Raw genomic sequence first — 57671 nt, forward strand, 5'->3', positions numbered from 1 at the left:
AACATGAGACACTACATGTCAAACAGCATTTACATATACAAACGATGACGTATCAATTTACGAAATCGATTGATCAAGACAAATTATATGAATGGCTTTCGAATTTACCAGATAGTATTTATCGTGTAAAAGGATTTTTGAAATTCCATGGAGATAAATACCCGCACCTATTCCAATATTCGTTCGGGGTACCGACTTTACTGGAACAAGACTTCGGTTTCCCAACGAACTTGGTAGTAATAGGGGAAGGGCTAGATAAGAAACAATTGGCTGAAGGGTTAGAGAAAGTAGAAAATAATTAAGTGCTTTTTAGGGAGGCTACAATGATTGACTTAATAACTTAAGTTAATTATTGTAGCTTTTTTCGTGATTAATACTGTAATGAAACAGTATTTTCAATTGGGAATCAGAATATATATTGATTGTATGTCCGTTTCCATTTAATAGGAAGGTGATTATAGATTTGTGCCGAATGTAGAGGATACTACAGGAGTTTTCCATTACCTATCCTATAGTTAGTCATGATTACGGGCAGGGGACTTTGGCGTGTTTGACTCTATCAGAAAGTAAAGTATGGGGAGGATCACAATGTCGATGAAAAAACGTAAATGGCTAAGAATGATGGCTACTGGTTGTGTTTTAGGCTCGTTATTAATAACGGCAGCTTGTTCAGGAAAGAAAACAAGTACAGAGGATGAAAAGACGATTAAGGTAGGGGTTCTTGCTTCATTAACAGGTCCATTAGAATCGTATGGAAAACAAACAGTGAACGGATTTGAATTAGGGTTGGACTATGCAACGGGCGGAACTGGGAAAGTGGAAGGGAAGAAGATTAAGTTTGTTGTAGAAGATACGGAAACAAAAGCAGAGGTAGCCGTTAAAAAAGCTACGAAGTTATTAGAAGAAGAGAAAGTCGATTTTTTAGTCGGATCGTCTAGTTCAAGTGATACATTAGCGGTTTTACCATTAGCTGAAGAATATGAAAAAATAATGGTTGTAGAACCGGCAGTTGCCGATAGTATTACCGGGAAGAATTGGAATAAATATATTTTTAGAACAGGAAGAAGCTCTTCGCAAGATGCAATTGCAGGAGCAGCTGCAATTGCAAAAAAAGATGTAAAGATTGCGACGTTTGCCCCAGATAATGCATTTGGCCGTGAAGGGGTTGCGGCATTTAAAGCTGGAGCGAAGAAATTAGGTGCGAATATTGTAAACGAGCAATATGCTGATATAAATTCGACTGACTTCACTGCAAATATTCAAAATATCATTAGTTCCAAACCAGATTATTTATTTATCGTTTGGGCTGGGGCAAATTCACCTTGGAAACAGTTAAAAGATATGAATGTGGAAGCGCAAGGTATTAAAATTTCTACCGGTGCACCAGATATACCGGCATTAAAAACGATGGATGCGTTAGTAGGAATGCAAGGTTTTTCTGTTTATTATCATACGCTCCCGAAAAATAAGGTGAATGATTGGTTAGTGGAAGAACATAAAAAACGATTTAATGGTGCGGTGCCAGATTTATTTACAGCAGGTGGAATGTCAGCGGCAATTTCTATTGTAGAAGCTTTAAAGAAATCAAAAGGGGATACAGATGTAGATACGTTGATTAAGAAAATGGAAGGAATGGAATTTGAGACACCGAAAGGAAAGATGAAATTTAGAGAAAAGGATCACCAAGCGATGCAGACACTGTATTCTATCACATTGAAAAAGCAAGATGGTGTTGATTATCCGGTGCCAGTATTAGAGCGAGAATTAACGATGAAAGAGACAGAACCACCAGTTCAAAATAAATAGACTGAATTTTCTGTTGTTTTTGTATAAAGAGGGAGTACCCTCTTTATACGTATTTCTTTCTTACTGAAAGCTTTAAAGGGAGGGATTTCGTGACACATTTACTTGAAACGAAAAATCTTAGCGTATCTTTTGGCGAGCATCAAGTTATTAAGGATGTGAATTTGACAGTACAAAAAGGAAAGCTCATTTCCATTATTGGACCAAATGGTGCAGGAAAGACAACGTTATTTAATTTACTTAGTGGACAAATTTCTCCAACGAAGGGTGAAGTGTATTTTAAAGGACAAGAGGTTACAAATTTATCAATTTCAGATCGAACTCGATTAGGAATTGGTCGTTCTTTTCAGCTTACAAATATATTCCCGGAGTTAACGGTACTTGAAAATGTTCGTTTAAGTGTTCAATCATTTGTTCAAGATTACTATAGTTTTTTTCCGATTTCGGCAAAATTTAAACAACAAGTGGGAGAGGCGAGACGTTTCTTAAAAACAGTATTACTTCAGGAGAAAGAACATGTATTAGCGAAAGATTTAGCACATGGAGAAAAACGAAAGTTAGAGCTTGCGATGTTATTAGCTTTAAAAACGGATGTGTTACTACTTGATGAGCCGACAGCAGGTATATCAGTTGAGGAGGTACCGGCTATTTTACAAGTGATTGAAAATATTAAAAAACATCCAGAAAGTACAATTGTACTGATTGAACACAAAATGGATATGGTACTAGGTTTGTCAGACCATCTTATCGTTTTATTCCATGGAGAGCTATTGGCTGAAGGCTTGCCCGAAGAAATTATGAAAGATGAGCGTGTACAAAGTGCTTATTTAGGAGGATTATATAGTGGCACTATTACAAGTGAATAATATAGAGACGTATTTAGATCAGTTTCATATTTTGCAAGGGGTATCTCTTGCTGTTGAGAAAGGAACGATTACTGTACTGTTTGGAAGAAATGGGGCAGGGAAGACTACGACATTACGTTCGGTTATGGGTTTTCACCATATCGCACATGGTGAAATTTATTATGATAGTACACAAGTAAATGGATTATCTACACATTTGATTTCAAGGAAAGGAATAGGGTATGTACCAGAAAATCAAGGTATTTTTTACGACCTGACAGTAGAAGAAACATTCGCTCTTGCTAGAGGTAAGGGCGAAGAAGCGGAAGAGAAAATTGAGTGGATGCTTGAGTTATTTCCAGATTTAAAGCAGTTTTGGCACAAAAAAAGCGGACTCTTAAGCGGAGGGCAAAAGCAAATGCTAGCAATTTCAAGAGCATTTATTAATAGTGATGGTTTATTACTTATTGATGAGCCGAGTAAAGGTTTGTCCCCTATTATGATAGAAAAATTAATGATAGCCATTTTGAAAATGAAGGAGAAAACAACAGTTTTACTCGTTGAACAAAATTTTATGATGGCTAGTCAAATTGGGGATTACTTTTATATTATGGATAACGGAAAAATTGTTCATAACGGTTTTATGCATGAATTAAAAGAGGATAAGGAAATGTGTCATAAATATTTAGGGATCTCTTAACATGAATCCGGGGTGAGAAGGATGGATGTGTTAATCAATTTATTTGTAAATGGGATTTCAACAGGGATGCTCATTTTTTTATTAGCATCAGGTCTTTCACTTATTTTTGGTTTAATGAGCGTTCTAAACTTCGCACATGGTGGTTTATTTGCGTGGGGAGCATTTACAGGTGTTTGGCTATTTAATATGACAGGTAGTTATGTATTAGCGTTAATTGGAGCAATTGCTATGGGGATGTTTCTTGGATTCATTTTAGAAAGATTCCTTATTAGACCGGTATATGGAAATCATGTTCGCCAGCTTCTTGTGACGCTTGGAGGAATGCTTGTACTTAGTGAATGTATTAAAGTATTTTGGGGACCTAATCCAATTGGTGCGAAATTACCGTTATGGTTACAAGGTAGTTATACATTTGAAGGTATTATATTAATTAAATATCGTTTATTCGTTATTTTAATTGGGATCATCATTTACATTGCCTTACTATTATTGCTGAAGAAAACAAAGATAGGTCTTATGATACGCGCAGGTGTAATGGATAAAGAGATGGTTCAAGCGCTCGGTATTAACGTAAAAGCGATATTTTCTTTCGTCTTTTTATTAGGAGCAGGGATGGCAGCGTTGGGAGGCTTCTTATTAGCACCGTATTCAGGAGTTATTTTCGCCGAGATGGGTATGCAGTATGCGATTTTAGCTTTCATAGTAGTAATCATTGGAGGATTAGGAAGCGTACAGGGTTCAGCAATCGCTTCTTTAATTGTCGGATTAGCTGGTGCTTTTACAGCGTATTTTATACCGGATTTATCGCTTGCAATTAATATGTTAATGTTACTATTTTTCTTAATAGTAAAGCCAAACGGACTTGTTGGTGAAAAGGGGTGAAATGGTGAACAACACATCAAATCGAATTAAAGTATACTTCGGAGTATGTATGCTCATTTGTTTAAGTGTATTTCCATTCGTAAATGATTCACGGAGTTTGTTAATTTTGTTCACTCAAATCTTCATCTTTGCTATTTTTGCAATGAGTTTTGATGTATTGCTTGGATATACCGGAATTGTATCGTTCGGTCACTGTATGTTCTTTGGAATAGGAGCATATGGGGTAGCGCTTTTATTTGATCGGCAAGGAGTATCCATAACGAACTTTTTAATAGGGATAGTAGCTGCAATTATCATTTCAGCAATTGTTAGTTATATAATCGGCTTGCTTTCATTGCGTCTGAAAAGTCATTTTTATGCAATGCTAACACTTGCTATTTCACAGTTGTTTTTCGTACTTGCTGAAAAATGGCGTGGGCTCACTCACGGAGGGGATGGTTTTACATTTGGTGTACCAGACTTATTTCGTGATCGTTTTACCTTTTATTATGTAACGCTTATATGTTTAATTGTCATTTTTATTCTGTTACGACTTTTCACAAAATCTTCTATTGGAAAAGTATTAAAGGCAATTTCACAAAATGAACAACGTGTGGAAGCACTAGGGTATAAAGTTCTTCATTATAAAATTATTGCTAGTATTGTGGCAGGAGTAGTAGCTGCGATTAGCGGTGGCTTATTTGTTATCACACTACGATTTGTTAATACGACTGTATTTTCAATTGAAATGACATTAAATGTATTATTGATGACAATGATTGGAGGTGTTGGAACGTTAATTGGAGCAATTGCGGGAGCTGGAATTATTGAATCACTGAAATATTATTTATCAGAACTAGCTACAGCGTATCCAATTTTTGAACGATGGACAATTATTCTTGGTTTATTGTACATTATCGTATTGCTAGTTTTTCCGAAAGGATTAGTTGGAACGGTAAAGAGTTTGAAGAATATGAAACGGAATAAGAAGGAGAAAAGTGCAGAAGTGGAGCAAAACGTGTGAAGAATCAATTGTATAGAATATGAAAATCCCTCTTTTAAATTCGTAAAGGAGGGATTTTTATTGGTGTATGTAATTAGTTAGTTTGTAAACCTAGCAATTATATTAATCAAATAGTTCATTAGGTATTTTTTTTAAAGAGTTTCGATTTGTAAAAAAATGAACAGCTAATTTCTCAATGAGAACATCTTCAATGGGCACTATGTTATCATTTTTAATCGGTAAAAAGGCTATTCCTTTACCGTCCTGAATAAACTCTTCCATAAGCGAATAAGAATCTAATTGTTGAAGTTGACCTTGAGATAAATTATTTTCTTTTAGAAATTGTATCGTCTTATTTCTAAAAGGGCACTTTTTATCATTACTAACGAAGAAGAGTTCCTTTGAATAGTCAATGATAGGCGTTTCTTTCGCTTTTAATAAGCCAACAGAAATGGAAGTAGTAAATACTTTTTTAAAAGCTGCTTCGGGATCATCCTCGTAAGTAATGACCATATCAACTTTTTGTTGTTGCAGTAATTTATGCAAATGACTACTATTTTCTACATATATTTGATAATTCCTGAAATTTTCTTTAATACGCTTACTTACATAATTAGTCAAAATAGATTGTGACGTCGCGATGATATAAGAAGAACCACTCGTTTTAATTTTATCTTTCGCTTCTTCTACTAAAGTTAATATTTGATTCGTGTAGTCTAATAAAATGTCACCTGAGGGTAACAAGGAAACACCTTTGTTATCTCTATGTAGTAAAGGTGTTTCTAATTCTTGTTCTAATTTTTTGATTCGCTCAGTTACGTTTGGTTGAACATATCCTAACTCTTTAGCAGCTTTACTAATAGAGCCTTCACTAGCTACAGTTTTGAATATAATAAGATCATTTATTTCCATGTATCACAGCTCCTTATACGGTATCATTATAAATGATATCAAGCATAATTTATACCTATTTTACGCTAGTCACTCATCGGTTTATCATTGTGTATATAAGATAGAAAGTGAGTGATAAACATGAATGGAATGCAATATAAGGTCATTTTGCCAAAGGATTATCATATGGAAATCGTTAAAAAAAGGGTAAAGGATAATGGACATAAAACGGATGGTTTTCAAGAATTGAATTTCAAAGCGTATTTAATTACAGAGGCAGGAAAGGACGGGAATTTCTATAACTGTTATGCACCTTTATATATTTGGAATGGCCATGAAGGAATGAACAAATTTATATTTGAAGGGTATTACGATAATATTTTACAATCTTTTGGATGGCAACAAATAAATATAGGTGTTCCATTAGTTGTTAATTTAAGTGATGATTTTAAAAAAAGTAAATATGCTGTTGAGTTTACAGGGAGTATTTCCAAAAGTAATTCACTGAAGGGAACGCAATTAAATACTATAAATGAAAATGTACAAAACATAGAAAAATGTTTAGGAAATGTAATCATTTATAATCCAGATAAATGGAGGTATAGTCAGTTTGATTTTTATGAAGGAAAGCCTGACATGGTAACCAATAAAGGAGTTACAGTATATGAGATTTTGCACATTTCACGATGAAAACTTGTTGAAGTTAAATTAAGAAAAAGGAATGAAAATGTATGCCCTTTGTGAACGTTTATTATCATGAAAATATATTAAATAAAGAAGAGTTGAAAAAGATAGGTGAATGTATTCATCTTTCATTAATTGAACATTTTAACATCCCTGAAAATGATTTTTTTCAAATGTTTTTACCTTATAAACAAAATCACTTTTTATTTAATCCATATTATTTATTAGAAAGAGGAGAAAAGAGAACAGAGAATATGATTTATGTTTCTATTACATGTGGACCGGGAAGAACGATAAAACAGAAAAGGGATCTGTATCAGTCGATATCCATGAGGGTTTCTGAATGTTCTAGTATAAAAAGTGCAGACATTTTTATTACACTAAATGAGACAGCTGCTGAGAATTGGTCGTTTGGTCAAGGAGTGGCGCAATTGGTAAAATGAAGGGGAGTGAAATGATGAATGAATCCATTGAATATTGTATTCAAAAGAAAATGAGAGAAATGGCCCCTGCATTTGCTCAATATAGTGAAGAGATATTGTTCGAGGAAGTGTGGCGAGATGCCACTTTAACATTAAGAGAAAGAAGTCTATGTACAGTAGCGGCACTAATTAGTCTTAATCAGACAGAACTATTACCATTTCATTTGCGGCTGGCCAAGCAAAATGGAATTATGGAGAATGAAATGATTGCGTTAATAACGCATATGGCTTTTTATGTTGGCTGGCCAAAAGCGGTAGCAGCTTTAAATATAGCAATGAATGAAATGGAAAGTTAAGAATAGCGATACTCTAATGAGATATTTTTCACGTTTTCTCTTGCTTTTTTATCACTTGCGTAGTAAAGTGATAGTAAGATTCACGATAGGAAGTGATCAAACATGCGTGATAATACGATAGGGTCATTAATATGGTTACGTTTAATACGATTTACGAACCAAAGTAATCAGATGTCAAATGAGTTTTTAAAACGTTTTGATTTAACGACAGCTCAATTTGATGTGCTTTTGCAAATACGTACGTATCAACCACTAACACAGATGGAGTTAGCTGAAAAGGTAACTGTTACACAAGGTGGTATTTCTCGAATGTTAACTCGTCTTGAAAAAGAAGGATATATTGTACGAAAACAAGATTGGAAAACGAAAACAATTAGCCTTACAGAGCAAGGGGAAGCAGCTTTAGAGAGAGCATTGCCAGAGCAACTTGCATTTCAATCATCGTTTTTTGATGATGTATTAAATGAAGAAGAGCAAAAAATATTATACGAGCTAATGACGAAAGTTCATAAGCATAGTGAGAAAAAAGAATTACCACATGAGTAATTTTTTTTACACCATCAATTGACTAATCAAGTGATGGTGTAGGTAATAGGGAGATACACTTGACTTACCAACCTTTTTAATAGAGAAACTAATTACACTTCATTAAAGGAGAGAGCAACTATGGAAAAATACCGTATGGATACAAGTAAAGGAATAGAGTTTGGATTATATTCGATTGGGGATCATGTTTTAAATCCGCATAACGGAGAGAAGATTAGTGCAGAACAAAGAATTCATGAATTAATTGAAACAGCTAAGTTAGCGGATGAAGCTGGACTTGATGTATTTGCTGTCGGTGAAAGTCATCAAACGCATTTTACAACGCAAGCTCATACAGTTATTTTAGGAGCTATTGCACAAGCTACGAAAAATATAAAAATTGCAAGTTCAGCAACAATAATAAGTACATCTGATCCGGTACGAGTATATGAGGACTTTGCTACAATTGATTTAATTTCTAATGGACGTGCAGAAATCGTAGCTGGTCGTGGATCTCGTATTGGAGGATATAGTTTACTTGGTTATGATGTGAATGATTATGAAGAGTTATTTGAAGAGAAGATGGATCTTTTATTAAAAATTAATAAAGAGGAACATGTAACATGGAACGGACAGTTCAGAGCGCCGCTTGCATATGCATCGGTTATTCCAAGAGCTAAAAATAATAACTTACCAATTTGGCGTGCAGTTGGTGGCCCGCCAGCTAGTGCGATTAAAGCAGGACGTGCGGGTGTACCAATGATGATAACAACACTAGGTGGCCCAGCTATTAACTTTAAAGGATCAGTAGATGCCTACCGTGAGGCTGCGGCACAAAGTGGATTTAATCCAGCAAGTTTGCCAGTTGCAACAACGAGTTTATTTTATACAGCAAAAAATTCACAAGATGCATTTAATGAATACTATCCTCATATTAATGCTGGTATGCTTACACTGCGTGGTGGTGGGTATCCAAAGCAACAATTTACAAATGCAGTAGATTACCGTGATGCATTAATGGTTGGTAGCCCGCAACAAATTATTGAAAAAATGCTTTACCAATATGAATTGTTTGGACAACAGCGTTTTATGGCACAAATTGATTTTGGTGGTGTACCACTTAATGAAATTGAGAAAAATATTGAATTAATTGCTACTGAAATTTTACCGGCTGTTAGAAAACATACAGCAAAATAATTTTTAAAAAACCGAGAGTCTAATCGATTCTCGGTTTTTTTATGTATGAATTTAGTTTGAAAAAATGACAAAAAAATGAATTTTCAGTCTAGAAAGAGGGAAGGTGTTTCCTATTTTTGAATAACAATATTTTGTGTTTGAATTTTAAAAATACATTTTTCTCTTGACAAAAAACTAACTGATTTATCTGTTGGTACAGAGGACATTTTTTCGCGAAAAAGTCAAGTGTATGAAGAGAGAAACGATTATTTTATTGATGTGAAAGTAAGTCTTATATTAAAAAAATACATTTTAGTAATGAGAAAAATCTAATTCAAAAAAATGACAAAAGACATATTTCAGACAAAATGATGTCAATAATACGTCAAAAATCAGCTGAATTTACTATGCAGGTATATTATACAATTCGATTAACGGATAAAACACTACTGAAATAGTGAAAAGGTAAATTTTATGAGAAAGTTCTTTTGTAATTATCTTAAAAACTGAAAATTTCTATTTTCTAAAAGTACATAAACAAATTTATCTTTCTACATTTCTAAGATTTGAGTTGCTTTATTCATACAACTCAATCGAAATTACGATATAAAAAATTATGAAGGAAGTGATTGTAGTATGGAAACGCTCGAATTGGCACGAATACAATTCGCATCAACAACGATTTTCCATTACTTTTTTGTTCCGCTGTCTATTGGTTTAGCTTTTATCATTGCATTAATGCAAACGTTATATGTGGTAAAGGGACAAGAAATTTATAAGAAGATGACGAAGTTTTGGACACAAATATTCCTTGTAAACTTTGCGGTAGGTGTAGTAACTGGTATTCTACAAGAATTCCAGTTTGGTATGAACTGGTCAACCTATTCACGTTTCGTAGGTGATGTGTTTGGTCCATCACTTGCGATTGAAGGTTTATTGGCATTTTTCATTGAGTCTACATTCCTAGGTTTATGGGTATTCGGTGAGGATAAATTGCCGAAGCGCGTTCACCTTTTATGTATTTGGCTCCTTTCAATTGGAACAATGTTATCAGCATTTTGGATTTTAACTGCAAGTGCATTTATGCAATCGCCAGTAGGGTATGAAATGGCAGCAGATGGTCGTGCACAAATGAATGATTTCTTAGCGATTATTCAAAACCCACAATTATGGGTACAATTCCCGCATACAATTACAGCGGCGATTGCAACTGGCGCATTCTTTATTGCAGGTGTGAGTGCATGGAAAATAACGAAAGCTCAAGAAACTGAAGTGTTTAAAAAATCGTTCCGCATTTCTATCATTGTTGGAACACTTACAACTGCGCTAGTATTATTCTTCGGTCATGCACAAGCACAACAATTAATTAAGACACATCCAATGAAAATGGCAGCAGCTGAAGCGTTATGGAATACGAGTGAGGATCCAGCGCCATTTACAGTATTTGCGAAAATTGATGCAGAGAAGCAAGAAAATTCGTTCGAAATTCAAATCCCTTATATGCTAAGTCTATTATCATTTGATAAATTTAGTGGTCAAGTAGAAGGAATGAATCAAATTCAAAAACAATATGAAGAAAAATATGGGCCTGGAGATTATATACCGCCAGTACACACTATGTTCTGGAGTTTTAGAGCGATGGTAATGAGTGGAACATTTATGCTACTTCTAGGAGCATACGGATGGTTCTTATCAAGAAAAGATCGTTTAGCTGAAAAAACTTGGTATTTAAAATTAATGGTGTATGCAATTGCACTACCTTTTATCGGTAATACAGTAGGATGGATTATGACTGAAATGGGACGTCAGCCTTGGGTAGTTTTCGGTGTTATGAAAACGGAAGATGCTGTATCTCCAAATGTTACGTTCGGAGAAGTATTATTCTCTTTAGTTTCGTTCACATCACTATATTTAATTATAGGTGGAATTACTGTTTACTTATTCATTCGTGTCATTAAAGGACATGAGAATAAGAAAACGAAACAGGATTCTCAAAGCCATGATCCATTTGATAAGGAGGAAGAGTATGTTATCTCTTAATGAGTTATGGTTTATCATTATTGCAGTTTTATTCGTAGGCTTCTTTGTACTTGAAGGTTTCGATTTCGGTGTAGGTATAGTTTCAAGGTTTTTAGGAGAAAACGATTTAGAGAAAAGAATTTACTTAAATACAATTGGTCCATTTTGGCACGCGAATGAAGTATGGCTTGTTTGTGCAGGTGGAGCTATGTTCGCGGCATTCCCGCACTGGTATGCAACTTTATTTAGCGGGTTTTACATTCCGTTTGTATTTATGCTTCTTGCTTTAATTATTAGAGGTGTTTCCTTTAAATTCCGTGCAAAAATAGATAATCATAAATGGAAAGGTTTTTGGGATTGGGGTATGTTTTTAGGAAGTCTGCTACCGCCTATTCTTTGGGGTGTTGCCATTGCTAACTTTATGGTAGGTATTCCAATTGATGAGACGAAAAATGCTGTAGGTGGATTCTTACAACTACTTCATCCATTTGCATTACTTGGAGGAGTTATGTTCCTTCTACTATGTATTGTTCACGGATTGCAATTCCTTACTATACGTACAACTGGTAAGTTAAGAGAACGTGCACGTATTGCTGCATTGAAAATTGCACCGCTTGCGATTATAGCACTTCTTATTTTTGCCGGTGTAGGGTTATGGAAAACAGATATATTCACTGGTCATGGTACAGAGTGGGTTATGGTTCCGATTGGAGCTTTTGTAGCATTATGTGCGTCAACATTATTAAATAAAAGAAGAAGAGATGGTTGGGCTTTCGTTATGACGAGTTTAACAATCATTTTACTAAGTGCGAGTGTGTTTGCCGGCATGTTCCCACGTGTCTTAATTAGTTCGTTAGGGTCAATATACGATTTAACAATTTATAATGCAGCATCAGGTGATTATGCACTAAAATTGATGACGTATTTTTCAATTGCTATATTGCCATTTGTTATGGGAAGTCAAATATGGAGTTTCTATGTGTTTAGACAACCTGTTAAGTCAGATAAAGATTTGGAGTACTAATGAAAAGAAAAAGAGGACTTCCGTCGTATCCTGGTAGCCGAGTTTTATATGTAGTGTTAACAATCATTAGCATTTTAGAAGCTATAAGTATTATTGCGCAAACAGTGTTTTTAGCGCGGGCTATTACGTTTTTATTTCAAGGAGAAACAGTGCAATCTGTGTTAAATGAAACTGTTTATTTTGGAATCATGTTTGCAGTACGTCACACGTTAGTGCGAATATCGCAAATATTAGTGGAACGTTTCGCTGAAAAAACAGGATCGCTACTGCGAAAACAATTAATAGAGGCGTATTTCACATTAGGTCCACGGTATGTTCAAACTGCTGGAACAGGTCATCTGGTTACCTTATCAATTGAAGGTATTGAGAAATTTAAAACATATATTGAATTAACAATTCCTAAAATGATTAGAAGTAGTATCGTACCGGGACTCATTGTACTATATGTTTTTACGTTAGATATTGAGTCTGGAATCATTTTAGTTGTAACGATTCCTATCGTAATTATATTTATGATCCTACTAGGATTAGCAGCACAGAAAATGGCGGATAGCCAATATGAGTCATATCGAGTACTTTCTAATCATTTTGTAGATACGTTAAAAGGATTAGAAACATTAAAGTATTTAGGTAAAAGTAAACAGCACGAAGGAAAGATTGAAAAAGTAAGTAAAAGGTATAGAAAAGCAACGATGCGTACTTTGCGAGTTGCTTTTCTTTCTTCTTTTGCATTAGATTTCTTTACGAGTTTATCAATTGCATTTGTGGCGGTCGGATTAGGGATACGTTTAATAGATGGGACAATTGTACTATTGCCAGCCCTTACGATTTTAATTTTAGCTCCGGAATATTTTCTACCGATTAAACAAGTTGGAGCGAATTATCATGCTACGTTAGATGGACAACTTGCAATGGAGCAAATAGAAGAGATTTTACAGCAACAAAAAGAAATAGGAAAGAAAGAATCAAATGTAGATTTAATATGGAATTCCTCTAGTAGCTTGAAATTACAAGATGTAAAAGTAAAGAGCGATGAATCTGAAAAAGCTATATTAGAGGGAATTGATTTTACTTGGAAAGGCACCGGTGCTATAGGTGTAATTGGAGAAAGTGGAGCAGGAAAATCAACATTAATCGACGTATTAGCAGGATTTTTAACTCCTTCAGGTGGAAAGATGATTGTAAATGGTGTGGAAATTGACGGGACTACTCGTGAAGAGTGGCAAAAGAATATTGCTTATATTCCGCAGCAACCTTATATTTTCCCGCTTTCATTAAAAGATAACATTTGTTTTTATGAAACAAATACAACTGATGAAGAAGTGGAAAGAGTTATTAATGAAGTTGGTCTTCATTCACTCGTAACATCGCTTCCGAACGGGATGTGCGAAAGAATTGGAGAAGGTGGACGTATGCTTAGTGGCGGGCAAGAGCAACGTGTTGCTATGGCGCGTGCACTTTTAAGCAAAAAGCCAATTATTTTATTAGACGAGCCTACAGCACATCTTGATATTGAAACTGAATTTGAAATAAAACAAGCGATGTTACGTCTGTTTGAAGGGAAGTTAGTATTTCTTGCAACACATCGTCTTCATTGGATGAAACAGATGGATCATATTCTTATTTTAAATAAAGGGGAAATGATAGAAAGTGGAACATATGAAGAGCTTTTAAAGAATGAGGCATTACGTTTTCACAGGAAAGAGAGGGGATAGAGATGAGTAACTGGATTAAACCTTATATACAGCAAAATAAAGGTAGAATGACTTTAACTATATTCCTTGGTCTTCTTGGAGTTAGTTCAGGTGCGATGTTACTTTTCATTTCAGGTTATTTAATCTCTAAATCTGCTCTTAGACCAGAGAATGTAATGGCTGTATATGTTCCTATCGTTGCAACACGTGCGTTTAGTATAGGACAAGCGGTATTTCATTATTTAGAGCGTTTAGTTGGACATGATGTCGTACTGCGCATATTAGAAAAAATGAGAACGAAACTATATAGAATAGTAGAGCCGCAGGCGTTATTTTTCCGTTCGCGATTTCAAACGGGCGATATGTTAGGTGTATTATCCGAAGATATAGAGCATTTGCAAAACCTATATTTACGTACCATATTTCCTAGTATATTAGCATTAGTTGTATATAGCATATTCGTACTTGTTATCGGAGCATTTGACGTAGTGTTTGCACTTATTGCAGCATGTATGCTAGCGATTATCGTCTTTCTGCTTCCATTTATATCATTACTTTTAATGAAGCAACATCATGTTACTTTAAAACAAGGAAGAAGCCGTTTGTATCAACAATTAACAGACGCTGTTTTTGGATTATCTGATTGGCAAGCAAGTGGTAGAAAAGATGAATTCATTGATAAGTATGTAGAGCAAAATGCTCAGTTGTTAAAAACGGAAAAAAGAATGAAACGCTGGAATCATATTCGGGACAGTATCATTCAAGTAGTAGTGGGGATTGTAGTCATTTCCATGATCATATGGACTGGAAATGAGGCGGCAAGTGAACAGATTGCACCTACCGTTATTGCGGCTTTCGTCTTAATGACGTTATCAGTTACAAACGCGCTTATTCCTCTTTCAGATGCTATCGATCGAATCCCATCATATGTAGAATCTGCTCATCGTCTAAATCAAATAGAAGATAATGCTGTTTTACAGGAAGAAGAGGAATTACGCGGGGATAAAGGTTATGTTGCATCAAAACATATAGACATTGAATTAAATCATGTATCGTATAGTTACCCAGATAGTAATGAATTTGTATTGAAAGAAGTATCACTGCAAATAAAGGCAGGAAAGAAAATCGCCATTTTAGGAAGAAGCGGAACTGGAAAATCTACTTTGTTAAAATTGTTAACAGGTGCGCTAAGTCCGTTACATGGTGAAGTTTTATTGAATAGTGAACATGCTCATACAAATCTTTTATCGAAATATATTTCTGTATTGAATCAAAAGCCACATTTATTCGATACGACAATTGGAAATAATGTGCGAATCGGTAAACCAGAGGCTACGGATGAAGAGATATGGACAGCTTTAGAGAAAGCACAATTAGCTTCGCATATAGCTTCTCTTCCGGACGGATTGCAAACAAAAATGCATGAAATGGGAAAAAGGTTTTCTGGCGGGGAAAGACAGCGGGTTGCTTTTGCTAGAACGCTCATGCAAGAAGCACCAATTATTGTACTTGATGAACCTACGATCGGCTTAGATCCAAAGACAGAACTATCTTTAATAGAAACAATGTTTTCTGCAACGGAAGAAAAGACTGTGATTTGGATTACACACCATCTTGTAGGAATTGAACATGTAGATGAAGTTATATTCCTTGATCGTGGTCAAATTGTGATGCAAGGTAGTCATGAGCAACTTCTGAGAGAAAACGAGAAGTATCGTATGCTTTATGAGTTAGATAAAGGAATATAGTTTGAATAAGTATTAATTTTAAAATAGCTACGCCTAATGGTGCAGCTATTTTTTGTTAAGAAATATATATATGTATTCCGATATTTGCAGGGAGTAAGACTCCTATCTTAAGATCCGGCTGATGTGAGGAAGTTAGGCGGGAGAGTAACTGTACGTAAAAATTCGATTGGTGAGGGGGATAATTAGAATGGCCCCTCTAATTAAGGTTTCTTTTTATTTGCCTTATGATAGAAATCAAATGAATAAAAAAAAGCAGCTAATCAAATGTTTATATGATTGAATATGTATATTTACGATTGAAAAGTAGGATATTTTGTTATGGGCTTGCATAAAAGTATAAAGGTTTCATACGGTTTAAGTAATGTGATATTATGTCGCGTATATAAATAATATGCGAAAAGGTGGAGGGAAAAGATGGGGAATCGTTTTGAAAAAAGTGAAGAGGCGATAGATCGAATTCCGTTAGTAAGTGTATTAATTCCTACTTATAATCGTCCTGGCTACTTTGAAAAAGCATTGTGTAGTGTATTACAACAAACATATTCCAATATAGAAATCATTGTTGGAGATGATAGCACGAATGATGAAACAGAAAATGTGTTACAAAAATACTTATGTGATCATTCAAATATTATTTATATAAAAAACAGGTCAACTCTCGGACAATTTGAAAACGCGCTAATGTTATTTAATGAAGCGAAAGGTGAGTATATAAATTTTTTAATGGATGATGATATATTTCATAAGAATAAAATTGAAAAAATGATGAAGTATTTTTTTAATGATTTAGATAATGAAATCAAACTTGTAACATCTCATCGTCAAGTAATTGATGATAAAGGGAAAGAACTACGACATATTTATTCAACTGTCCGTTTATTTGAAGAGGATACGATTATAGAGGGAACAGAATTAGGAAATAGGGTAATTGTGGATCAAAAAAATTATATTGGAGAACCGACAACAGTTTTATTTCGTAAAAATGATTTACAAGAACCGTATGGGATTTTTGATAAGAGAAGGTATCTATGTAATGTAGATATAGCCTCATGGTTATCTTTATTAAGTAAAGGAAAAGCAGTATATATAGCAGAGACACTTAGTTACTTCCGATTACATCCAGGTCAACAGTTGAATGAATCTAATAAACTTATGGATGGAGTAGAGGATTTTTCACATAGTATTATAGTTGGAGAAAAGTATGGTTTTTTATCTACTGAAAAAGAGTTATATAAAGCAATAACTAATTTCCAAGACTATGCAAAAAAAATAGTTCCATCATCAATATTATATACGTTAGACTACTACCGACATATTAAGCGAAAGGAGATAAATATAGAAAAGAAAAAACAGTATCGGAATAACTACTCTCATTTACCAAAAGTCAGTATACTTATTCCTGCCTATAATAAACCTCATTACTTGGAATTAGCTCTCAAAAGTGCTTTGAATCAAACATATGAAAATATTGAAATAATAATTTCTGACGATAGTACAAACGGTGAAGTTCAAGCGATGATCCAAGCATATTTAAGTCAATATGAATGTATTACATATGTTAAAAATAAACCTCGAGTCGAAGCAGAGAACTTTAATAAGTGTATAGAACTTGCAAATGGAGATTATATAAACTTTTTATTAGATGATGACTTATTTCATCCTGAAAAGATTAAAAGAATGATGAACTATTTTTTTAGTCTAGAAAACATTTCGTTTGTGACGTCATATCGTGAATTAATTGATGAGAATGGAAAAGTATTACCACCATCAACATTGAATATGAAAATTGCCAAAGAAACTACACTTTTTGAAGGGAAAGAATTAGGGGATTATATGTTAAAAAACTTAAAAAATGTAGTTGGTGAGCCTACAACAGTTCTGTTTAATCGAAAATTTTTAGGAGGGGGTTTTGGGTGTTTTAAGGGGAAGGGTTACTCTACTATTCATGACATTGCAACATGGCTAGATATGATGAGGAAAGGGAAAGTAGTTTATATAGAGGAACCCCTTAGTTATGTTAGACAACATAGTGGGGAAAATCAAAAAAAAATGCAATTTAGATTAAAGACAATTGAAGAATGGATTGAATTAATACTAGATGCATATAATAGTGGGTTTTTAAATTATGAGCAAGATTATAAAGAATGTTTAACGCATTGTTTGGAAAATGCGGTGTTAATAGTTAAGGATGTGGTAAAAAATAGTCAATTAAATCAAATTGATAATGAAAAGATAGAGAAGGAACTAAATAAGTTAGTTAATCGTATATTTGAGAAAGAAGTCTGCTATTGTCAATTTTGCAATCAACAATTTGAAAAATTTTCTCCTTGGCCAGAACATTACGCTTTTCCAAAATATAAATTTGAGATGTGGAATAAAGATACGGGGATTTGTCCGGTATGTGATTCGATGGACCGTGAAAGGCTATATCGTGTTTATATTGAAATGGAAACGGATTTATTAAGTGAAAATGATACTATGCTTCATATTGCACCAGAAGCGAAGTTAAGAAGTTGGTTTGCTCAGTATAAAAATATTACATATGTATGTGGAGATATTGAACCAAGGGATCCATTAATGCAGGAAATTGATGTTACTAGAATTCCATATGAAAATGATACATTTGATGTGGTTTTATGTGGTCATGTATTACAGTACGTTCAAGATGATGAAAAAGCGATGAGAGAGTTATATAGAGTATTAAAAACAAATGGATGGGGAATTATTCAAGCTCCAATCGTAATGAATGTAGATATTATTATAGAGAATGAATTAATTTTAACGCCAAAATTGAGAAAAATAGCTTTTGGTCATGAAGAACATGTAAGAATTTATAATCAATCAGGATTTATACAACGATTAATGAATGTAGGATTTAAGGTTGAATTGTATAACATAGCTGAAGAACAAGGAATGAGAAGTGCTAGGAAATTTGGTTTATCTGAAACTGATGTACTCTATATTGTTCGGAAATGAAGAATTGAGGGGAATTGAAATAATTCGCATAATACGGATTATGGACGGTTAAATCAAAGTTTTGAAGAAGCATTAAACCTTAAAAAAAGAATTAATGCTTCTTATTTTAATTATAGAGCGATGTGCAACTTATTTTTTGGTTTTAAATTTAGCTGACAAAGGCAATACTGAGCCATAGTGAATGTAAAGTTGGAGGGCGAGTGTATATGTTTGAAGAGGATGGAATTGTTTTAATTATGGAGCCTGCTGATGAAAGAAACTTGAGGAGATTTATTTTTTCAGTGCCAAAGTCAGTGTATGAAAAGAAGGGGCTTACATTACACTATGGAGCAGCTATCGGACAAGGATATATGGATATAATTGAAGATATTATTAGTGTACATATAGAAATAGATGTTGTAACGATAATAGGGCATGTGAGCGGTTAAATAGCTATTTGAAAAAGGTTGTAGGTGATTTAGCTAGAAGTTATGATAAAGAAGATTACAGAAAAGGATAATGACGAAGGGAGCCTAAAATGAAAATCAAATCAATTTTATTAGTATGTATAGTTTCAATTGGTTTAATGGGATGTTCATTAGTAGAGCAAGGAAAGAACTCCATAGATTATGCTCAAAAAGCGACAGACTATGTAAATGAAATAAGTGCATTTGCAAGTGATGCGCCAGCATTAGCTGAAAAGGCCGTTAATGATAGCGAAGCTCGAAAAGAATTAGAAACGAAGCTTAATGAAATTAAACAAGATATACCCGCATTTAATGAATTAACGCCACCGGATGTAGCGAAGGATCTTCATCAGCAAATCGTCGGATATAACGAAAAGTTAAATACATTAATTGATACGGCGATGACAAAGGTAGAAGAAGGCAAAGTGGATGTAGAGCAATTTAAAAACTCTGAGCTTATGCAGACGATAGATCAAGTTCGTGAATTGAAAGACAAGGTTCAAAATTTAGGGCAATAATAAAAAAGGATCCGTGATGAACGGATCCTTTTTTATGTTTTCTAATGGAAAAGTTTATAATATGTTCTTCCTATAATATAAGCGTCGTTTATATCTTCCATTTTTCTAAAATATGTATTGTTTTATTGGTTGCATCCATGTTCACTTGAACACCTATCGGCATAGTGAGCATCGGATGGGTATGACAACAATCAAAGTCAGCAAGTAAAGGAATGCTTTGGTTTTGCAATACTTCTAATAATATTTCGTACGGTTTGCGATTTGTACCACAATCATCAAATTGCTCATGTTTTCCAAGAAGTATACCTGAAACTTTATCAAATACACCGTTAATTTTAAGTAATGAAAAGCTTCTTTCAATAGTAGCTGCATTTTTTGAGCTATCTTCAATAAATAAAATATCGCCGTCTTGAATGCTTGGCATATAAGGGCTACCCCAAATACCTTCTATTGTATTTAAGTTCCCACCAATAATACGTCCAGTAGCTTGTCCATTCGTTACAGAAATCCAACTATTATGTCTACGTTCTTTTTCTTTCGTCTTCATTTCCCAATTAATAAATTCATCTGACCAAAATAAAGGCTGTTTTATGTTGTAAGGAAGTACTTGATCATGTAGTAATGTTTCTACAAAATAGTTGTATGTATAATCTACAAAAGGCTCAAATTCTCCAAAGGAGGGGACGAGTGCCGGACCATAAAATGTAGGGATTCCTGTTTTGGCATAAATCCCTAGCAATAAAGCTGTTGCATCTGAATAGCCAATCATTATTTTAGGGTTATTTTGAAAAGCATCATAATCAATATAAGGTAATAAGGAATTAGAATTCATGCCGCCAATTGTTGACATAATACAAGATACATTAGGATTTCTTATTAAAGCATTGAGTTCCTCGGCACGCTCTTGTATACTGCCAGAACGATAATAATCATATCGGCCTGTTAGTGAACCTTCTAATATGTGAAACCCTTTCTGTTGTAAGTAGGATTTCGCCCGTTCAAATCTTTTTGGAGAAGTGTAGGTTGCTGGTGAAGAGGGCGAATAAATGCCGATTGTGTCACCGTATTTTAATGTTTTTGGAAGTAGCATCGTAAAAATCCTTTCTATTAAATAGTTAAATTAAGAAAATGTAACATTGAATATTCTTATATTTCGGTATTTTAAGTGTAACATAAATGTATGAGATGAATAAATATGCTTTTTACCTTGACGATATAAAGTAATTATTGTTATGGTTAAACGTGAGTGTATAAAAGGTTTGCTAAAGGAGTTTTGAAATGAAGCGGTTAAAATGGGGAAGGCTGACGATCCTAGTAGTCATTATTTTAGGGATATGTTGGTTCTTATTCCAAGGAACTCAAAAGAGTGCAACAAATGTAGAAGGAGAACCTTTACAGGTGGCAGAACTACCTAAAACAGGATTAGCTGAAAAAGTAGTCCCACCAAAGTACATACCACCAGAAATCGATGCAAAAGCAGCTATGATTATTGATGCGAGTAATGGAGATATTATTTATCAACATAATGAGAATGAAGCTTTTGCGCCAGCAAGTATGTCTAAGATGATGACAGCGTACCTACTATTAGAAAATGTACATAATGGGAAAGTTCGCTGGGAAGATCCGGTGAAAATGAGTGCGAAAGCGGCACAAACAGAGGGTGCGAGAATCCCAGTCCAAGTTAATGACACATTAACTGTTAAAGATTTGTACCATGCATTAATGATTGAATCAGCAAATAATTCGGCTGTAGCTTTAGCAGAACATATGGCAAAAACAGAGAAAGATTTCGTTCAGCTTATGAATGAAAAAGCAAAGCAGTTAAAAATGTCAGAATATGCTAAATTTGCAAATGCGTCAGGACTACAAGAACCTGATGGAAGTGAGACGAAGATGACAGCTGCTGATGTAGCAAACTTGGCGTATCATCTTATAAAAGATTATCCAGAAATATTAGAAGTGACTCATTTACGTCAAAGTCAGTTAGCATTTAATAATATTAATGTTACAAGTACAAATGATATGTTAAACAAAAATAATAAAGCTTTATATATAGAAGGAATAGACGGATTAAAAACAGGATTTACAGATAGCGCGGGGTATTGTTTTACGGGTACAGCAAAACAAGGTGATACTCGTATTATTACAGTTGTAATGGGAACGAAAGGTAAAACGAAGCGTTTTACAGAGACGAATAAGTTAATGTCTTATGCATTTGGCTTAGTTAATTAAGTAAAATATTGAGTTAGATCATTATATAAGAAAGGCAATTTGTTGTTACTTATTATAGGTAACAATAAATTGCCTTTTTACTTTTAGAATTAGGAAATAAAAAGGTAAAAAATGTGAGTGTTATTATTTGAGTTTATTATTGTTTGTTGATAGTATAAAGTTAGAAGCTTATTAATGATAAGTTTTAAGAGGCAGAATATGATGTGTACATATGAAAAAGCCTCAAATGAAAATTGGAGGGAATTATGATGGCAAAAGATTTTTACTCAGCAATTGAAGACAGAAGATCTATTTACGCGATTAGTAAAGAGCAAGTAGTTTCTGATGAGAAAATTCAAGAAGTGATTTATCATGCTGTAAAACATACACCTTCAGCTTTTAACTCTCAGAGCGCTCGCGTTGTCGTCTTGCTTGGAGAACAACATGATAAGTTATGGGATATTACGAAAGAAACGTTACGAAAAATTGTACCTGAAAATAATTTTGCATCTACTGAAGAAAAAATGAATGCATTTAAAAGTGGTTATGGAACGGTTCTATACTTCGAAGATAGTCAAGTAGTGGAAGAACTGCAAGAAAACTTTGCCTTATATAAAGAGAATTTTCCCGTTTGGTCTCAGCAATCCTCAGGAATGTTACAATTTGCAATTTGGACAGCTTTAGAAATTGAAGGATTTGGTGCTACATTGCAGCATTACAATCCATTAATTGATGAAGAAGTGAGAAAAGAATGGGAAGTTCCAGGGAACTGGAAACTTACTGCGCAAATGCCGTTTGGTAAACCGGTGGTAACTGCAGGTGAAAAAGAATACCAACCTTTAGAAAACCGTGTGAAAATTTATAAATAATGTAGGAATGATAAAAGGTGAACAGAAATATAATCTGTTCACCTTTTTATAAGTAGTAAGGATTTTTTTGATAGGAATTTTTCATCTGATTTTTTAATTCGTTTTTACGTGTTTCAATAGTTGATATTTTTTGTAACGTAATAATTGAAACGAATTGAAAAAAAGCATAGTACAGTTCTATATTTTTATTTGTAGGATCATCTATTATGTTTTTCATAAATATACCTCCTTTTTAATAATAAGACTTCCATATCAAAATTCAATGCTACGTGGAGAATACCAACCTGTAAAAGTTCGATTGGTTTCCGGATAGGGTGGATAATACATGTATAGATTAAGATGCCACTCTATATATGATAATATAAATATCCTGAAAATTCCATATGTAGTGAAAAATAGTGAGTGGAATGTACATTTTCGTCAAATTAGAACAGAATTTTTGAAGATAAATCTTACAAATCGTCAAATCTTTTAAAAGTGATAAACAGTATCAAAAATAGTTTTCTGAAAATATTATACTATTGATAAAAAAAGCGTTTTTTGTCATGATAAGAGTATGCTTCATGGAAAGAACTTTACTAGGAATACATTCTTTGCATTGTATTAGATTAATAGAGTTTTTCGGAGTGGATAGGTAAATATATATTAAGATAATGAATGAAATGTCGAATTTTCAATGAAATACATATGGAATTTGAAAAAAGCATTGCAAAAACAGTAAGTTTAATGGTAAAGTTCACATGAAGTTCACACGGAATTCACTTCATTCGTTTAAAATGAACTCTGTGTGAAAAATAAAACTCTTGTTAAAAAATGGAACTTAATGAATATTTTACTTTGATAATATTGTAATGTATTAAGTTTATAAGTTTTTTTAAGAGGATAGTAGGGAAAGGAAGTAAAGACAACTTATGAAAAAAGTAATTGCAGGTTTAGCAGCAGCTTCAGTAGTGGGTGTTGCAGTTCCAGGTATGGATTCTGCTCAGGCACAAGTTTCAAACGAGGCGCTAAAAGAAATTAATGGACAAAATCAAACTCAAAATCAAACGACTGTAACTGAAACAAAAACTGTAGAAACAAAATCTGACTTAAAATACACAGTAACTGCTGATGTATTAAATGTTCGTTCAGGTGCTGGTACAGGACATAACGTGATTTCTAAAGTGAAATCAGGTCAAGTACTACAAGTAATTGGACAAGAAAACGGTTGGTTCAAAGTAACTGTAAACGGTCAAACTGGTTATGTAAGTGGTGACTTCGTAACGACTGGTGGTAAAACAGGAACTACTGTTCAACAAGGAACTGGTACTTACACAGTAAACGTTTCTTCACTAAACGTACGTACAGGCCCAAGTACATCTCATACAGTATTAGGCTCTGTAAATAAAGGTAAAACAGTACAAGTTGTTGGAGAAGTACAAGATTGGTTTAAAATCAACTTCAATGGTGGAACTGGATACGTAAGCAAAGACTTCGTAACAAAAGGTGGTTCTGCTGTATCTAACGAAACAAAACAACCAACTACAAACAACAATACTACTACAGTTCAAACTGGTGGTTCTTATGTTGTTAACACTGGTGCTTTAAAAGTACGTACAGGCCCAGCTACATACAACGCTGTAATCGGTGGCGTAACACAAGGTAAAGTATTAAACGTTACTGGCGCTGAAAATGGTTGGTACAAAATTAACCATAACGGCCGCACAGGTTACGTAAGTGCAGACTTCGTTAAGTTTGTAAAAGGCGGAGTAAACAACGTTACAAATAACAATAACAATAACGTTACAAATAACGTTCAACAACCAGGTAAAGACGTACAAAAACCAACAACAGGTGGAGATACATCTTCAATCGCTGGATTCGCTAGATCTTTAAATGGTTCACCATACAGAACTGCTGGTACAACACCTGCTGGTTTTGACTGCAGTGGATTCATTCACTACGTATTAAATCAAACTGGTCATAAAGGCGCTCGTCAAACAGTTGCTGGATACTGGAGCTCTAAAACAAAAACTAGCAATCCACAACCAGGTGATTTAGTATACTTCCAAAATACTTATAAATCAGGTCCTTCTCACATGGGCGTTTACTTAGGAAACGGTCAGTTCATTAGTGCAGAAACAGATGCAACTGGTGTACGTATTAGTTCTGTAAGTAACTCTTACTGGAGCAAGCACCTATTAGGTTACACAAAAGCATACTAAGAAAAAGTAGCTTATATACTTTTTGTATAGAGAAAAGGCTTTCCAGGGAAACTTGGGAAGCCTTTTTATAGTTGAATAGACTGGGAATGTAGTAGTTTTCACTGTAACTTCCCATTTAAAAATCGAGCGTATAGGTCATGGAAATAGTTCGGACGAAATAAGTTTGCTGCATGTCCTGCAAGCGGTATTTCTTTATATAAAACGTTAGGAAGAATGGATTTCAAATCAAAAAGACAAGATTTATAGAGATGATCATGTTCACCCATTACCCATAGCATAGGGTGGGGAAGTGATTTTAATTTAGATTTTAAATCGAATTCTAAACGATGCCGTAATGATTGGGCAATAATTGATGAATGTAATTGTAATCCGAAACGGTAATAAATATTTCTTGAAATGACTGCGAACGGATTTGCCTTTAGTATGCCACTTGGAAAAATGGTATTTGCGTATTGAGAGAGCCATTTAGAGTAATCGTCTCCTCGCTTCTCCCAAAATTTTTGAAATACGTTATATAAAAGGGATGGATTATTATAATGTCCACCAATGTGACAAATGCTCAATACTTTTTCTGGATGCATTTGTGCAAAAATTGTAGAGATATAACAGCCGTAACTTAGAGCGCAAATATGAGCTTTTTGAATGCCTTCTTTTTCGTATAAATTCAATAATTGATCTACGAGGCGCTGTAATGAAAATTCGATATCTGCACCTTTATCATCGCCATGACCTAATAAGTCGTAAGTTATAATGTTATAGGTGGCTGAAAATCGTTTATGCTCTTTTTTGAAGGCACGACGATTGCCGACTAAGCCATGAATAAAAATGATTGTTTCCTTTTCGGAATGTATATTTGTTTGCAAAAAGGATACTCCTTTCAATAACGGGAGATTTATATAGTATTGTAAATTGGTTATCTATAATTCGCATAGAATAATATTAAGTACCTGGTAATAATATCAGATGTTTATACTTGTTGTAAAGATGAGTTTGTATGTATATTTTGTAAAAAGAGAAAAAATGTGTTTACATTCAGTTTACATTTGTATTGTATTCTATTTTTAGAAAGAACAGTTTGGTTTAACACGAGGAGATGAACAGGAATGGAAGTTAGAAATGAGATGAAGAAAAAAGGGAGCTGGAGGCAGTTTTTACGCCTTATTCAAGATACAAATCCTCCGAAAGGGATTCTTGCTTTTGCGTTATTAATGAGTTTGCTTTCTACGGGAGCGAGTTTATTTATACCGATGTTAACGAAAGGGTTAGTAGATAATTTTTCACTTTCGTCAATAAGTACAGGACAAATTGTTGGGCTAGTTGCATTCTTTATTATGCAAACTATAGCTGCGGGTTTGTCTATATATTTACTAAATTATATAGGACAGAAGATCGTAGCTGGACTGAGAGAACGTTTGTGGAAAAAGGTACTTATATTACCGGTAACTTATTATGATCAAAATAGAACAGGTGATACCATTAGTCGTATGACAAATGATACAGGAGTTGTGAAAACATTAATTTCTGAGCATTTGTCAAACTTATTAACAGGCGGTATTTCAATTGTCGGATCATTAATTGTATTATTTGTTTTAGATTGGAAAATGACACTTTTACTTTTAACAGTTATTCCATTATCAGTACTAATTTTAGTTCCACTGGGACGAAAAATGTATAAGATTTCAAAAGCACTTCAAGATGAAACGGCTTCTTTTACTAGTGTATTAACGCAAGTATTATCAGAAATTCGTTTAGTGAAATCTTCGAACACAGAAAAAAGGGAATATGAAACTGGAAATAAAGGTATTGAAAAGCTATTACAATTTGGTTTGAAAGAGGGAAAAGTGCAAGCGTTAATTTCACCAGTTATGTCGTTTGTTTTAATGGCATTGCTTGTTATTATCGTAGGATATGGTGGAATGCGAGTTTCTAGCGGTGCATTAACTACAGGAGAACTAGTAGCGTTTATTTTATATTTAGTTCAAATTATAATGCCGATGAGTCAATTATCTATGTTCTTTACACAATTCCAAAAGGCAATTGGTGCAACGGAAAGAATTAATACAATTTTAGAATATGAAGTAGAAGATCATGAAACTGGTGTGAAGGTTACAAATCCGAAGCAGCCAATCGTTCTTGAAAATGTATATTTCGAGTATAACGAAGAAGAGCAAGTTTTAAAGAATATTGATTTCACAATTGAATCAGGAAAAGTAACAGCAATCGTAGGACCAAGTGGTAGCGGAAAAACGACGTTATTCTCACTGTTAGAACGTTTTTACGAGCCAACTAGCGGTGCCATTAAATTAGGAAAAGACTCAATTAAGAATTATTCACTACAGTCATGGCGACGTCAAATTGGTTACGTTTCACAAGATAGTCCGTTAATTGATGGAACGATTCGTGATAATATCTGTTACGGTGTTGAGGGCGAAGTGACAGATGAAGAAATTGAAAAAGTAGCAGCAATGGCATATGTTGATGCATTTATTCATGACTTGCCAAACGGATACGCAACAGAAGTTGGAGAACGTGGTGTGAAGCTTTCTGGAGGGCAAAGACAGCGAATTGCCATTGCCCGAGCATTACTTCGAAATCCACAAATTCTTATGTTAGATGAAGCAACTTCCAGTCTAGATAGTAAGTCTGAGTCTGTCGTTCAAAAGGCATTAAATAACTTAATGAAAGGCAGAACAACGTTAGTTATTGCACATAGACTTTCTACTGTTGTAGATGCAGATAAAATTATCTTTATAGAAAAAGGGAATCTTACAGGAAGCGGTACACATGATGAATTATTACAGACACATGATATGTATCGTGAATTTGCAACGCAACAATTGAAAATTAAAGAGGGTGCATTATAAAATGAATAATCAGTGGGGCTTATACCCCGCTGATTATTCATTTTTAAAAGCTTTATAAGGGATGCTAATTAGAAAGGAAATGGTTTCTTTGATACCTAACATTTTAATAGTGGATGATGATCCGCATATTAGAGAACTTGTTTCTGTTTTTTTAGAACGCGAAGGCTTTCAAACATATGAGGCAATTGATGGACTAGATGCACTTCAGAAAATAGACGAAGTAAAAGTTGATATGGTTATTCTTGATATCATGATGCCGAATATGGATGGATTTGATGTATGTTTTGAATTAAGGAAGTACTATGATATTCCAATTTTGATGCTAACTGCTAAAGGAGAAACGTCTCAAAAAGTAAAAGGATTTCACCTTGGCACGGATGATTATCTTGTAAAACCATTTGATCCGATAGAACTAGTAGTGAGAGTAAAGGCGCTACTGAAACGTTACCAAATTACAGTATCGCAATCGATTCAAGTTGGAAATGTATTGTTAAATCGTAAAACATTTGAAGTTTCAGTTGGAGAACAAACGGTTACATTACCGCTAAAAGAATTCGAATTGCTCTTTACTCTAGGTTCTAAAGCAGGAAGAACTTGTTCGAGAGAGCAATTAATTGAAGATGTATGGGGATATGATTTTGAAGGGAATGAACGTACACTAGACGTTCATATTAATCGGTTACGTGAGAAGTTTCAAGATGAGAAATCGAAATTTAGTATTAAAACGATAAGAGGTTTAGGATATCGCTTAGAGGTAAGTAAATGAGAAAAAGAAAACGAATGAGTAAGTTGAAGATGTTGAAAGTAACGGGAGCAATAATAGCGCTCTTTTCTTTTCTCACTATAATTTGGTCTATCGCATTTTATGTAGCAACTAGTATATTGAATGCTCTTGAAATACATGTATCGCGGTTTGTTGCCTTTTTAATTAGTGATATGGTCGGTTTTGTGTTTATTGTTCTTATTTGGACATTGTTTGGGATATTAATGAGGCCAAAACGACAGGCGATGATTTGGACTATTATTGAACCGATACAAAAAATTGCAAAAGGAGACTTCTCCGTAAAAATACGAAATGAAGAAAAGTATGATGGAGAAATTGGTGTACTCGTAAAAAGTATAAACGATATGACTGATGAACTGAATGCGATGGAGAAAATGCGTCAGGAATTTGTATCGAATGTTTCACATGAAATACAGTCACCATTAACTTCTATAAAAGGATTTGCTAGAGCGCTACAAGACGATAATCTTTCCGAGGAAAAAAGAAAGCATTATCTTACCATTATCGAAACGGAAACGACGAGATTATCTAAACTAAGTCAAAATTTACTGAAACTAACTCTTTTAGAGTCAGAAGAGTATACACCAGAAAGAGTGACTTATCGATTAGATCAACAGTTAAAGCAAATTGTATTAAATAGTGAACCGCTCTGGGCTGAAAAAGAAATTGAGCTAGAACTTAATTTAGAGAAAGTACACGTTACTGCTGACCAAGAAAGTATGAGTCAAGTTTGGATTAATTTAATTCATAATAGTATTAAATTTACTCCAAGTAGCGGTACAATTACAATCCAGTTACAAGAATATGAGAAAGTAGTGGAAGTACGTATTCGCGATTCGGGAATTGGTATATCAGAAGAACAGAAACAACATATTTTTGAACGTTTTTATAAAGCAGATTCTTCACGAAATCGTGCTTATGGAGGAAGTGGCTTAGGCTTGGCCATTGTAAAAAAGGTAATCGACCTTCATCAAGGAGAAATAAAAGTCGAGAGTGAAGAGGGGAATGGGACAGAATTTATTGTTTGTATTCCTAAATATGAAGAAAAATAGTGTTAGGAGGAAAATCTTCTAACACTATTTCTCTTTAAAAATACATTTTCCATTACTGCAACTATATTGATAAGCTTTTCCTTCGTTATTCATACGGTATGAGTAATCTGATTCTTTATCTTTCTTGAAGTCAACGTACGCTTCTGCACCACTTTTATCATCATTTATATCGATGAATTGAACGCTGCGTATAGAATAATTTTTCTTTTCACTTAAACCTCTTTCTTGTAAGTTTGTATGAATCCCGTCTACTAACTCGTCAAACAATGACCAGTTTAAATTAAGGTTTTCAAATGACTCGGTATGTCTTCCTAAAATGCTGTTGTCTTGTATTATTTTTTTATTAGTATCGTATGTATAAGAGTATGTAAAATAAGGCTCGTCTTTATAAACAACTTCTGCATAATAGCCGATATTATAAAGGGGAGTATATTTTCCAGTAATGCTTTGTATTTCTGCTTGCTTATATCTTTTTATAGTATGGAGGTATTCGTTAGTATTTTTTTCTATTACTTTATAAGTTAGTGGATTACCAAATATAAAGTACAGGACAAACAATATGATACATAGTCCGACTGCAGTTAATAAGAAGAACCATTTTTTTCTTTTCATACACATACACTCTCCTATGCTGGATTTATTTATATTTTACATGAATCATGGCAAAAACATGAGACTTATAAAGTGAAACTTTAATAAGTGGGGGTCTTACTGCCCGCAAATAGCAGGATAAATAAAAAAATTCTATAGTTACCTATAAGTAACCTACGCACATGAAAGTGCATCATTGCCTTTTTACATAAACATAGATACAATTTTAATATAATACATAACTGAGATGATTAAGGAGTGTTATACTTGGCAGAATTATTAGAAGGCAAAAATGCTTTAATTACAGGAGCAGGTAGAGGGATTGGTCGTGCTGTAGCGATCGCATTAGCGAAAGAGGGCGTAAATGTCGGTCTTTTAGCTCGTTCAGAAGAAAACTTAAAAGCTGTAGCGAAAGAAGTAGAAGCAGAAGGCGTAAAAGCTGTTATTGCGACTGCTGATGTTTCTTCATATGAAGAAGTGACTACTGCGATTGAGACGTTAAAAAATGGTTTAGGATCTATCGATATTTTAATTAATAACGCTGGTATTTCTAAATTCGGTAAGTTTTTAGAATTAGAAGTTGCTGATTGGGAAAAAATCATTCAAGTAAACTTAATGGGTGTATACTATGCAACTCGTGCAGCTTTACCAAGCATGATTGAACAACAATCTGGTGATATTATTAACATTTCATCTACAGCAGGACAAAAAGGTGCACCTGTAACAAGTGCATACAGTGCCTCTAAATTTGGTGTTCTTGGCTTAACAGAATCGTTAGCGATGGAAGTTCGCAAACATAACATTCGTGTAACAGCTCTAACTCCAAGTACAGTAGCAACTGATATGGCTGTAGATTTAGGATTAACTGACGGAAACCCAGATAAAGTAATGCAAGCAGAAGATATTGCAGAGTTTATCGTAGCGCAGCTGAAATTAAATAAACGTACATTTATTAAATCAGCAGGACTTTGGTCTACTAATCCGTAGGGGATAAATGTATAAACAAAAGAAGGGATATTTATTCTGTAATGGAGTAGATGTCCCTTCTTTATTTTCGTTTATAAGACAGAATTTTCGGTATAATCAAATGTGAATAATAGAAAAGCATTGAAAGGGATGGTATTTACATGAGTATAATTGAGAAATGGACGGCTGTTGATCAATATGTGAGTGATGTATTAATACCGAAAGATTCTACATTAGAAGAAGTTCTTCAAGCAAACGCTGCAGCTAATTTACCAGCACATGATGTATCGCCAACGCAAGGGAAGTTTTTGCAACTATTAGTACAAATTCAAGGAGCTCGAAACATTTTGGAAATTGGTAGTCTAGGTGGATATAGCACGATATGGCTTGCAAGGGGCTTGCCATCTGAAGGTCGAGTTGTTACATTGGAAGCAAGCGAAAAACATGCAGAAATTGCACGTAGTAATATTAAACGTGCCAATTTGAATGATAGAATTGAAGTGCGAACAGGATTAGCTTTAGATTCTTTACAGCAAATCGAAAATGAGAAGTATGAACCATTTGATTTTATTTTCATAGACGCTGATAAACAAAATAACCCTACCTATTTTGAGTGGGCACTGAAACTATCACGCCCTGGTACTATAATTATTGGTGATAACGTAGTACGTGAAGGGGAAGTTATTGACAATACGAGTAACGATCCTCGCGTACAAGGGATACGTCGGTTCTATGAATTAATAGCTGCAGAACCACGTGTAAGTGCTACTGCGCTTCAAACTGTCGGAAGTAAAGGATACGATGGGTTTGTCATGGCAGTCGTAAAAGAGTGATGTGAGGAGGTAAATGGGATGAAAAAGAAATTTCAAAAATTATAACATGTATCTTGTACAATGCAGCTACCTCGTGGACCTCCAATATACTTGGAAATATAAGTTTATATAAAAATTGGAGGTCAGGAATAGATGAGAACTGAAAAAGAAATGTTAGACTTAATTATAAATACAGCAAAAGAGGATGAAAGAATCCGAGCAGTTATCATGAATGGATCACGTGTAAATTTAAATGTGAAGAGAGATTGTTTTCAAGACTACGATATTATGTATGTTGTACATGATATACAATCTTTTACGTCTAATCATAATTGGATTCATAGATTTGGAGAAATAATGATTGTACAAATGCCAGAAGAAATGTCATTAATTCCAGCGGACGAAGACGGGAAATTTCCGTATTTAATGCAGTTTATGGATGGAAATCGAATTGATTTAACGCTCGTTCCATTTGATTTGATAAATAAGTTCGTTGGACAAGATAGTTTAAGTAAGCTGCTTCTCGATAAAGATAATTGTATTGTTGAATTTCCACCAGTAAGCGATAAAGACTACTTAATAAAAAAGCCTACAGAAAAAGAATTTTTAGATTGCTGTAATGAATTTTGGTGGTGTAGTACGAATGTAGGGAAAGGACTATGGAGAGAAGAACTTTCTTATGCGAAAGGGATGCTTGATGGTCCAGTACGAGATATGTTCATCGTAATGCTAGAATGGCATATTGGTATGAAAACAGACTTTACAGGTAATGCAGGAAAGTTTGGGAAGCATTTCGAGCAATATATTGAAAAAGATATGTGGGAGCAATTTAAAAGAACTTTTTCTAATGCAGAATATGAAAACATATGGGAGTCATTCTTTGTCATGGGGAAATTATTTAGGGAAGTGGCGAACGAAATTGCTAACACATTTGGATATCAGTACCCGCAAGGTGATGATGACAGAGTGACGAGCTATTTAAAACATGTGAAAGCTTTGCCCAAAGATAGTACATCGATTTATTAATAATATAAAGCAATACGACTGTCCTAATTACGGACAGTCTTATTTTTGTTCATGAATAGGAATTTCCCTAACAAAGTGCAGAGGAATCACATATGAAATTTTAGGGAGGTTTTTTATTATGTATTATTTTTATTCGTCAGAAATGTTTGCCCCATATCAATGGGGATTAGAACGAGATGTTTCGTACGCCTATATGCCATATCACTCATTTTATTATGGAGACTATATAAGCTCATTGCCATACGCATATATCCCTCAAAACTATGAAGTGCAAATGAAAGCATATGAGCGTGGATCGTGGACGCCATTTTCGTGGGTCGAAAAATATGCGTACGCATTTTCCGGACCATACAATAAAGCGGAAGTCGCTCTTACATTTGATGATGGACCAGATTTAGAATTTACGCCGAAAATTTTAGATAAGTTAAAACAACATAATGTAAAAGCAACTTTTTTCTTGCTTGGTGAAAACGCAGAGAAGTATCCGAATGTAGTAAAACGTATTGCGAATGAAGGGCATGTAATTGGTAATCATACGTATAGCCATCCGAATTTAGCGAAAGTAAATGATGCTGAGTACCGTAATCAAATTATAAAAACAGAAGAAATATTAAATCGTTTAGCTGGTTATGCACCGAAGTTTATTCGTCCGCCGTACGGTGAAATACTTGAAAATCAATTGAAGTGGGCGACAGAGCAAAACTTTATGATTGTACAGTGGAGTGTTGATACGGTTGATTGGAAAGGAGTAAGCGCTGATACGATTACAAATAATGTGTTAGGGAATTCATTTCCTGGCAGTGTCATCCTTCAGCATTCAACGCCAGGCGGGCATTTACAAGGATCTGTAGAGGCGCTAGACAAAATCATTCCGCAGTTAAAAACGAAAGGGGCACGTTTTGTAACGCTGCCAAGTATGTTCCAAACATCGAAAGAGAGAAAATAAAGTGGAGTTTAAATTAGTCGGGTATTGTCAATCATCCATTATTAAGAATAGGACTCCTAAGTACTTTAAAATGGGAGTCCTATCTTATTTATAAATTATTATTTTCTAGTAAGTCTTTTCCTTGCTCTATAACAAATTCATAGTATGCAAGATTATATGGATAAATATCTTCAAATGTTATCGTTATCGGTTTATTGCTTAAAACAGAAATAGTCGTTAAAGATGAAATCTCTCCTTTTAATAGTTGTAGAAAAGAATTTGCATGTACTTTCATCACATCGTCTACTTCTTCACCCGGTGCGAATGGAAGTGGATTGATGACATTGTGGAAATACATATGACAAAACTCACGATCTGTAAGATTTGAAATTTCATAATCTATTTTAAAGATGCCTTTGTATGCTAAATCAGTCGTTTGAAATGAAAGCCCCAATTCTTCTTCAATTTCACGAAGACCACCAATTTGTACATCTTCATCGTGCATAATATGTCCGGCTGAAGTAATATCCCATATACATGGAGCTTCTTTTTTATTTTTAGAGCGTAATTGGAAATATAAGAACATATCTTCAGCATCTTTTTCTACAAACCAACAATGAAATGTTTCGTGCCAATCACCGTCACGATGCACTTCATCACGCAATTTCTTCCCAAGTGTATTTCTTTCAGGATCAAATATTGTTAACCACTCTGTCATTTTAATTCCCCTTTCTGCAAATTTTATTATACAATATTTGTATTGAATTTTGGGAAAATAAAGAAAAAAGGAGCGGTTAATAGTGGGGATAGAGCGTACGGAAATAAAATCGATTATTTCAACAGAGGAAGAATTACGGAAAATATTGGGGCAACCAAGTGAGCGAGCGTTAAAGAAAGTTATTTCATCATTAGACCACCATTGCGTAGATTTCCTGTCTAAATCTCCTTTTCTAGTATTATCTACTGCAAATAAATTAGGAGAGTGTGATGCTTCACCGAGAGGAGACGCACCTGGATTTGTATACGTATTAAATAATAATAAAATTATCATTCCAGAAAGACCAGGTAACCGTCGTATAGATTCCATTTTGAACATTATTTCAAATCCATACGTAGGGTTACTATTTTTTATTCCTGGACTTGGGGAGACGCTCCGAATAAACGGCCGAGCGTATATTACAAACGACGAAGAGATATTGCAAGAAATGCAGGTGAATGGACGCAATCCGTTACTTGGAATTGTCGTTGAAATAGAAGAGTGTTATATTCATTGCGCAAAAGCTTTTATCCGATCTAAGATGTGGGATCCAGAATCTTGGTTACATAAAAAAGAGTTACCTTCAGCAGCAAAAATGTTGCTGGAGCATGCGAAAGTAAATACTTCTGAAGAAGATGTTGCACGTTCTTTGGAAGAAAGCTATACGAAAAGATTGTATTGAAAAAACTTTATAGATATAGTTTTGTAAGGTGAATATGTACACATTTTAGAATGTGATATTCATATAAGAATCGTTGATTTACAAACTGGAGAAACAACAAAATAGGTAAATTGAGCGGCCATTGCATAATGTTATTGTGAAATACAATAAAAAATGATTTTGAAAATTGTTAGTAAAAATAGGCTTGCTTTTTGAAAAGTTGATAACTATAATAAGTTAACAAATAGACATGAACGAAAAAGTAACGATAAGGACACGAAATCATTTTTACGGTTTACAGAGAGGGAAGCCAAGGGTGTGAGCTTCCTAACACGAGAAATGGTTTTACCACCTTTGAACTTCAATAGTGAACGAGTAATCTAGTAATTATTGACGGAATCAGCCGTTATCTGAACTTGAGCAATCTAGAAGGAAATACGTCTAGGTTGGAACAAGGGTGGAACCACGAAAACACATTCGTCCCTTTCCTAGGGATGAGTGTGTTTTTTTTATAGAATTTAAGATTGAAAATTTAAAATAATTTAAAAATAGTATTGATTTTGTTGTTTATACGAGTATAATGAATTAACAAATAAACATGAACGAAAAAGTAACGATAAGGACATGAAATCATTTTTACGGTTTACAGAGAGGGAAGCCAAGGGTGTGAGCTTCCTAACACGAGAAATGATTTTACCACCTTTGAACTTCAATAGTGAACGAGTAATCTAGTAATTATTGACGGAATCAGCCGTTATCTGGACTTGAGCAATCTAGAAGGAAATACGTCTGGATTGGAACAAGGGTGGAACCACGAAAACACATTCGTCCCTTTCCTAGGGATGAGTGTGTTTTTTTATTACTTTGAAAGGAGGTGCTGTAACATGAAACGATTTGTACGTACGGAAATAACCACCACCTGCATGATTAAAAAGCAGAGCAAGGTGATTGATAAAGACAAAAAATAAAATTGTAGGAGGAGATTAGAAGATGAATAACGTTATTAATGTTGGGGTGTTAGGCTTAGGTACGGTCGGAAGTGGTGTTGTCCATATTTTGAAAGAACATTATAAAAAAATTGCACTTGATACAGGGTATGAAGTGAAGGTAAAGACAGTCGTTGTACGTGACTTAGAAAAAGAACGTGATGTTTGCATTGATGGAATCGTAGTAACAAGTCATGTCGATGAAGTTCTAAATGATCCAAATATTGATATTGTAGTAGAGGTAATGGGCGGAATTGAAGAAGCAAAGCAGCATATTGTTAAGGCTTTACGAAATAAGAAACATGTCGTAACAGCAAATAAAGATTTAATGGCTGTATACGGTGCGGAACTTCTCCACCTGGCGAACGAAAATGATTGTGATCTATGTTATGAAGCAAGTGTAGCGGGCGGTATTCCGGTGTTAAGAGGATTAACAGACGGATTAGCATCAGATCAAATTGAAAAAATAATGGGAATCGTAAATGGTACAACAAATTACATGTTAACAAAGATGAGTCAAAATGGATGGTCGTATGAAGAGGCATTACAAGAAGCACAAAAATTAGGTTTCGCAGAATCAGATCCAACAGCGGATGTAGATGGGCTAGATGCAGCGAGAAAGGTAGCCATTCTTGCAAACTTAGGTTTTTCGATGAATGTTTCTTTAGATGATGTGCAAGTAAGAGGGATTCGAAAGGTCGAAAAAGAAGATTTACAAATGGCTGAAAAGTTAGGATTTACTATGAAATTAATTGGGAAAGCAGAGAAACAAGGGTCAGCCATTCATTTAAGTGTAGAACCGACTCTTTTACCAAGTCATCATCCATTATCGAATGTAAATAATGAATTTAATGCAGTATATGTTCACGGTCAAGCAGTAGGGGAAGTAATGTTTTACGGCCCTGGAGCTGGGAAGTTACCGACTGGTTCTGCTGTAGTAAGTGATATTATTTCAATCATTAAAAGTATGAATCAAGTTCCGAAAAATAAAAGTGCGTTAAAAGAACCAGAACCGTATGAATTACAAGGAGATGAAGAAGTCGTTTCGAAATATTTCTTACGTATTTCATTACGAGATGAACCTGGGATGTTACAAAAAATAACAGAATGTTTCGTTAATTATTCTGTAAGTTTAAAAGAAGTAATTCAATTACCTTTAAATCGTGAACTTGCAGAAGTCGTTGTTGTGACACACCAAACTTCGAAGTATCAATTCGAACGAGTACTAGGAGCGATAGAAGATGTCGCAAGTGAAATAAACAGTTATTACATTATTGAGGAGGAAAAACAATATGTATAAAGGGTTATTAAAACAGTATGCTTCTTATTTACCGGTGAATGAAAATACACCTGATGTGAGCTTAATGGAAGGAAATACACCGCTTATTCCGTTATTAAATATATCAAAACAATTAGGAATTCAGTTATACGGTAAGTATGAAGGAGCGAATCCGACAGGTTCTTTTAAAGATCGTGGTATGGTAATGGCTGTTGCGAAGGCGAAAGAAGAAGGTTCGGAGGCAATTATTTGTGCATCAACAGGTAATACTTCGGCATCGGCCGCAGCATACGCGGCACGCCTTGGAATGAAATGTATAATCGTAATCCCTGAAGGAAAGATTGCACATGGAAAATTAGCGCAAGCAGTCGCCTATGGAGCTGAAATCATTTCAATAGAAGGAAATTTTGATGATGCACTTAAGGCTGTAAGAAATATTGCTGCTGAAGAGCCGATTACATTAGTAAACTCAGTGAATCCTTATCGAATTGAAGGGCAAAAAACAGCAGCATTTGAAATTTGTGACCAGTTGCAAAGTGCACCAGATGTTTTAGCGATTCCTGTTGGAAATGCTGGAAATATTACAGCGTACTGGAAAGGTTTCTGTGAATATGAGCAAGAAAAAGGCTATAAGAAGCCAAGAATTCATGGGTTTGAAGCGGAAGGAGCAGCTGCTATTGTAAAAGGACATGTCATTGAAGAACCTGAAACAATTGCAACAGCGATTCGCATCGGTAACCCAGCGAGTTGGTCATATGCAGTAGAGGCTGCTAAGCAATCTCACGGTGAAATAGATATGGTATCAGATGAAGAAATATTACATGCGTATAGATTATTAGCAAAAACAGAAGGGGTTTTCGCTGAGCCGGGATCAAATGCTTCATTAGCCGGCGTTATTAAACATGTTCAATCTGGAAAAATCAAAAAAGGGGAGACAGTTGTTGCGGTTTTAACTGGAAATGGGTTGAAAGATCCTGATATCGCAATCTCTTCTAATACATTAGATATTGCAAGTGTTTCAAATGATATAGAACAAATTAAAGAGCATATTAAAGGGGTGATTATATCGTGATACCATTAAGTATTCGAGTTCCTGCTAGTACAGCGAATGTTGGACCTGGATTTGATTCAGTAGGAATAGCTTTGTCATTATATTTAGATGTAGTAGTAAAAGAGAAAGCTGATAAATGGCAAGTAATCCATTCCTTTGAAGAATCAATTCCGACAGACGATAAAAATTTAATCGTTAGCACGGCATGTAAAGTGAGTCCTTCTTTATCACCCCATATAATAGAAGTTACTAGTAATATCCCACTTACAAGAGGTCTAGGAAGTAGTGCGTCAGCGATTGTAGCTGGGATAGAACTTGCGAATCAACTAGGCAATTTGAACTTAACGACTGATCAAAAAGTTCAAATTGCTACAAATTTTGAAGGACATCCTGATAATGTTGCTGCTTCTATATTAGGAGGAACTGTAATCGGAGCACTGGATGGAAAAAATGTTTCGGTTGTAAGAATTGAAAGTAAGGAATTAGGTGTAATCTCTCTTATTCCAAATGAAGAGTTAAATACGGAGGAAAGCCGATCTGTATTACCAGATGTGTTTCCGTTTCATGAAGCAGTTAAGGCTAGTGCAATCAGCAACGTATTAGTAGCTGCGTTTTGTCAAAAGAAGTGGGAAGTTGTAGGAGAAATGATGGAAAGAGATCATTTTCACGAGCCATTTCGTTTAGAACTGGTCCCGTTATTACCATCTATTCGTAAATGTGCAAAAGAATTTGGAGCATACGGCACAGCGCTTAGTGGTGCAGGCCCATCCATTTTTATATTAACGCCATATGATAAACGACAAGAAATTGGTGAGCAATTAGCGAGAGTATTTACGTCTATGAATGTGTGCGAGCTAGAAATCGATCATAGAGGAATTACTGTAAATAAAGAAGAACATATAGGGCTATAAAAAAGCTAGCATTGCTAGCTTTTTTTGTTGTAAATATCTTTTCAGTTGGCATATAAAAGAAAAGTAATAATGTATAATTTAGTAAAGCGTGTATTCATTTGGAGGTGATCGTATGAAGAAAGAGTCACCAGAAGAAAAGAGAGAACGTATAAGGCAAAGTGAATTGAAAAATAATCCTACCGGTTCTTTAAAGGATGGATTAAACAGAGCTGAATCAGGTAGTCCAGTTGATATGACAGGTGGTATGAATTGGAAAGGTACAGCGCTAGTAATTGTAGTGCTAGTTTTAGGCTATATTATATACACTTATTTTTTTAGTTAAGAAATGCACGTTAAAGCTATGAATTATTTGTTTTTATAAGTAGTGAGGATTGTACTACATATACTTTAAACAAATTATTGTTGTCCATACACACTAATTTTTAATACTCAAAATAGAGCTAGCGTTATGCTAGTTCTATTTTTTTGCCACATTCCTGTAACAAAGCCCCTGTATATTCAATGGTGGAGGTGCAGAAGATGAAAAAAATGATAGCGATATGTCTTCTTACAACTATGTCATTTTCGACTTTAGTTGGGTGTGATGTAAAAGGTAATAATGCTGTACAAGAGTCTAAAATAAAGAAAGCGACGTATAAAGAATTTACTTACGATGTAAATCCAGAAACTTTCACGTTAACTGTAGAACATGATGGTGTAAAGGAACAGGCGTCACAGCCGTTACCGAAAATGAAAGTGTCGAATGTGAAAAAAGATAAGGGGCGCACATCATGGGAATATCCAGATCAAAAAGTAAAAGTGAATGTAGAAAAGAAAAAAGATCACTTAAATATTGAAGTGGAATCGACTGGTGCAGAAAGCTTTACATGGCCGAAAGTACAAGCTGAAAATTATACACTTCCGTTATGGGAAGGAAAGCAAATTCCGAGTAATGATGAAAATTGGAAGAAGTTTTTAAAGGATGATGCATATTCATTTGCTGAATCATTTTCTATGAAGTTTTTTGCTTTAAATGGTTCGAAATATTCCATTGTATATATTGCGAACAATATGTTTAATAATGAATTGAAATTTCATTCGGATCCGAAAATAGGATTTGATTTTATACATGAATTCCCGAGCATAAATAAAAATAAAACATATGGATTTCAATTATATGTGACAAATAATGATGCAGTGAGTATCGCTAAGTTGTATAAGGATACTATTGCTGGAAAAGGTGAATTTAAAACATTACAAGAAAAGGCTAGAAAAAATAAAGAGATTGAAAAACTTTATGGTGCGGCTCATTTTTATTTTTGGAATCAAAATGGTTTGTCTGACAGTAACGTAAATTGGCCAAAGATAAGAGAACAAATAAATAGTCCTGTGTTTAGCCATATAAAAGAGCTTATTCAAAAGAATAGTTCGGAGCCTGGAGAATTGAATGTATTTGAGCAAGTAAGTAAACAAGATTTCATTGATCAGTACCAAAAAAATGTTATTTTGCGTTATGTAAATGAAGTATTATCAATGAAGGAATTGTATAAAGAGGCTATTTTCCCAAAAGTTGATCAGAAGGCTAGTGAGTTATTAAACAAAGGGCTAGATCATTTATCGCAGATGGAGTTATATAACTTAAATAAGCATGTATTAAAGTCGGCGCTCGGCGATGCGGTTGAAGAAGTAAGTAAATGGGGTAAGGCAGATGGAACGGATATTATAAAGGAAATGAAAGCAGCAGGAATAGACAATGCGTGGATTGGATTACCGAACTGGGAACAAGGGTATATGCAGCCCGATTTCGTGACAGAAGCTAAGAAAATGGGATATTTAGTTGGTCCGTATGATTCGTACCATTCTATTCACGAAAAGGCTGATAAAAATTGGAATACAGCTTCTTTTCATGATCCATCGTTATATGAAGAGGCAACTGTGACGAAGAAAAATGGAGAAAAAGTGCAAGGGTTTTTAGGTAGAGGGCGAAAATTAAATCCAACTTTATCTCTTCCTAGTGTAAAAGAGCGAATAAACGATATATTACAAAATGGACCTAAATATAATTCATGGTTTATTGATTGTGATGCAACAGGTGAAATTTATGATGACTATTCGGCCAAACATATAACAACACAAGAACAAGATTTAAAAGCAAGGTTGCAACGAATGGATTATATTGCGCAAGAAAAAGGTATGGTAGTTGGTTCGGAAGGCGGAAACGACTTTGCAAGTAGCACGATTGCATTTGCTCACGGCATTGAAACGCCAGTTATTAAATGGGACGATGAAGATATGAGGAAAAATAAAACTAGTCCGTATTATGTGGGCGGATATTGGTCACCGAATCAAAATGTTCCAGAAAAATATGCAAAACAAGTACCGTTGAAAGAAGAATATAAACAAGTTTATTTAAATCCAGTATATTCAGTACCGTTATATAAATTAGTATACAACGATTCTGTAATTACAACGCATCACTGGGAATGGGGAAGTTTGAAAGTAAAAGATGAGGTAGGAAACCGTATGTTATATGAGTTATTGTATAATGTTCCTCCGTTATACCATTTAGATGAAGTAGAGTGGAATAAGCATAAACAAGAAATTACGCAGCATCTGAAAGTTTGGAATGAAGTTCATGAAAAGGCAGTAAAAGAAGAAATGACGAACTTTGCATATTTGTCAGAAGATAAATTAGTCCAATCTGCTTCATATGGAAAAGATATTAAAGTTATTGTGAATTTCTCAAATGAAGAGATAGAAATAGATAAGGAGAAACTAAAAGCAAAATCCGCTGTTATTTATAATCATGGAAAGAAAACAATGTATACACCGCTTGAGGGATAATATGAAATGTATTGTTGCATTACTAATTTTTCAGGTGAAAATTGAAGGGTTCGAAACGAATAAATTTATAAATCTGTAATTTTGGATGTTACGAAGCGTTAAATTTTTGAAGTTAAAAAATAGTGGCTTGCCAAAAATAAGCACGAGAGTATAATGTGAAATGGAATACATATTGGATTCATCATGTAACCTTACAAAAATGTAAGGTGTTTGAAAGGAAATTCAATATGAAGATTGCTAGACATACATTATACTAGGGAAAGAGAAAGAGAGGCGAATGAAGATGAGCTCTGAATTAGAACAAAATACAAGAAGCAACAAAAAACGTTCTAAAAGAAAGTCAATAAAATGGTTCATTTTAATTCCATTTTTCCTACTTATTTTTGGAGGAGTAGGATATGGATCATTAATATATAATAAAGCAAAAGCTGTAGTAAGTGATGCGTATGCACAAATTGATAAATCATCAAAACGTGATAAAGACGTTGAGCCTTTAAAGGATAACATTTCAATTTTAATCATGGGTGTAGATGGTAGTGAAATGCGAAAAAGTCAATATGGCGAAGCTGTTCGTACAGATGCACTGTTATTAGCAACAATTAATAAAGATGATAAATCAGTTAAATTAGTAAGTATTCCGCGTGATTCACGTGTATATATTCCATCTAGAAAGAAATTAGATAAAATTACACACGCACACGTATTTGGTGGTGTTGAAAGTACACGAGATACAGTGGAAAGATTTTTAAATGTACCTGTTGATTATTATGTGAAGTTTAACTTTGAATCATTCGTACAAATTGTCGATTCACTTGGTGGTATTGATATTGATGTACCAGTTACTTTCACTGAGCAAGATAGTAAAGACCAAGCGGGTATGATTCATTTAGAGAAAGGTTACCAACATTTAAATGGGGAGCAAGCACTTGCGCTTGCAAGAACACGTAAAATTGACAGTGATGCAATGCGTGGCCAAAGACAACAACTTGTAATAGAAGCAATTGCCAAAAAAGCAATGTCTGTCCAATCTATTAGCAAAATGGGCTCTTTACTTGATGCGGTTGATAAAAATATGAAAACGAACTTAACTTTCGATGATATGCTTGCGATTACAAAAAATATGGCAGGGTCTAATTTGGAAATGGAAAAAATGCAAGTAGAAGGTACGGATAAACGTATCGGAGGTATTTATTATTACATTCCAAATGAAAAAAATGTGAAAGATATTTCGAAAAAATTAAATGATCATTTAGGTGTAACACCAAAACCAGTTCGAAACGAATAATAAAAAAAGATTGGCTTTTGCCAATCTTTTTTTATCGGAATGGATTTGTAACTTTTCTGTAACGATTTTTTATTTTAGAAAAATTATACTCATATGTATGAGAATATTGGAGAAGCAAAAAGTAAAGAGAAATAATGAAAATCTGTAATAAGGAAAGATATCATATGCAGAAATGGATAGGCATTATGGGAATCATTTTTATGTTGACTGGATGTAAAATGTCTGAAGCCCCAACAAGTTTAATGGGTGCTCCTGCCAATGAAAAATGGATTAATGAACTAAAAGAGCAAGTAGATAAAGATTTGCCTGTTAATTATCGATTGCTTACTCCAATGTCTAATAAAGATAAACAGATGATTTGGTCAATGGATTTTAAACAAGATAATAAAAAAGAAGCCATTTTATTTTATAAATTGCCGAATGAAGATCATAGCGTATATTTAGCCGTATATGAAGAATCCGGAAATGGGTGGAAAGTAAAGTCCACACATAAATTTGATGGCGGAGATGTAGATATCGTTGAAGTCGGTGATTTTACAGGGAACGGAAAGCGAGAGTTACTAATCGGAATTTCTGCAAGTCGTGAATCGTTAGAACACGCTATGTATGTTTTTTCAGAAGAAAATGAAGATATGAAGGAAATATATAATCGAAGTTATACGAAGTTATTCATAGAAGATTTAAATAAAAATGGATTGAAAGATATAAGCCTTGTTACGTATGAAAAGGATGAGAAATTGACAGTTGAGTTCATGGAACAATTTAAAACTTTATCTGAAGCGTCATTCGATCCATTTATAAATAGCATCCAAAGAATACAAATGGGCCGCATTTCTAAATCACTAAAGGCGGTTGTAATTGACGCAGGTGTTGGCGCTCATTCAGGGATAACATATGTAGCAAAATTTGATAAGGGTCATTATGAGCCACTACCTATAGATGGAAAAGAAGATTTATTCAATGATTATGTAGTCGAAAGCAAAGATATAAATGAAGACGGCATTATTGAATTTGTTCGTACAGTGCGTCCGAAAGGTTGGGAAGAGGTATCGTACGGAGAGAGTACGATGTTTGAACGCTATATTCAGTGGAGTGAAGATGGAATTAAACCGATAGAAGAAAGATATGTAAATATAGAGAAAGGTTATTTTGTCAAAATCCCGCAAGCATTAATTGGAAAAATAACTGTTCCAGTCCAGCAAGAAGCATCAGATGTTCAAAAATTTATAGATACAACGACAAATGAACTATGGCTTGAAGTCCATATATTTAAGCGGAAAGAATGGTTCAAAATAAAAGGATACGAGGCAGCAGTGAAAACGGCTTCTCACGTATACGCCGTACCGAAACAACCACATTTTGAAAAAGTGAAAGCATATGTAAAGCCGTTAGCGGATTATCAACAAGAGTAGGGAGGTGGAAATTATGCCAACAATTTTAGTTTTAGAAGATGAAATGCCTATTCGTAGTTTTATCGTCTTAAATTTGAAACGTGCTGGATTTTATGTATTAGAAGCTAGTACGGGAGAAGAGGCGTTACAGATATTATGTGAACATACTGTTGATGTAGCATTGCTTGATGTAATGTTACCAGGAATGGATGGTTTTCAAGTTTGTAAAGCGATCCGAGAAGAAAATAAAAAAATCGGTATTATTATGTTAACCGCACGTGTACAAAATGAAGATAAGGTACAAGGATTAGGAATTGGTGCAGATGATTATATCGCAAAGCCGTTTAGTCCAGTGGAATTAACTGCACGTATACAATCGTTATTAAGAAGAATAGAAGTACATGATGAAAAAGCAAATACAATCATATCTGGCCCGTTTTCGTTACATGTTATAGAAGAAAGATTATATAAAAGTGGACAATTAGTTGATTTAACCCCTACAGAGTATATGATATTACAGTATTTAATGAACCAGGCTTCAAAGCCGGTTTCACGTGATGAAATTTTAAATATGATTTGGGGAACGAATTATGTAGGTGAGACGAAAGTAGTAGATGTAAATATGAGGCGGTTACGTCAAAAGATAGAATGTAATCCATCAGAACCTGAATTTATTCTTACTGTGTGGGGAAAAGGATATGTGTGGAAGGAAAGTATAAGATGAAAAGAAAAGTGACTTTATATTTTATGACGGTCATTATACTTATGCTTGTATTATTTGAAGTCGTATTTTCAGTCTCCATTTATCGATATTATTATAATGGTATTGCGCAATATATAGAGTCTCATGCGAAGACAAGTACACGATTTTTCTCTGAATACAATTCACTATACTTTATTCGTTTGCAAGAATACAGCGGCGATATAATTGAGAGCTTTCAGTTAGAAGGAACTGAATTACAATTAATTGATCGACATGGTACGATTATACAGTCGTCAAGTGGACAAAAGGTAGAAGGTAAAGTAGTTATTCCGTATTCGTTACTAGAAGGAGAAATGTACCATCAAGTGACTACTACGAAAGAAAATGTGAAACAATTAGAAGTCATTAGTCCACTTATTCATCAAGGACAAACGATCGGTGTTTTGAAATATACGACTGTTTTAACGAATGTAAATGCAAAGATTATCGAAATCATTATGTTTACTATTTCTGTAGGTATTGTTATTTCAGGAATTGTATTCTTAATCAGTAGACGATTAGCGAATTCGTTTGTTAAACCAATCGAATCTATTATTCATGCTTCTTCACAAATTGCAGAAGGTACATTAAAGAAAAAAATTAAAGAGGATTATCCTGGTGAATTAGGTGAGTTGGCACATAGTTTAAATCATATGTCTAATAAAATAGAAAAAGCGGAACAGATGAAAAATGAATTCATTGCTTCGATTTCTCATGAAATACGAACGCCTTTAACTGGAATTAAAGGTTGGAGTGAGACTTTAAAAACGGTAGATCATTTAACGGAAGAAGAGATAAAGCAAGGTATGGGAATTATATCAGGTGAGACAGACCGATTAATTCATTTAGTAGAAGAATTACTAGATTTTTCAAGATTACAATCAAATCATTTCAATTTATATAAACAAAAGGTGCAAATATACGATATACTAGAGGAGACGATTTGGCAATTAACTCCTAACGCTGAAGAGAAACAAATTCAATTTATGAATACGATAGAAAGAATTGAATTGATGGGAGATCGAAATAGGCTAAAGCAAATTTTCTTGAATATTGTTCAAAATGCTATTAAATATTCACATGAAAAAGGTACAATACACATTGAAGCGACTAAAAATGAAGGACAAGCAGTGATAAAGGTGAAAGACGAAGGGATTGGAATTGCTAAAGAGCATTTACCATATATAGAACAGTCATTTTACCAGATTAATAACCATGCTACAGGTGCTGGTCTTGGTTTAGCTATCGTAAAAAAAATGGTAGAGCTTCATGGAGGTACACTTAGTTTTATAAGTAAAGAGGGAATAGGAACAACCATTTTGATAAAACTCCCATTATAATACATATATATAGGTCTGTTTATATAGTGTAATAAAATAAATAGATGTATAATTATATTGGGTGATTTATATATAAGATTAATAGGGAGAGGAATTAGATAGAATGGAAAAAGCTTTAAAAATTAAACGAGTAGTAGTCGTTTTAATAGCGATTGCAGCAGTAGCTATTGGGTATTTTATGTTTCAATCCATTACTTCACCAGCAAAGGCTGTTGCAAAACAAGAAAATGTAGTACAGCTTGCAAGTGAACAACCGAAAGTAGAAATGAATAAAACGGCACCAAGTCGTTTTAATGGGAAAGAAAGAAAAGTTGCTTATCTTACATTTGATGATGGCCCAGGGAAATATACGGCTGAATTGTTAAATATGTTAAAACAGCATGATGCGAAGGCGACGTTCTTTTTAATTGGAGCGAATGTAAAAGAATTTCCGGATTTAGTGAAACGTGAAGATGCAGAAGGTCATTATGTAGGTATGCATAGTATGACACATAATTTTGCAAAGTTATATAAAAATGGCGAGTATGTAAATGAAATGAAAGAAGATCAAAGCTTAATTGCAAATATTATTGGAAAATCACCTAAATTAACACGTCCGCCATACGGTTCGATGCCTGGATTAAATGAAGGTCTTCGAAACAAAGTGGTAGAGGGCGGTTTTAAAGTATGGGATTGGACAATTGATTCATTAGATTGGAAATATAACAAAGTACAAGTTGATGCAGCGGCAGCACAAATTGCTCAAAACGTAATAACACATGCAACAAAACCACAGGAAGTTATTTTAATGCATGACATTCACCCACAATCAGTTGCTGCTGTGCCAGCAATTTTAAAAGGGTTAAAAGAAAAGGGTTATGAGTTTGAAGCTTATCATGAAGAGAGTCACTTCCCAGTGAATTTCTGGCATGATAACCGTATGTAATGGAGGAATGAACGTTGAAGTATGGAAAAGTAGCAGTAGTTGGAGCACTATCAGTAGGACTATTAACAGGTTGTTTCGGTGAAAAACCAGAAGAAAATCTTTATACAGCTTTTGAAACAGCAGCAACACAAGAAAAATCATTAGTTGATGAAGCGAAGAAGTTAGAGAAGTTAGAGAAGGAAGGCCAAGAGCTGTATTCTCAAATTTTACAAGAAGGTAAAGATCATAATGACGCTGTTATGAAAAAGCTAGAGCAAGCTACTGCAAATGTAGATGACCGTGAAAAAGTATTAAAAACTGAGAAAGAAATGCTAGAAAAAGCTCAGAAAGAAACGAAATCTGTGCAAGGAAATATAGAAAAGCTTGAAGATAAGAAGTTACAAAAACAAGCGAAAGCAGTAGAAGAGTCGTATAAAAACCGTTATGATGCATTCCAAAAGATGAATGAGAATTATACGAAGGCGTTAACGACTGAAAAAGAACTGTATGAAAAATTAAAAGTAAAAGAAACGAAATTAAAAGAGATTGGTGAAAAAGTTAAAGCTGTTAATGAATCAACTGTGGAAGCACAAAAATCAAAAGAGCAATTTAACAATTTTACAAAAGAGTATAATGACAGTAAATTAGCATTCTACAAAGATGCAGAGATTAAGATTAAAGATCAGAAATAAAGAAGAATCTTAATCATAATAAAAAGCCGGAGAAACATCGTTACAAATGTTTTTTCGGCTTTTTACGTTAAATGAATAGAAAAGGCTGGAATTGATATCATAAAAGAGTTATAGTGAATTATTCCAAGGGAAACATTGTAAAGTAAGGAGAATGGAAATATGTCATATGAATTTTTACTCAAATTAGGTTTAGCACTCTTTTTAGGATTATTCATCGGGATAGATAGGCAGCTAAAGAATAAACCGCTTGGTGTGAAAACAAGTATGGTTATTTCTGTAGCAAGTTGTTTAATTACGATGGTTTCAATTGAAGCCGTACATGTATATTCTGTTCCAGGGCACACAAATATGGATCCAATGCGTCTAGCTGCTCAAATTGTGAGTGGTATTGGTTTTCTTGGCGCAGGTGTTATTTTACGAAGAAGTAATGACGTTATTTCCGGATTAACGACAGCTTCTATGGTGTGGGCTGCTTCAGCTTTAGGTATAGCAATTGGGGCGGGATTTTATTTACAAGCGACGGTTGCTATGATTTTAATTATTTTAGCAATTAACGTACTTCCGCAACTTGTGAAAATCGCAGGTCCGTATTCATTAAGACAAAAGGATTTATCTATAAAAATTACTGTAAAAGAGCATCATGAGTTAGATGGTATATTTAAGCAAATCAAAAATTTAGGTATGCATGTGAAACGAGTGAAAATTAAAGATATAGATAGTGGAGCATTTCAGCAACTTGAGATGGTTATTTTAGCTCCAGAAGATTTATATACAACAGAGTTATATAGTTCCCTAAAAGAGATTGATCGAGTAGTTTCAGTTGAAGTGGAAAGTAGATAATTGTGAAAAAGGAGTGAAGTGCATTCACTCTTTTTTTATTTGGAGTTTTAAGGGGATGAATTGATATAATGATGAGTAAACAAGGGGGAGATAGGATGGAAATACATATTAGAAGAGCAATAAAAGATGATATACCAGGTATAGCAAAGGTGCATGTTGATAGCTGGAAAACAACGTATAAAGGGATATTTGCTGACGAAATTTTAGAAAATATAACGTATGAGCAACGAGAAAAACAATGGGAAAACATTTTTCAGCAAGAAGATAAATACCAATATAGATTTGTAGCAGAGACGTTAGATGGAAAAATAATTGGGTTCATTGACGGGGGAGTGGAAAGAAGTGGTGCATATAATTGTGATGGGGAATTATATGCGATCTACCTTTTACAAGAGTATCAAGGAATGAAAATCGGACAAAAGTTATTTCAAGCTTTATTATTGGAATGTATAAACAATGAAATGCAATCACTTTTAGTATGGGTTGTTGCGAATAATCCTTCTAAAAGGTTCTATGAGAAATATAATCCAGAAAAAATTGACACGAAATTTTTAGAGAGACTAAATATAGAAGAAACAGCGTATTGTTGGAGAAGTATAAATAATATTATTATGTAAACTTATTGTTTGAAAGAGGTATACCAATTAAGGTATACCTCTTTTGTTTAACTATTTTGAAGGGGATTACTAATGAAAAAAGTAAGTATGTAGTTTGAAATTGAGTATTTTTTTCGTGTATTTTTAACTAGATTAAAGAAAAGAGAGAAAACAAAAAAAAATAAATTAGATAAAAAATTCTGAAATATACTATTGAATTGAATATCGTTATCAATTAGAATCATAATTGATAACGATATTCAATTGTTGTTTATTATATAAAATTTCGATAGCTTTAATATAAAGAGGAGGACCAATATGCAGCATGCGAAACAAATCGCAGAACATGCAACATTACAAAGTTTTTTAAACTGTTATTTAAGGGAAACAGGGAGTGGAGAATGGATTACAGAGGATGAAAAAATGAAAAGTATCTTCAGTAATACGTTGAATAGAGATATAGTCCCCACATATTTATATTGTCGGCTATCGGCGCAGAACGTTACTTTGTATGGAGAAGTTATATATAAATCAGCAACAGATCGCCATTTGTTTGGAGAACAATTTTATTATCAAATGGGAGAAAATAAGAATGTTATAAAAGCAGATTACGTTACTGTTATTACGTTTTTAATAAAAGAAATGTCTATGAATTATGGGGATGGTACAAATCCCGCTGAACTTATGGTCCGTGTCATTCAAAGTTGTCAAAATATTGAAGTTTTTTTAAAGGGACGGATAGAAGAAACATCAAAATTATATGCTTTCCATACATCCTTTATAGAGGCGGAGCAATCATTATTATTTGGACATTTAACTCATCCAACCCCAAAGAGTAGACAAGGTATTTTGGAATGGAAAAGCGCGATGTATTCTCCAGAATTAAAAGGAGAATGTCAGCTTCATTATTTTAGGGCACATAAAAGTATAGTAAAGGAAAAATCATTATTATTTGATTCTACAACAGTAATTCTAAAAGAAGAGTTATGTAATGATGAGATGGTGAGTCAGGAATTTATATCGAAATATTGTAAGGAAGATGAATATTCATTACTTCCAATTCATCCGCTTCAGGCAGAATGGCTATTACACCAATCTTACGTACAGGATTGGATAGAGCAAGGAGTACTTGAGTATATCGGTCCGGCCGGTAAGTATTATATGGCAACATCATCACTTAGGACACTATATCATCCCCACTCAAAATACATGCTTAAGTTTTCATTTCCAGTAAAAGTAACAAATTCAATGCGCATTAACAAATTGAAGGAACTAGAGAGTGGCCTTGAAGGAAAGGAAATGCTAAATACAGCGATTGGTGAAGTGTTAGAAAAGTTTCCGGGTTTTGATTTTATTTGTGATCCAGCATTTATTACATTAAATTACGGAGCAGAAGAATCTGGATTTGAAGTAATAATACGAGAAAATCCTTTTTATAGAGAACATGCAAATGACGCTACATTAATTGCTGGACTAGTTCAAGACGCTATACCTGGAGAACGTACTCGTTTATCGAATATTATTCATCAACTAGCAGATGTAGAAAGTAGAAGCTGCGAAGAAGTAAGTTTAGAGTGGTTTAGACGATATATGAATATTTCTTTAAAGCCGATGGTATGGATGTACTTACAGTATGGCGTTGCATTAGAAGCTCATCAGCAAAATAGTGTTGTTCAGCTAAAGGACGGTTATCCGGTCAAATATTATTTTCGTGATAATCAAGGTTTTTATTTCTGCAATTCAATGAAAGAAGTGCTTAATAAGGAGTTAACGGGTATTGGAGAACGTACTGGAAATCTATATGACGATTATATTGTAGATGAAAGATTTCGTTACTATTTAATTTTCAATCATATGTTTGGCCTCATTAACGGTTTTGGCACAGCGGGATTAATTAAGGAGGAAATTCTTCTCTCTGAATTAAGATCTGTACTTGAATCGTTCCTTCCTTACAACCGTGAACCTTCTACCTTTTTAAGAGAATTGTTGGAAGAGGATAAGTTGGCATGTAAAGCAAATTTATTAACGAGATTTTTTGATGTCGATGAGTTAAGTAATCCATTAGAACAAGCAATTTACGTACAGGTACAGAATCCGCTCGTTAGAGAAGTGGCTGTTCGTTTATAAATAACGCAAAAATTTCACGTAATACAAATAATGGTATTTCCCGTAAGGTGGAGGGGTTATAACGGTGGATATGTGTCATATGAAAATTTTGAAGGCGCTCCAATCAGAAGATTACATTTCAGTGCGAAGAAGGGTGTTACGTCAATTAGTAGAGTCGTTAATTTATGAGGGGATCATTACGCCAGTTCGCATTGAAAACGAAGAACAAATTCTTTTTCTTATACAAGGACTTGATGAAGACAACAAAAGTGTCACGTATAAATGCTACGGAAGAGAACGAATAACATTTGGACGTATCTCTATAGAGTCATTAATTGTAAGAGTTCAAGAGGAAAAACAAGAAATACAATCAGTCTCGCAATTTTTGGAAGAAGTTTTTCGAGTTGTTAACGTGGAACAAACGAAATTAGATTCTTTCATTCATGAATTAGAACAAACGATATTTAAAGATACGATTGCACAATATGAAAGACATAATAAGGTGGAATATACTCAAAAATCGTACGATGACTTTGAAAGCCATTTAATAGACGGTCATCCATATCATCCTAGCTATAAAGCACGCATTGGATTTCAATATCGTGACAATTTTCAATATGGATATGAATTTATGAGGCCAATAAAACTCATATGGATTGCAGCGCATAAGAAATATGCGGCTATAGGTTATGAAAATGAAGTGATATACGGTGATACTTTAAAAGAAGAAATTGGTGAACAGAAAATAGAAGAATATATGAAAAATATTCGAAGTTTAGGATGTAACCCGGAACAGTATGTATTCATTCCAGTGCATCCGTGGCAGTGGGAAAACTTTATTATTCCGAATTATGCTGATCATATACAGGATGAAAATATTATTTATTTAGGAAAATCAGAGGATGATTATTGCGCGCAACAATCAATGAGGACGTTAAGAAATGTTACGTATCCAAAGAGACCATATGTAAAGTTATCGCTGAACATACTTAACACTTCAACACTCCGTACGCTGAAACCATATTCAGTTGTGAGTGCACCAGCTATATCGAATTGGTTAAGTGATATCGTAAGTCGGGATTCTTATTTAACGGATGAATCGCGCATCATTTTGTTAAAAGAATTTTCGAGTGTAACGTATGATACGAATAAGAAAGCCACATATGGTTCATTAGGATGCATTTGGCGTGAAAGCGTTCATAAATATTTAGATGAGCAAGAGGATGCGGTTCCTTTTAACGGCTTATATGCAAAAGAGAAAGACGGTACACCAGTTATTGATACGTGGTTAAACAAATATGGGATAGAAAACTGGCTACGATTACTGATTCAAAAAGCGATCATTCCAGTTATACATCTTGTTGTAGAGCATGGGCTGGCATTAGAATCACACGGACAAAATATGGTTTTAGTTCATAAAGAAGGGCTACCTGTCCGTATTGCATTAAAGGATTTCCATGAAGGACTTGAGTATTATCGTCCATTCTTAAAAGAAGTTGCTAAATGTCCGGACTTTACTAAAATGCATAAAACGTATGCGAATGGAAAAATGAATGATTTCTTTGAAATGGATCGTATTGAATGTTTACAAGAGATGGTATTAGATGCACTGTTCTTATTTAATGTAGGAGAATTAGCTTTCGTATTTGCAGATGAATATGATTGGAAAGAAGAAAATTTTTGGATGATAGTGGTCGAAGCAATTGAAAATCATTTTAGAAAATATCCACACTTGAAAGAGAGATTTGAAAGTATTCAGCTATACACTCCTACATTTTATGCTGAGCAATTAACGAAGCGTCGATTATATATGGATGTGGAATCGCTCGTTCATGAAGTTCCAAATCCATTGTATAGAGCAAGACAACTTAACAAACAAAAATCAGTTGTTACAGGGGGAAATTATGCTAATCGTTAATAAAGAAGAGTATAGCAAAAGTGATTTTGATTTGAGATTACAAGTTTATGAGGAAATGGAACAATTTCAAGAAGCAGAAGGAAAGAGATTTGCGCTTTGTCTGAAAGATCCATTCGATATTATTACGCTTGTGTTTTTCTTAAAAGAAAAGAAAGCCTCAGTATTACTTATACATGAAGATACGCCAAAAGAAACGGCTATTGAAATGGCAAAGCGTGCAAATTGTATCGGAATTTTATATGAAGAATATAGCGATTTTACGAAATTAGAAGTAGTGAAAGCTTTATTAGAAGAGCCCTCTTTATTGCAATATAGTTCTGGAACTACGGGTGAACCAAAACTGATTCGTAGAGCATGGACGGAAGTGGATACAGAAATTACTGCTTATAATGAAGCTTTAAACTGTGAAGTAGATGAAGTGCCGATCGTTATGGCTCCTGTTTCACATTCATACGGACTCATATGTGGTACGTTATCTGCAATTACGAGGGGAAGCAAACCTATCATCATTACGAATAAAAACCCTAAATTCGCATTAAATATCGTTCGCCATACAGAAAAACATATCATATATGCAGTACCACTTATGTTACATATTATGGGGAGTTTCCCGCAAGGAACGTTTCAGTTTCATAAAATTATGACGTCAGGAGCGCCTTTGCCAGAAGCATTGTTTTATAAACTAAAAGAAACGACAACATATATGATGCAACAATACGGATGTTCTGAAGCAGGTTGTATTAGTATATGTCATGATATGAAAAGCCATTTAGATTTAGGGAATCCACTACCTCATGCGAGTATAAACATAGGTTCAGATGAAAATATGCCTGAAGAAATCGTAGTGAAAATGAACGATAAGGAAATTTTTACGAAAGATTTGGGCTATAAATCTGAGCATGGCCTTCATTTTATGGGTCGCATGGATGATGTGATTAACGTTTCAGGATTAAAAGTCTTTCCGATAGAGGTAGAAGAAACGATGCTTCGACTAGCAGGTGTTCAAGAGGCAATTGTATATCGAGGGCAACATCCCGTGATGGGCGAAATTGTTAAAGCGAAAGTAATCTCTCATATTGATCCAGTTCGAATAAGAGAATGGTGTATGCAGCATTTACCATCTTATAAAGTTCCACATGAGATTGAAAGTGTAACTGAGATTCCGAAAAATAAAACTGGAAAAGTAAGTAGAAAGCTACTAGAGATGGGAGAGGTTACAGCATGAGACGTGAAATATTAAAAAATGAAGTGTTGAAAATTATGATAGAAAAAATGGAACTAAAAAATGTAACGCATTTAGAAGAAACGATGCGTTTGAACCAAGATTTATATATAGATTCGGTAATGATGTTACAGCTTATAGTATACATAGAAATGGATGTAAAGCTATGCGTTCCAGAGGATGAGGTAGACCCAAAAGCGTTTCTTACTGTAGGATCTTTACTTGATTTTATGGAGGAGCTACAACCGGTATAAGAAGTAAATGTAAATTATTAGCCTTTAGGAAAGTGGATGAGAATATGACTTCAATTAAAGTGCACTGTTTAGTGAGTTGTTTTTGTGAAATTATAAAAAGGCGTAGCGATATAGATTTTCGTCCCTTTTATTTTGGATTATGGGACGGAGATTTTGATATAACAGAAGGTGGTATTATTTCGTATCACTCCGAAAATATTAACCACGATAATTATTTATTATGGTATGAAAAATTGTATGGCGTAAAAGTGAACGAATGGTATGATCATGCAAAAGATAAGGATAGCAATGTAGAAACGTTTTTACAATTAGTAGAAAACAAGCCAGAAAATCGCTATGTCATTGTAATGGTTGATATGTCTCTATTACCTGAGAGGGAAAATAAATTCCATCAAAAACCGTTTCCGCATTATTTAATGATATCGAAGACAGAGAAAGAAGAAGAATGGTTCATGCTAGATCCTGATTTTCGCTGGGAAGGGAATATGGAAAGAGAAAAAGTACTTCACTCTGTTCGAGATAACCCATTTGGCGGAGGGTATTTCATTGATATAGAAGAAATTCAGGAGCCAACAGAAGAAATGGTAGCGAGTTATTTCATAGAAACTTTCAAAAGAAACGATAATGAATTGACTATGGAGCTGAAAAATTTAATTATAAAAATGGCAAATGAAGAAGAAGGGTATTCGCTTTCTAGTCTTGTAGCGGCAGTCAAACAAATACCAGTACTTGCAATTCGTAAATATAGTTATGAACATGCCTTTGCGTACTTCCGTGAAACGTTGCAATATTCGGAGCAAGAGTTTGATTATTGGTGTGATCGGGTAGAAGATATTGTACAAGGATTTACAAATGTACAGTATCGTGCAATTAAAATGGCAATGATGAATAATAAGGGTATGTTATTAGCAATTGTTGAAAAGCTTGATGAAATGAATGCAATTGAACTGCAAATAAAGGTTGAATTAGAGAGACAGTTTTTATTATGGAAAGAAATGAAAATAAACGAGTCTGTCTTAGCATTTAAAAAATCTAACTGAATTTAAGATAAGGAGGTTCGAACCTATGAAATATTCATTATGTACTATTTCCTTTCGTCATCAATTAATTTCATTTACTGATATTGTTCAATTTGCGTATGACAACGGTTTTGAAGGAATTGAATTGTGGGGGACTCATGCACGAAATTTGTATATGCAAGAGTATGAAACGACAGAACGAGAATTGAATTGTTTAAAGAATAAAAACTTGGAAATTACAATGATAAGTGATTACTTAGACATATCATTATCGGCAGATTTTGAAAAAACGATAGAAAAATGTGAACAACTTGCAATACTAGCTGATTGGTTTAAAACGAACAAAATTCGTACGTTTGCTGGACAAAAAGGTAGCGGAGATTTCTCAGAGCAGGAGAGAAAAGAATATGTGAATCGTATTCGCATCATTTGTGAAGTATTTGCTCAGCATAATATGTATGTACTTTTAGAAACACATCCAAATACGTTAACGGATACGTTGCCTTCTACTTTGGAATTATTAGGAGAAGTAGATCATCCGAATTTGAAAATAAACCTGGATTTTCTTCATATATGGGAGTCGGGAGCAAATCCAATAGACAGCTTCCATCGACTAAAGCCGTGGATACAACATTACCATTTTAAGAATATATCGTCAGCAGATTATTTACATGTGTTTGAACCTAATAATGTATATGCAGCAGCGGGAAGTCGAATTGGTATGGTTCCATTATTTGAAGGTATCGTAAATTATGATGAGATTATTCAAGAAGTGAGAGATACTGACCATTTCGCTTCACTCGAATGGTTTGGACATAATGCAAAAGATATATTAAAAGAAGAAATGAAAGTATTAATAAATAGAAATTTAGAAGTAGTAACTTCTTAATATAAAATGA

General features: G+C 34.2%; 54 protein-coding genes and 2 other annotated features (1 of these 56 only partly in view). Of the genes, 48 read left to right on the plus strand and 6 right to left on the minus strand.

The window, feature by feature from the left end; all coding sequences use genetic code 11:
* The 6 genes from MR115_RS13060 to MR115_RS13085 all read left to right on the plus strand — a co-directional run.
* Nucleotides 1–302: the end of a CobW family GTP-binding protein gene (locus MR115_RS13060; protein ID WP_242241756.1), read on the plus strand. Its footprint begins 616 nt before the window's first position; only the last 302 of its 918 coding nucleotides appear in the window; its start codon lies beyond the left edge, outside the window; the stop codon is at nt 300–302.
* A gap of 286 nt (nt 303–588) precedes the next feature.
* Complete coding sequence (locus MR115_RS13065; RefSeq protein WP_097864459.1) at nt 589–1806, plus strand: substrate-binding domain-containing protein; 1218 nt, start codon at nt 589–591, stop codon at nt 1804–1806.
* Between the two features lie 89 nt (nt 1807–1895).
* A complete protein-coding gene (locus MR115_RS13070) occupies nt 1896–2669 on the plus strand; it encodes an ABC transporter ATP-binding protein (RefSeq protein WP_242241585.1) in 774 nt (257 codons plus the stop codon).
* A complete protein-coding gene (locus tag MR115_RS13075) occupies nt 2647–3348 on the plus strand; it encodes a branched-chain amino acid ABC transporter ATP-binding protein (protein WP_063261805.1) in 702 nt (233 codons plus the stop codon). The genes MR115_RS13070 and MR115_RS13075 overlap by 23 nt, the downstream gene beginning before the upstream one ends.
* 21 nt (nt 3349–3369) lie before the next feature.
* Nucleotides 3370–4230, plus strand: a complete 861-nt coding sequence (locus MR115_RS13080) for a branched-chain amino acid ABC transporter permease (RefSeq protein WP_098586554.1) — start codon at nt 3370–3372, stop codon at nt 4228–4230.
* A gap of 49 nt (nt 4231–4279) precedes the next feature.
* Nucleotides 4280–5233, plus strand: a complete 954-nt coding sequence (locus tag MR115_RS13085; RefSeq protein ID WP_242241757.1) for a branched-chain amino acid ABC transporter permease — start codon at nt 4280–4282, stop codon at nt 5231–5233.
* A 102-nt stretch (nt 5234–5335) separates the two neighbouring features.
* Here MR115_RS13085 and MR115_RS13090 read toward each other — a convergent pair whose 3' ends face one another.
* Nucleotides 5336–6124, minus strand: coding sequence for a LysR family transcriptional regulator (locus MR115_RS13090; RefSeq protein WP_242241586.1), 789 nt, complete (start codon nt 6122–6124; stop codon nt 5336–5338).
* A gap of 120 nt (nt 6125–6244) precedes the next feature.
* On the opposite strand from MR115_RS13090, the gene MR115_RS13095 reads away from it, so the two are divergent.
* From MR115_RS13095 to MR115_RS13150, 12 genes are all read left to right on the plus strand, one after another.
* Nucleotides 6245–6793 carry a DUF4865 family protein gene (locus MR115_RS13095; protein WP_242241587.1) on the plus strand — a complete coding sequence of 183 codons (549 nt, stop codon included), beginning with the start codon at nt 6245–6247 and terminating at the stop codon, nt 6791–6793.
* A gap of 41 nt (nt 6794–6834) precedes the next feature.
* Nucleotides 6835–7230 carry a tautomerase family protein gene (locus MR115_RS13100; RefSeq protein ID WP_242241588.1) on the plus strand — a complete coding sequence of 132 codons (396 nt, stop codon included), beginning with the start codon at nt 6835–6837 and terminating at the stop codon, nt 7228–7230.
* An 11-nt stretch (nt 7231–7241) separates the two neighbouring features.
* A complete protein-coding gene (locus MR115_RS13105) occupies nt 7242–7565 on the plus strand; it encodes a carboxymuconolactone decarboxylase family protein (RefSeq protein ID WP_242241589.1) in 324 nt (107 codons plus the stop codon).
* Nucleotides 7566–7667: 102 nt separating this feature from the next.
* A complete protein-coding gene (locus MR115_RS13110) occupies nt 7668–8111 on the plus strand; it encodes a MarR family winged helix-turn-helix transcriptional regulator (protein WP_001205521.1) in 444 nt (147 codons plus the stop codon).
* A 120-nt stretch (nt 8112–8231) separates the two neighbouring features.
* On the plus strand, nt 8232–9287 hold the full coding sequence (locus MR115_RS13115; protein WP_242241590.1) for an LLM class flavin-dependent oxidoreductase: 1056 nt from the start codon (nt 8232–8234) through the stop codon (nt 9285–9287).
* 615 nt (nt 9288–9902) lie between these two features.
* Nucleotides 9903–11306, plus strand: coding sequence for a cytochrome ubiquinol oxidase subunit I (cydA, locus tag MR115_RS13120; RefSeq protein ID WP_061676854.1), 1404 nt, complete (start codon nt 9903–9905; stop codon nt 11304–11306).
* The gene (gene cydB / locus MR115_RS13125; RefSeq protein ID WP_063261808.1) at nt 11293–12309 is read left to right on the plus strand and encodes a cytochrome d ubiquinol oxidase subunit II; all 1017 of its coding nucleotides are present in this window, start codon (nt 11293–11295) and stop codon (nt 12307–12309) included. The genes cydA and cydB overlap by 14 nt, the downstream gene beginning before the upstream one ends.
* Entirely contained in the window at nt 12309–14024 is a 1716-nt protein-coding gene (gene cydD / locus MR115_RS13130; RefSeq protein ID WP_242241591.1) for a thiol reductant ABC exporter subunit CydD, read from the plus strand. Before cydB ends, cydD begins: the two co-directional genes overlap by 1 nt.
* A gap of 2 nt (nt 14025–14026) precedes the next feature.
* Nucleotides 14027–15751 carry a thiol reductant ABC exporter subunit CydC gene (cydC, locus tag MR115_RS13135; protein ID WP_088029587.1) on the plus strand — a complete coding sequence of 575 codons (1725 nt, stop codon included), beginning with the start codon at nt 14027–14029 and terminating at the stop codon, nt 15749–15751.
* A 414-nt stretch (nt 15752–16165) separates the two neighbouring features.
* Nucleotides 16166–18727: a glycosyltransferase gene (locus MR115_RS13140; protein WP_242241592.1), complete on the plus strand. Its 2562-nt coding sequence runs from the start codon at nt 16166–16168 to the stop codon at nt 18725–18727.
* Between the two features lie 206 nt (nt 18728–18933).
* Nucleotides 18934–19155 (plus strand): hypothetical protein, encoded by a 222-nt coding sequence (locus tag MR115_RS13145; protein ID WP_000461288.1) that lies wholly within the window; start codon nt 18934–18936, stop codon nt 19153–19155.
* Between the two features lie 89 nt (nt 19156–19244).
* Nucleotides 19245–19691, plus strand: coding sequence for a DUF6376 family protein (locus MR115_RS13150; protein ID WP_242241593.1), 447 nt, complete (start codon nt 19245–19247; stop codon nt 19689–19691).
* An 88-nt stretch (nt 19692–19779) separates the two neighbouring features.
* Here the strand turns inward: MR115_RS13150 and MR115_RS13155 are convergent, their stop codons facing one another.
* Nucleotides 19780–20781, minus strand: coding sequence for a S66 family peptidase (locus MR115_RS13155; protein ID WP_242241594.1), 1002 nt, complete (start codon nt 20779–20781; stop codon nt 19780–19782).
* Between the two features lie 188 nt (nt 20782–20969).
* Between MR115_RS13155 and MR115_RS13160 the strand changes: the two genes are divergently transcribed.
* Nucleotides 20970–21923, plus strand: a complete 954-nt coding sequence (locus MR115_RS13160) for a D-alanyl-D-alanine carboxypeptidase family protein (protein ID WP_097817589.1) — start codon at nt 20970–20972, stop codon at nt 21921–21923.
* A gap of 245 nt (nt 21924–22168) precedes the next feature.
* Nucleotides 22169–22771 carry a nitroreductase family protein gene (locus MR115_RS13165; protein ID WP_097817588.1) on the plus strand — a complete coding sequence of 201 codons (603 nt, stop codon included), beginning with the start codon at nt 22169–22171 and terminating at the stop codon, nt 22769–22771.
* A gap of 46 nt (nt 22772–22817) precedes the next feature.
* On the opposite strand, the gene MR115_RS13170 is transcribed toward MR115_RS13165, so the two are convergent.
* Nucleotides 22818–22988: a hypothetical protein gene (locus MR115_RS13170; protein ID WP_061676863.1), complete on the minus strand. Its 171-nt coding sequence runs from the start codon at nt 22986–22988 to the stop codon at nt 22818–22820.
* Between the two features lie 694 nt (nt 22989–23682).
* Here MR115_RS13170 and entFM point away from each other — a divergent pair.
* Nucleotides 23683–24975: an enterotoxin EntFM gene (gene entFM / locus MR115_RS13175; protein ID WP_242241595.1), complete on the plus strand. Its 1293-nt coding sequence runs from the start codon at nt 23683–23685 to the stop codon at nt 24973–24975.
* A 98-nt stretch (nt 24976–25073) separates the two neighbouring features.
* Here the strand turns inward: entFM and MR115_RS13180 are convergent, their stop codons facing one another.
* Complete coding sequence (locus MR115_RS13180; protein ID WP_242241596.1) at nt 25074–25838, minus strand: alpha/beta fold hydrolase; 765 nt, start codon at nt 25836–25838, stop codon at nt 25074–25076.
* A gap of 240 nt (nt 25839–26078) precedes the next feature.
* On the opposite strand from MR115_RS13180, the gene MR115_RS13185 reads away from it, so the two are divergent.
* The 3 genes from MR115_RS13185 to hitS all read left to right on the plus strand — a co-directional run bounded on the left by MR115_RS13185 (nt 26079) and on the right by hitS (nt 29675).
* Entirely contained in the window at nt 26079–27839 is a 1761-nt protein-coding gene (locus tag MR115_RS13185; RefSeq protein ID WP_242241597.1) for an ABC transporter ATP-binding protein, read from the plus strand.
* Between the two features lie 88 nt (nt 27840–27927).
* The gene (hitR, locus tag MR115_RS13190) at nt 27928–28605 is read left to right on the plus strand and encodes a response regulator transcription factor (RefSeq protein ID WP_218012706.1); all 678 of its coding nucleotides are present in this window, start codon (nt 27928–27930) and stop codon (nt 28603–28605) included.
* Nucleotides 28602–29675, plus strand: a complete 1074-nt coding sequence (gene hitS / locus MR115_RS13195; RefSeq protein ID WP_242241598.1) for an envelope stress sensor histidine kinase HitS — start codon at nt 28602–28604, stop codon at nt 29673–29675. Before hitR ends, hitS begins: the two co-directional genes overlap by 4 nt.
* A 24-nt stretch (nt 29676–29699) precedes the next feature.
* On the opposite strand, the gene MR115_RS13200 is transcribed toward hitS, so the two are convergent.
* Nucleotides 29700–30293: a DUF3139 domain-containing protein gene (locus tag MR115_RS13200; RefSeq protein ID WP_242241599.1), complete on the minus strand. Its 594-nt coding sequence runs from the start codon at nt 30291–30293 to the stop codon at nt 29700–29702.
* A gap of 240 nt (nt 30294–30533) precedes the next feature.
* Between MR115_RS13200 and MR115_RS13205 the strand changes: the two genes are divergently transcribed.
* From MR115_RS13205 to MR115_RS13220, 4 genes are all read left to right on the plus strand, one after another.
* A complete protein-coding gene (locus MR115_RS13205; protein WP_242241600.1) occupies nt 30534–31253 on the plus strand; it encodes a 3-ketoacyl-ACP reductase in 720 nt (239 codons plus the stop codon).
* Nucleotides 31254–31393: 140 nt separating this feature from the next.
* The gene (locus MR115_RS13210) at nt 31394–32065 is read left to right on the plus strand and encodes an O-methyltransferase (RefSeq protein WP_242241601.1); all 672 of its coding nucleotides are present in this window, start codon (nt 31394–31396) and stop codon (nt 32063–32065) included.
* Between the two features lie 132 nt (nt 32066–32197).
* Entirely contained in the window at nt 32198–33070 is an 873-nt protein-coding gene (locus MR115_RS13215; protein WP_242241602.1) for an aminoglycoside 6-adenylyltransferase, read from the plus strand.
* A gap of 118 nt (nt 33071–33188) precedes the next feature.
* A complete protein-coding gene (locus MR115_RS13220; RefSeq protein WP_242241603.1) occupies nt 33189–34016 on the plus strand; it encodes a peptidoglycan-N-acetylglucosamine deacetylase in 828 nt (275 codons plus the stop codon).
* Between the two features lie 88 nt (nt 34017–34104).
* Here the strand turns inward: MR115_RS13220 and MR115_RS13225 are convergent, their stop codons facing one another.
* Nucleotides 34105–34713 carry an NUDIX hydrolase gene (locus tag MR115_RS13225; protein WP_242241604.1) on the minus strand — a complete coding sequence of 203 codons (609 nt, stop codon included), beginning with the start codon at nt 34711–34713 and terminating at the stop codon, nt 34105–34107.
* 82 nt (nt 34714–34795) lie between these two features.
* On the opposite strand from MR115_RS13225, the gene MR115_RS13230 reads away from it, so the two are divergent.
* The 20 genes from MR115_RS13230 to MR115_RS13325 all read left to right on the plus strand — a co-directional run bounded on the left by MR115_RS13230 (nt 34796) and on the right by MR115_RS13325 (nt 57661).
* Nucleotides 34796–35434, plus strand: coding sequence for a pyridoxamine 5'-phosphate oxidase family protein (locus MR115_RS13230; RefSeq protein ID WP_242241605.1), 639 nt, complete (start codon nt 34796–34798; stop codon nt 35432–35434).
* 235 nt (nt 35435–35669) lie between these two features.
* Nucleotides 35670–35901 (plus strand) — a binding site (T-box leader).
* Nucleotides 35902–36017: 116 nt separating this feature from the next.
* Nucleotides 36018–36249: a binding site (T-box leader), on the plus strand.
* A gap of 154 nt (nt 36250–36403) precedes the next feature.
* Nucleotides 36404–37699, plus strand: coding sequence for a homoserine dehydrogenase (locus MR115_RS13235; RefSeq protein WP_242241606.1), 1296 nt, complete (start codon nt 36404–36406; stop codon nt 37697–37699).
* Complete coding sequence (gene thrC, locus MR115_RS13240; RefSeq protein ID WP_242241607.1) at nt 37692–38750, plus strand: threonine synthase; 1059 nt, start codon at nt 37692–37694, stop codon at nt 38748–38750. The genes MR115_RS13235 and thrC overlap by 8 nt, the downstream gene beginning before the upstream one ends.
* Nucleotides 38747–39640: a homoserine kinase gene (gene thrB / locus MR115_RS13245; protein ID WP_063261825.1), complete on the plus strand. Its 894-nt coding sequence runs from the start codon at nt 38747–38749 to the stop codon at nt 39638–39640. The genes thrC and thrB overlap by 4 nt, the downstream gene beginning before the upstream one ends.
* A gap of 112 nt (nt 39641–39752) precedes the next feature.
* Nucleotides 39753–39962, plus strand: coding sequence for a DUF6366 family protein (locus tag MR115_RS13250; protein ID WP_061676877.1), 210 nt, complete (start codon nt 39753–39755; stop codon nt 39960–39962).
* Between the two features lie 179 nt (nt 39963–40141).
* Entirely contained in the window at nt 40142–42463 is a 2322-nt protein-coding gene (locus MR115_RS13255; RefSeq protein WP_242241608.1) for a glycoside hydrolase, read from the plus strand.
* A 283-nt stretch (nt 42464–42746) separates the two neighbouring features.
* Nucleotides 42747–43748: an LCP family protein gene (locus tag MR115_RS13260; protein WP_242241609.1), complete on the plus strand. Its 1002-nt coding sequence runs from the start codon at nt 42747–42749 to the stop codon at nt 43746–43748.
* A gap of 164 nt (nt 43749–43912) precedes the next feature.
* Nucleotides 43913–45160: a hypothetical protein gene (locus MR115_RS13265; RefSeq protein WP_242241610.1), complete on the plus strand. Its 1248-nt coding sequence runs from the start codon at nt 43913–43915 to the stop codon at nt 45158–45160.
* A 13-nt stretch (nt 45161–45173) separates the two neighbouring features.
* On the plus strand, nt 45174–45863 hold the full coding sequence (locus tag MR115_RS13270; protein WP_097817573.1) for a response regulator transcription factor: 690 nt from the start codon (nt 45174–45176) through the stop codon (nt 45861–45863).
* On the plus strand, nt 45860–47221 hold the full coding sequence (locus tag MR115_RS13275) for a sensor histidine kinase (RefSeq protein WP_242241611.1): 1362 nt from the start codon (nt 45860–45862) through the stop codon (nt 47219–47221). The genes MR115_RS13270 and MR115_RS13275 overlap by 4 nt, the downstream gene beginning before the upstream one ends.
* Before the next feature lie 103 nt (nt 47222–47324).
* On the plus strand, nt 47325–48146 hold the full coding sequence (locus MR115_RS13280) for a peptidoglycan-N-acetylglucosamine deacetylase (protein ID WP_061680439.1): 822 nt from the start codon (nt 47325–47327) through the stop codon (nt 48144–48146).
* A 14-nt stretch (nt 48147–48160) separates the two neighbouring features.
* Complete coding sequence (locus MR115_RS13285) at nt 48161–48817, plus strand: YkyA family protein (protein ID WP_242241612.1); 657 nt, start codon at nt 48161–48163, stop codon at nt 48815–48817.
* A 159-nt stretch (nt 48818–48976) separates the two neighbouring features.
* Nucleotides 48977–49657, plus strand: a complete 681-nt coding sequence (locus tag MR115_RS13290) for an MgtC/SapB family protein (protein WP_000119503.1) — start codon at nt 48977–48979, stop codon at nt 49655–49657.
* 68 nt (nt 49658–49725) lie between these two features.
* On the plus strand, nt 49726–50274 hold the full coding sequence (locus tag MR115_RS13295) for a GNAT family N-acetyltransferase (protein ID WP_242241613.1): 549 nt from the start codon (nt 49726–49728) through the stop codon (nt 50272–50274).
* 297 nt (nt 50275–50571) lie between these two features.
* Nucleotides 50572–52380, plus strand: coding sequence for an IucA/IucC family protein (locus MR115_RS13300; protein WP_242241614.1), 1809 nt, complete (start codon nt 50572–50574; stop codon nt 52378–52380).
* Between the two features lie 58 nt (nt 52381–52438).
* The gene (locus MR115_RS13305; protein WP_242241758.1) at nt 52439–54277 is read left to right on the plus strand and encodes an IucA/IucC family protein; all 1839 of its coding nucleotides are present in this window, start codon (nt 52439–52441) and stop codon (nt 54275–54277) included.
* Nucleotides 54264–55502 carry a 3,4-dihydroxybenzoic acid-AMP ligase AsbC gene (gene asbC / locus MR115_RS13310; RefSeq protein WP_132131833.1) on the plus strand — a complete coding sequence of 413 codons (1239 nt, stop codon included), beginning with the start codon at nt 54264–54266 and terminating at the stop codon, nt 55500–55502. Before MR115_RS13305 ends, asbC begins: the two co-directional genes overlap by 14 nt.
* The gene (asbD, locus tag MR115_RS13315) at nt 55499–55753 is read left to right on the plus strand and encodes a petrobactin biosynthesis protein AsbD (protein WP_061680434.1); all 255 of its coding nucleotides are present in this window, start codon (nt 55499–55501) and stop codon (nt 55751–55753) included. Before asbC ends, asbD begins: the two co-directional genes overlap by 4 nt.
* 44 nt (nt 55754–55797) lie before the next feature.
* Complete coding sequence (gene asbE, locus MR115_RS13320) at nt 55798–56793, plus strand: petrobactin biosynthesis protein AsbE (RefSeq protein ID WP_242241615.1); 996 nt, start codon at nt 55798–55800, stop codon at nt 56791–56793.
* A gap of 25 nt (nt 56794–56818) precedes the next feature.
* A complete protein-coding gene (locus MR115_RS13325) occupies nt 56819–57661 on the plus strand; it encodes a sugar phosphate isomerase/epimerase family protein (RefSeq protein ID WP_242241616.1) in 843 nt (280 codons plus the stop codon).
* Nucleotides 57662–57671: the final 10 nt, after the last annotated feature.

This window comes from Bacillus cereus group sp. BfR-BA-01309, assembly GCF_022664315.1.
In the GTDB taxonomy this organism is placed as follows: domain Bacteria; phylum Bacillota; class Bacilli; order Bacillales; family Bacillaceae_G; genus Bacillus_A; species Bacillus_A mobilis.

What these genes read in the sequence shown, in the direction of transcription:
- MR115_RS13065 (WP_097864459.1), top strand. Translation starts at nt 589, where the DNA reads ATGTCGATGAAAAAACGTAAATGGCTAAGAATGATGGCTACTGGTTGT.
- MR115_RS13080 (WP_098586554.1), top strand. Translation starts at nt 3,370, where the DNA reads ATGGATGTGTTAATCAATTTATTTGTAAATGGGATTTCAACAGGGATG.
- MR115_RS13085 (WP_242241757.1), top strand. Translation starts at nt 4,280, where the DNA reads ATGCTCATTTGTTTAAGTGTATTTCCATTCGTAAATGATTCACGGAGT.
- MR115_RS13090 (WP_242241586.1), bottom strand. Translation starts at nt 6,124, where the DNA reads ATGGAAATAAATGATCTTATTATATTCAAAACTGTAGCTAGTGAAGGC.
- MR115_RS13095 (WP_242241587.1), top strand. Translation starts at nt 6,245, where the DNA reads ATGAATGGAATGCAATATAAGGTCATTTTGCCAAAGGATTATCATATG.
- MR115_RS13100 (WP_242241588.1), top strand. Translation starts at nt 6,835, where the DNA reads ATGCCCTTTGTGAACGTTTATTATCATGAAAATATATTAAATAAAGAA.
- MR115_RS13105 (WP_242241589.1), top strand. Translation starts at nt 7,242, where the DNA reads ATGATGAATGAATCCATTGAATATTGTATTCAAAAGAAAATGAGAGAA.
- MR115_RS13110 (WP_001205521.1), top strand. Translation starts at nt 7,668, where the DNA reads ATGCGTGATAATACGATAGGGTCATTAATATGGTTACGTTTAATACGA.
- MR115_RS13115 (WP_242241590.1), top strand. Translation starts at nt 8,232, where the DNA reads ATGGAAAAATACCGTATGGATACAAGTAAAGGAATAGAGTTTGGATTA.
- cydA (WP_061676854.1), top strand. Translation starts at nt 9,903, where the DNA reads ATGGAAACGCTCGAATTGGCACGAATACAATTCGCATCAACAACGATT.
- cydB (WP_063261808.1), top strand. Translation starts at nt 11,293, where the DNA reads ATGTTATCTCTTAATGAGTTATGGTTTATCATTATTGCAGTTTTATTC.
- cydD (WP_242241591.1), top strand. Translation starts at nt 12,309, where the DNA reads ATGAAAAGAAAAAGAGGACTTCCGTCGTATCCTGGTAGCCGAGTTTTA.
- cydC (WP_088029587.1), top strand. Translation starts at nt 14,027, where the DNA reads ATGAGTAACTGGATTAAACCTTATATACAGCAAAATAAAGGTAGAATG.
- MR115_RS13140 (WP_242241592.1), top strand. Translation starts at nt 16,166, where the DNA reads ATGGGGAATCGTTTTGAAAAAAGTGAAGAGGCGATAGATCGAATTCCG.
- MR115_RS13145 (WP_000461288.1), top strand. Translation starts at nt 18,934, where the DNA reads ATGTTTGAAGAGGATGGAATTGTTTTAATTATGGAGCCTGCTGATGAA.
- MR115_RS13150 (WP_242241593.1), top strand. Translation starts at nt 19,245, where the DNA reads ATGAAAATCAAATCAATTTTATTAGTATGTATAGTTTCAATTGGTTTA.
- MR115_RS13155 (WP_242241594.1), bottom strand. Translation starts at nt 20,781, where the DNA reads ATGCTACTTCCAAAAACATTAAAATACGGTGACACAATCGGCATTTAT.
- MR115_RS13160 (WP_097817589.1), top strand. Translation starts at nt 20,970, where the DNA reads ATGAAGCGGTTAAAATGGGGAAGGCTGACGATCCTAGTAGTCATTATT.
- MR115_RS13165 (WP_097817588.1), top strand. Translation starts at nt 22,169, where the DNA reads ATGATGGCAAAAGATTTTTACTCAGCAATTGAAGACAGAAGATCTATT.
- MR115_RS13170 (WP_061676863.1), bottom strand. Translation starts at nt 22,988, where the DNA reads ATGAAAAACATAATAGATGATCCTACAAATAAAAATATAGAACTGTAC.
- entFM (WP_242241595.1), top strand. Translation starts at nt 23,683, where the DNA reads ATGAAAAAAGTAATTGCAGGTTTAGCAGCAGCTTCAGTAGTGGGTGTT.
- MR115_RS13185 (WP_242241597.1), top strand. Translation starts at nt 26,079, where the DNA reads ATGGAAGTTAGAAATGAGATGAAGAAAAAAGGGAGCTGGAGGCAGTTT.
- hitS (WP_242241598.1), top strand. Translation starts at nt 28,602, where the DNA reads ATGAGAAAAAGAAAACGAATGAGTAAGTTGAAGATGTTGAAAGTAACG.
- MR115_RS13200 (WP_242241599.1), bottom strand. Translation starts at nt 30,293, where the DNA reads ATGTGTATGAAAAGAAAAAAATGGTTCTTCTTATTAACTGCAGTCGGA.
- MR115_RS13210 (WP_242241601.1), top strand. Translation starts at nt 31,394, where the DNA reads ATGAGTATAATTGAGAAATGGACGGCTGTTGATCAATATGTGAGTGAT.
- MR115_RS13215 (WP_242241602.1), top strand. Translation starts at nt 32,198, where the DNA reads ATGAGAACTGAAAAAGAAATGTTAGACTTAATTATAAATACAGCAAAA.
- MR115_RS13220 (WP_242241603.1), top strand. Translation starts at nt 33,189, where the DNA reads ATGTATTATTTTTATTCGTCAGAAATGTTTGCCCCATATCAATGGGGA.
- MR115_RS13225 (WP_242241604.1), bottom strand. Translation starts at nt 34,713, where the DNA reads ATGACAGAGTGGTTAACAATATTTGATCCTGAAAGAAATACACTTGGG.
- MR115_RS13235 (WP_242241606.1), top strand. Translation starts at nt 36,404, where the DNA reads ATGAATAACGTTATTAATGTTGGGGTGTTAGGCTTAGGTACGGTCGGA.
- thrC (WP_242241607.1), top strand. Translation starts at nt 37,692, where the DNA reads ATGTATAAAGGGTTATTAAAACAGTATGCTTCTTATTTACCGGTGAAT.
- MR115_RS13250 (WP_061676877.1), top strand. Translation starts at nt 39,753, where the DNA reads ATGAAGAAAGAGTCACCAGAAGAAAAGAGAGAACGTATAAGGCAAAGT.
- MR115_RS13255 (WP_242241608.1), top strand. Translation starts at nt 40,142, where the DNA reads ATGGTGGAGGTGCAGAAGATGAAAAAAATGATAGCGATATGTCTTCTT.
- MR115_RS13260 (WP_242241609.1), top strand. Translation starts at nt 42,747, where the DNA reads ATGAGCTCTGAATTAGAACAAAATACAAGAAGCAACAAAAAACGTTCT.
- MR115_RS13265 (WP_242241610.1), top strand. Translation starts at nt 43,913, where the DNA reads ATGCAGAAATGGATAGGCATTATGGGAATCATTTTTATGTTGACTGGA.
- MR115_RS13270 (WP_097817573.1), top strand. Translation starts at nt 45,174, where the DNA reads ATGCCAACAATTTTAGTTTTAGAAGATGAAATGCCTATTCGTAGTTTT.
- MR115_RS13275 (WP_242241611.1), top strand. Translation starts at nt 45,860, where the DNA reads ATGAAAAGAAAAGTGACTTTATATTTTATGACGGTCATTATACTTATG.
- MR115_RS13280 (WP_061680439.1), top strand. Translation starts at nt 47,325, where the DNA reads ATGGAAAAAGCTTTAAAAATTAAACGAGTAGTAGTCGTTTTAATAGCG.
- MR115_RS13290 (WP_000119503.1), top strand. Translation starts at nt 48,977, where the DNA reads ATGTCATATGAATTTTTACTCAAATTAGGTTTAGCACTCTTTTTAGGA.
- MR115_RS13295 (WP_242241613.1), top strand. Translation starts at nt 49,726, where the DNA reads ATGATGAGTAAACAAGGGGGAGATAGGATGGAAATACATATTAGAAGA.
- MR115_RS13300 (WP_242241614.1), top strand. Translation starts at nt 50,572, where the DNA reads ATGCAGCATGCGAAACAAATCGCAGAACATGCAACATTACAAAGTTTT.
- asbC (WP_132131833.1), top strand. Translation starts at nt 54,264, where the DNA reads ATGCTAATCGTTAATAAAGAAGAGTATAGCAAAAGTGATTTTGATTTG.
- asbD (WP_061680434.1), top strand. Translation starts at nt 55,499, where the DNA reads ATGAGACGTGAAATATTAAAAAATGAAGTGTTGAAAATTATGATAGAA.
- asbE (WP_242241615.1), top strand. Translation starts at nt 55,798, where the DNA reads ATGACTTCAATTAAAGTGCACTGTTTAGTGAGTTGTTTTTGTGAAATT.
- MR115_RS13325 (WP_242241616.1), top strand. Translation starts at nt 56,819, where the DNA reads ATGAAATATTCATTATGTACTATTTCCTTTCGTCATCAATTAATTTCA.